This is a genomic window from Streptomyces sp. NPDC050625 (assembly GCF_040654755.1).
In the GTDB taxonomy this organism is placed as follows: domain Bacteria; phylum Actinomycetota; class Actinomycetes; order Streptomycetales; family Streptomycetaceae; genus Streptomyces.
In genome coordinates this window covers 112,927-169,103 of record NZ_JBFAIQ010000006.1, presented here as the reverse complement: position 1 = coordinate 169,103, position 56,177 = coordinate 112,927, and the positions used below count along the sequence as shown (strand labels likewise).

Annotated in this window: 52 protein-coding genes and 1 tRNA gene (1 of these 53 running past the window's edge); 31 read left to right on the top strand and 22 right to left on the bottom strand. The window is 71.4% G+C overall.

Features of this window, described 5'->3' with window-relative positions:
- The first annotated feature begins 161 nt into the window (after positions 1–161).
- From AB0I54_RS16460 to AB0I54_RS16425, 8 genes are all read left to right on the top strand, one after another.
- A complete protein-coding gene (locus tag AB0I54_RS16460) occupies positions 162–926 on the top strand; it encodes an IclR family transcriptional regulator (protein ID WP_363296677.1) in 765 nt (254 codons plus the stop codon).
- 381 nt (positions 927–1,307) lie between these two features.
- Complete coding sequence (locus AB0I54_RS16455; RefSeq protein WP_363296676.1) at positions 1,308–2,102, top strand: MIP/aquaporin family protein; 795 nt, start codon at positions 1,308–1,310, stop codon at positions 2,100–2,102.
- Between the two features lie 90 nt (positions 2,103–2,192).
- A complete protein-coding gene (glpK, locus tag AB0I54_RS16450) occupies positions 2,193–3,731 on the top strand; it encodes a glycerol kinase GlpK (RefSeq protein ID WP_363296675.1) in 1,539 nt (512 codons plus the stop codon).
- 47 nt (positions 3,732–3,778) lie between these two features.
- Positions 3,779–5,395, top strand: coding sequence for a glycerol-3-phosphate dehydrogenase/oxidase (locus tag AB0I54_RS16445; protein ID WP_363296674.1), 1,617 nt, complete (start codon positions 3,779–3,781; stop codon positions 5,393–5,395).
- A 216-nt stretch (positions 5,396–5,611) separates the two neighbouring features.
- Positions 5,612–6,283 (top strand): FadR/GntR family transcriptional regulator, encoded by a 672-nt coding sequence (locus AB0I54_RS16440; protein ID WP_363296673.1) that lies wholly within the window; start codon positions 5,612–5,614, stop codon positions 6,281–6,283.
- Between the two features lie 189 nt (positions 6,284–6,472).
- Entirely contained in the window at positions 6,473–7,456 is a 984-nt protein-coding gene (locus AB0I54_RS16435; RefSeq protein WP_363296672.1) for a PAC2 family protein, read from the top strand.
- Between the two features lie 223 nt (positions 7,457–7,679).
- On the top strand, positions 7,680–9,392 hold the full coding sequence (locus AB0I54_RS16430; RefSeq protein WP_363296671.1) for a S8 family peptidase: 1,713 nt from the start codon (positions 7,680–7,682) through the stop codon (positions 9,390–9,392).
- Between the two features lie 61 nt (positions 9,393–9,453).
- Positions 9,454–9,933: a hypothetical protein gene (locus tag AB0I54_RS16425; protein WP_263206908.1), complete on the top strand. Its 480-nt coding sequence runs from the start codon at positions 9,454–9,456 to the stop codon at positions 9,931–9,933.
- An 89-nt stretch (positions 9,934–10,022) separates the two neighbouring features.
- On the opposite strand, the gene mshC is transcribed toward AB0I54_RS16425, so the two are convergent.
- The 4 genes from mshC to AB0I54_RS16405 all read right to left on the bottom strand — a co-directional run bounded on the left by mshC (position 10,023) and on the right by AB0I54_RS16405 (position 13,575).
- On the bottom strand, positions 10,023–11,252 hold the full coding sequence (mshC, locus tag AB0I54_RS16420) for a cysteine--1-D-myo-inosityl 2-amino-2-deoxy-alpha-D-glucopyranoside ligase (RefSeq protein WP_363296670.1): 1,230 nt from the start codon (positions 11,250–11,252) through the stop codon (positions 10,023–10,025).
- A gap of 146 nt (positions 11,253–11,398) precedes the next feature.
- A complete protein-coding gene (locus tag AB0I54_RS16415) occupies positions 11,399–12,217 on the bottom strand; it encodes an SCO1664 family protein (protein WP_363296669.1) in 819 nt (272 codons plus the stop codon).
- Positions 12,181–12,771 (bottom strand): DUF3090 domain-containing protein, encoded by a 591-nt coding sequence (locus tag AB0I54_RS16410; protein WP_363296668.1) that lies wholly within the window; start codon positions 12,769–12,771, stop codon positions 12,181–12,183. Before AB0I54_RS16410 ends, AB0I54_RS16415 begins: the two co-directional genes overlap by 37 nt.
- Positions 12,772–12,888: 117 nt before the next feature.
- The gene (locus AB0I54_RS16405; RefSeq protein ID WP_363296667.1) at positions 12,889–13,575 is read right to left on the bottom strand and encodes a histidine phosphatase family protein; all 687 of its coding nucleotides are present in this window, start codon (positions 13,573–13,575) and stop codon (positions 12,889–12,891) included.
- 62 nt (positions 13,576–13,637) lie between these two features.
- Here AB0I54_RS16405 and corA point away from each other — a divergent pair, with 62 nt between their 5' ends.
- The gene (gene corA / locus AB0I54_RS16400) at positions 13,638–14,636 is read left to right on the top strand and encodes a magnesium/cobalt transporter CorA (protein ID WP_363296666.1); all 999 of its coding nucleotides are present in this window, start codon (positions 13,638–13,640) and stop codon (positions 14,634–14,636) included.
- Positions 14,637–14,643: 7 nt separating this feature from the next.
- Here corA and AB0I54_RS16395 read toward each other — a convergent pair whose 3' ends face one another.
- Both AB0I54_RS16395 and AB0I54_RS16390 read right to left on the bottom strand, forming a co-directional pair.
- Positions 14,644–15,432, bottom strand: coding sequence for a ferritin-like domain-containing protein (locus AB0I54_RS16395; RefSeq protein ID WP_363296665.1), 789 nt, complete (start codon positions 15,430–15,432; stop codon positions 14,644–14,646).
- A gap of 299 nt (positions 15,433–15,731) precedes the next feature.
- Complete coding sequence (locus AB0I54_RS16390) at positions 15,732–16,787, bottom strand: LLM class F420-dependent oxidoreductase (RefSeq protein WP_363296664.1); 1,056 nt, start codon at positions 16,785–16,787, stop codon at positions 15,732–15,734.
- A 184-nt stretch (positions 16,788–16,971) separates the two neighbouring features.
- On the opposite strand from AB0I54_RS16390, the gene AB0I54_RS16385 reads away from it, so the two are divergent.
- Together AB0I54_RS16385 and AB0I54_RS16380 are read left to right on the top strand one after the other, a co-directional pair.
- Positions 16,972–17,955 (top strand): aldo/keto reductase, encoded by a 984-nt coding sequence (locus tag AB0I54_RS16385; protein ID WP_363296663.1) that lies wholly within the window; start codon positions 16,972–16,974, stop codon positions 17,953–17,955.
- Positions 17,952–20,165, top strand: coding sequence for a helix-hairpin-helix domain-containing protein (locus AB0I54_RS16380; RefSeq protein WP_363296662.1), 2,214 nt, complete (start codon positions 17,952–17,954; stop codon positions 20,163–20,165). The genes AB0I54_RS16385 and AB0I54_RS16380 overlap by 4 nt, the downstream gene beginning before the upstream one ends.
- Positions 20,166–20,263: 98 nt before the next feature.
- Here the strand turns inward: AB0I54_RS16380 and AB0I54_RS16375 are convergent, their stop codons facing one another.
- Positions 20,264–20,971 (bottom strand): hypothetical protein, encoded by a 708-nt coding sequence (locus AB0I54_RS16375; RefSeq protein WP_363296661.1) that lies wholly within the window; start codon positions 20,969–20,971, stop codon positions 20,264–20,266.
- 47 nt (positions 20,972–21,018) lie between these two features.
- Between AB0I54_RS16375 and AB0I54_RS16370 the strand changes: the two genes are divergently transcribed.
- Positions 21,019–21,207: a DUF5703 family protein gene (locus AB0I54_RS16370; RefSeq protein ID WP_046732800.1), complete on the top strand. Its 189-nt coding sequence runs from the start codon at positions 21,019–21,021 to the stop codon at positions 21,205–21,207.
- Positions 21,208–21,292: 85 nt separating this feature from the next.
- Here the strand turns inward: AB0I54_RS16370 and AB0I54_RS16365 are convergent, their stop codons facing one another.
- From AB0I54_RS16365 to AB0I54_RS16355, 3 genes are all read right to left on the bottom strand, one after another.
- A complete protein-coding gene (locus tag AB0I54_RS16365) occupies positions 21,293–22,123 on the bottom strand; it encodes a chaplin (RefSeq protein WP_363296660.1) in 831 nt (276 codons plus the stop codon).
- A gap of 158 nt (positions 22,124–22,281) precedes the next feature.
- A complete protein-coding gene (chpH, locus tag AB0I54_RS16360) occupies positions 22,282–22,515 on the bottom strand; it encodes a chaplin ChpH (protein ID WP_317442434.1) in 234 nt (77 codons plus the stop codon).
- A 166-nt stretch (positions 22,516–22,681) separates the two neighbouring features.
- On the bottom strand, positions 22,682–24,007 hold the full coding sequence (locus tag AB0I54_RS16355) for a M20/M25/M40 family metallo-hydrolase (protein ID WP_363296659.1): 1,326 nt from the start codon (positions 24,005–24,007) through the stop codon (positions 22,682–22,684).
- 199 nt (positions 24,008–24,206) lie between these two features.
- Here AB0I54_RS16355 and AB0I54_RS16350 point away from each other — a divergent pair.
- From AB0I54_RS16350 to AB0I54_RS16335, 4 genes are all read left to right on the top strand, one after another.
- Positions 24,207–24,294, top strand: a tRNA-Leu gene (locus tag AB0I54_RS16350).
- A 361-nt stretch (positions 24,295–24,655) separates the two neighbouring features.
- Positions 24,656–28,522, top strand: coding sequence for a Pls/PosA family non-ribosomal peptide synthetase (locus AB0I54_RS16345; RefSeq protein ID WP_363296658.1), 3,867 nt, complete (start codon positions 24,656–24,658; stop codon positions 28,520–28,522).
- A gap of 80 nt (positions 28,523–28,602) precedes the next feature.
- Complete coding sequence (locus AB0I54_RS16340) at positions 28,603–29,958, top strand: M1 family metallopeptidase (RefSeq protein WP_363296657.1); 1,356 nt, start codon at positions 28,603–28,605, stop codon at positions 29,956–29,958.
- Between the two features lie 37 nt (positions 29,959–29,995).
- Positions 29,996–30,409: a YchJ family metal-binding protein gene (locus AB0I54_RS16335; RefSeq protein WP_363296656.1), complete on the top strand. Its 414-nt coding sequence runs from the start codon at positions 29,996–29,998 to the stop codon at positions 30,407–30,409.
- A gap of 2 nt (positions 30,410–30,411) precedes the next feature.
- Here AB0I54_RS16335 and AB0I54_RS16330 read toward each other — a convergent pair whose 3' ends face one another.
- Positions 30,412–31,113, bottom strand: a complete 702-nt coding sequence (locus AB0I54_RS16330; protein WP_363296655.1) for a FadR/GntR family transcriptional regulator — start codon at positions 31,111–31,113, stop codon at positions 30,412–30,414.
- A gap of 150 nt (positions 31,114–31,263) precedes the next feature.
- Here AB0I54_RS16330 and AB0I54_RS16325 point away from each other — a divergent pair, with 150 nt between their 5' ends.
- Complete coding sequence (locus AB0I54_RS16325) at positions 31,264–31,782, top strand: gluconokinase (RefSeq protein ID WP_363296654.1); 519 nt, start codon at positions 31,264–31,266, stop codon at positions 31,780–31,782.
- Between the two features lie 91 nt (positions 31,783–31,873).
- Positions 31,874–33,271: a gluconate:H+ symporter gene (locus tag AB0I54_RS16320; protein WP_363296653.1), complete on the top strand. Its 1,398-nt coding sequence runs from the start codon at positions 31,874–31,876 to the stop codon at positions 33,269–33,271.
- Between the two features lie 22 nt (positions 33,272–33,293).
- On the opposite strand, the gene AB0I54_RS16315 is transcribed toward AB0I54_RS16320, so the two are convergent.
- Entirely contained in the window at positions 33,294–33,644 is a 351-nt protein-coding gene (locus AB0I54_RS16315) for a MerR family transcriptional regulator (RefSeq protein ID WP_363296652.1), read from the bottom strand.
- Positions 33,645–33,703: 59 nt separating this feature from the next.
- Between AB0I54_RS16315 and AB0I54_RS16310 the strand changes: the two genes are divergently transcribed.
- Positions 33,704–34,594, top strand: coding sequence for an NAD(P)-binding domain-containing protein (locus AB0I54_RS16310; protein ID WP_363296651.1), 891 nt, complete (start codon positions 33,704–33,706; stop codon positions 34,592–34,594).
- A 45-nt stretch (positions 34,595–34,639) separates the two neighbouring features.
- Here the strand turns inward: AB0I54_RS16310 and AB0I54_RS16305 are convergent, their stop codons facing one another.
- From AB0I54_RS16305 to AB0I54_RS16295, 3 genes are all read right to left on the bottom strand, one after another.
- Positions 34,640–35,266: a cytochrome b/b6 domain-containing protein gene (locus AB0I54_RS16305; protein ID WP_363296650.1), complete on the bottom strand. Its 627-nt coding sequence runs from the start codon at positions 35,264–35,266 to the stop codon at positions 34,640–34,642.
- Entirely contained in the window at positions 35,250–35,972 is a 723-nt protein-coding gene (locus AB0I54_RS16300) for a molybdopterin-dependent oxidoreductase (RefSeq protein ID WP_363296649.1), read from the bottom strand. The genes AB0I54_RS16305 and AB0I54_RS16300 overlap by 17 nt, the downstream gene beginning before the upstream one ends.
- 102 nt (positions 35,973–36,074) lie before the next feature.
- Positions 36,075–37,073 carry a hypothetical protein gene (locus AB0I54_RS16295; RefSeq protein ID WP_363296648.1) on the bottom strand — a complete coding sequence of 333 codons (999 nt, stop codon included), beginning with the start codon at positions 37,071–37,073 and terminating at the stop codon, positions 36,075–36,077.
- 380 nt (positions 37,074–37,453) lie between these two features.
- Here AB0I54_RS16295 and AB0I54_RS16290 point away from each other — a divergent pair, with 380 nt between their 5' ends.
- From AB0I54_RS16290 to AB0I54_RS16275, 4 genes are read left to right on the top strand one after another with little or no spacing between them, the layout of a single operon-like run.
- Entirely contained in the window at positions 37,454–38,347 is an 894-nt protein-coding gene (locus AB0I54_RS16290; RefSeq protein ID WP_363296647.1) for a DMT family transporter, read from the top strand.
- Positions 38,348–38,397: 50 nt separating this feature from the next.
- Positions 38,398–38,925: an NUDIX domain-containing protein gene (locus AB0I54_RS16285; protein WP_363296646.1), complete on the top strand. Its 528-nt coding sequence runs from the start codon at positions 38,398–38,400 to the stop codon at positions 38,923–38,925.
- Between the two features lie 10 nt (positions 38,926–38,935).
- The gene (locus tag AB0I54_RS16280; protein ID WP_363296645.1) at positions 38,936–39,328 is read left to right on the top strand and encodes a DUF202 domain-containing protein; all 393 of its coding nucleotides are present in this window, start codon (positions 38,936–38,938) and stop codon (positions 39,326–39,328) included.
- Entirely contained in the window at positions 39,316–39,636 is a 321-nt protein-coding gene (locus tag AB0I54_RS16275) for a DUF202 domain-containing protein (protein ID WP_363296644.1), read from the top strand. The genes AB0I54_RS16280 and AB0I54_RS16275 overlap by 13 nt, the downstream gene beginning before the upstream one ends.
- 30 nt (positions 39,637–39,666) lie before the next feature.
- Here AB0I54_RS16275 and AB0I54_RS16270 read toward each other — a convergent pair whose 3' ends face one another.
- Positions 39,667–40,632 carry an NADP-dependent oxidoreductase gene (locus AB0I54_RS16270; RefSeq protein WP_363296643.1) on the bottom strand — a complete coding sequence of 322 codons (966 nt, stop codon included), beginning with the start codon at positions 40,630–40,632 and terminating at the stop codon, positions 39,667–39,669.
- A gap of 136 nt (positions 40,633–40,768) precedes the next feature.
- Between AB0I54_RS16270 and AB0I54_RS16265 the strand changes: the two genes are divergently transcribed.
- The 3 genes from AB0I54_RS16265 (at position 40,769) to AB0I54_RS16255 (ending at position 43,466) form a co-directional block, all read left to right on the top strand.
- The gene (locus tag AB0I54_RS16265; RefSeq protein ID WP_363296642.1) at positions 40,769–41,068 is read left to right on the top strand and encodes a hypothetical protein; all 300 of its coding nucleotides are present in this window, start codon (positions 40,769–40,771) and stop codon (positions 41,066–41,068) included.
- 158 nt (positions 41,069–41,226) lie between these two features.
- Entirely contained in the window at positions 41,227–42,249 is a 1,023-nt protein-coding gene (locus AB0I54_RS16260; protein WP_363296641.1) for a phosphotransferase family protein, read from the top strand.
- A 5-nt stretch (positions 42,250–42,254) separates the two neighbouring features.
- Positions 42,255–43,466 (top strand): acyl-CoA dehydrogenase family protein, encoded by a 1,212-nt coding sequence (locus AB0I54_RS16255; protein ID WP_363296640.1) that lies wholly within the window; start codon positions 42,255–42,257, stop codon positions 43,464–43,466.
- A gap of 70 nt (positions 43,467–43,536) precedes the next feature.
- Here the strand turns inward: AB0I54_RS16255 and AB0I54_RS16250 are convergent, their stop codons facing one another.
- The 3 genes from AB0I54_RS16250 to AB0I54_RS16240 are packed head-to-tail and all read right to left on the bottom strand — an operon-like array spanning position 43,537 to position 46,586.
- The gene (locus tag AB0I54_RS16250) at positions 43,537–44,130 is read right to left on the bottom strand and encodes a TetR/AcrR family transcriptional regulator (RefSeq protein ID WP_363296639.1); all 594 of its coding nucleotides are present in this window, start codon (positions 44,128–44,130) and stop codon (positions 43,537–43,539) included.
- Positions 44,131–44,157: 27 nt separating this feature from the next.
- Positions 44,158–45,825: an AMP-binding protein gene (locus AB0I54_RS16245; protein WP_363296638.1), complete on the bottom strand. Its 1,668-nt coding sequence runs from the start codon at positions 45,823–45,825 to the stop codon at positions 44,158–44,160.
- Positions 45,822–46,586 carry an SDR family oxidoreductase gene (locus AB0I54_RS16240; protein ID WP_363296637.1) on the bottom strand — a complete coding sequence of 255 codons (765 nt, stop codon included), beginning with the start codon at positions 46,584–46,586 and terminating at the stop codon, positions 45,822–45,824. The genes AB0I54_RS16245 and AB0I54_RS16240 overlap by 4 nt, the downstream gene beginning before the upstream one ends.
- A 135-nt stretch (positions 46,587–46,721) precedes the next feature.
- Here AB0I54_RS16240 and AB0I54_RS16235 point away from each other — a divergent pair, with 135 nt between their 5' ends.
- Together AB0I54_RS16235 and AB0I54_RS16230 are read left to right on the top strand one after the other, a co-directional pair.
- Positions 46,722–47,957 (top strand): DUF1343 domain-containing protein, encoded by a 1,236-nt coding sequence (locus AB0I54_RS16235; protein ID WP_363296636.1) that lies wholly within the window; start codon positions 46,722–46,724, stop codon positions 47,955–47,957.
- A gap of 81 nt (positions 47,958–48,038) precedes the next feature.
- The gene (locus AB0I54_RS16230) at positions 48,039–49,364 is read left to right on the top strand and encodes a serine-threonine protein kinase (RefSeq protein WP_363296635.1); all 1,326 of its coding nucleotides are present in this window, start codon (positions 48,039–48,041) and stop codon (positions 49,362–49,364) included.
- A 368-nt stretch (positions 49,365–49,732) separates the two neighbouring features.
- On the opposite strand, the gene AB0I54_RS16225 is transcribed toward AB0I54_RS16230, so the two are convergent.
- Positions 49,733–52,519 carry a penicillin acylase family protein gene (locus AB0I54_RS16225; protein ID WP_363296634.1) on the bottom strand — a complete coding sequence of 929 codons (2,787 nt, stop codon included), beginning with the start codon at positions 52,517–52,519 and terminating at the stop codon, positions 49,733–49,735.
- 258 nt (positions 52,520–52,777) lie between these two features.
- Between AB0I54_RS16225 and AB0I54_RS16220 the strand changes: the two genes are divergently transcribed.
- A complete protein-coding gene (locus AB0I54_RS16220) occupies positions 52,778–53,380 on the top strand; it encodes a hypothetical protein (RefSeq protein ID WP_363296633.1) in 603 nt (200 codons plus the stop codon).
- A gap of 177 nt (positions 53,381–53,557) precedes the next feature.
- Positions 53,558–54,625 (top strand): RNA ligase (ATP), encoded by a 1,068-nt coding sequence (locus AB0I54_RS16215; RefSeq protein ID WP_363296632.1) that lies wholly within the window; start codon positions 53,558–53,560, stop codon positions 54,623–54,625.
- Between the two features lie 163 nt (positions 54,626–54,788).
- Here the strand turns inward: AB0I54_RS16215 and soxR are convergent, their stop codons facing one another.
- Positions 54,789–55,247 carry a redox-sensitive transcriptional activator SoxR gene (soxR, locus tag AB0I54_RS16210; RefSeq protein ID WP_363296631.1) on the bottom strand — a complete coding sequence of 153 codons (459 nt, stop codon included), beginning with the start codon at positions 55,245–55,247 and terminating at the stop codon, positions 54,789–54,791.
- A 114-nt stretch (positions 55,248–55,361) separates the two neighbouring features.
- Between soxR and AB0I54_RS16205 the strand changes: the two genes are divergently transcribed.
- Positions 55,362–55,823: a MaoC family dehydratase gene (locus AB0I54_RS16205; RefSeq protein WP_363296945.1), complete on the top strand. Its 462-nt coding sequence runs from the start codon at positions 55,362–55,364 to the stop codon at positions 55,821–55,823.
- A 39-nt stretch (positions 55,824–55,862) separates the two neighbouring features.
- Here the strand turns inward: AB0I54_RS16205 and AB0I54_RS16200 are convergent, their stop codons facing one another.
- Positions 55,863–56,177: the 3' portion of a TetR/AcrR family transcriptional regulator gene (locus AB0I54_RS16200; protein WP_363296630.1), read on the bottom strand. It continues 309 nt past the right edge of the window; only the last 315 of its 624 coding nucleotides appear in the window; its start codon lies off the right edge, out of view; it ends in the stop codon at positions 55,863–55,865.

The following is a 56,177-nucleotide window of genomic DNA, read 5'->3' as shown; positions in this document are numbered from 1 at the left end:
CGGGTGTGGCGGCCGAGCCACGCCCAGGCCACATGTGATGTAACAGGTGCCGACCGACCATTAGCGGGAGGTCGGCATGGACCGGTAGTGTTCGGCATTGTCGAACGACGGGAAAACGACACCGCGCGACGGCGGTCGACGGGGACGGAGGCAGTACGGCGATGGCACGGAACATCCAGTCGCTCGAACGGGCGGCCGCGATGCTGCGGCTGCTCGGGGGCGGCGAGCGACGGCTCGGCCTGTCGGACATCGCCTCGTCCCTCGGCCTCGCCAAGGGCACCGCCCATGGCATCCTGCGCACCCTCCAACAGGAGGGTTTCGTCGAACAGGACGACGCCTCCGGGCGGTATCAGCTGGGCGCCGAGCTGCTGCGACTGGGCACGACCTATCTGGACATCCACGAACTGCGGGCGCGCGCCCTGGTGTGGACCGACGACCTGGCCCGCTCCAGCGGGGAGAGCGTCTATCTGGGCGTGCTGCACCAGCAGGGCGTGCTGATCGTCCACCACGTCTTCCGGCCCGACGACAGCAGGCAGGTCCTGGAGATAGGGGCCATGCAACCGCTGCATTCCACGGCCCTGGGCAAGGTGCTGTCGGCGTACGACCCGGTCGCGCACAGCGAGGCACTGGAGGCCGACCGCAAGCCCTTCACCGACCGCACGGTGTGCGAGCTGGAGGACTTCGAGCACATCCTGGACATCACACGCGCGCGTGGCTACGCCGCCGACGTGGAGGAGACCTGGGAGGGCGTGGCCTCGGTGGCCGCGCCCGTGCACGACCGCCGGCGCATGCCCGTGGGCGCGGTCGGCATCGCCGGCGCCGTGGAACGGCTGTGCCGGGACGGGGAGCTGCGCCCCGAACTGATCGCGGCGGTACGGGACTGTGCCCGCGCGGTGTCGCGGGATCTGGGCGCCGGACGGTTCTGAGCGCCGCACAACGTAAGAGCCGGAAGAGCCGGAAGAGCCGAAAAAGGCGAAAAAGGACCAGACCGGAACGCTGAGCGGCGTTCCGGCTGTCGCCATACCCTGAAGTGGACATAACGGACGAACATCATCGTTCGGTGCTCGAAGATCGATAACTCGCCGCGATCAATAACGATCAGGTTTTCGATAACAGAACTCTTGACGCGCCTGTAACGCCGGGGCAAGACTCCCGTCCATCGGTCGGCATTGTCGAACACCTACCGGCAATACGCGCTAGAGTGTGACAACGCCAAGGACCGGTTTCGCTCTCACCCCCGAGGGCGCCAGAACCCCCGGAGGGACCCGGGGTTCGGCTTCCCTGGACGAAGGACAAAGGAGTCGCGGGTGTCCAGCTCCGACATCTTCATCGGCGAGACCATCGGTACCGCCATACTCATCCTGCTCGGCGGTGGCGTGTGCGCCGCCGTGACCCTGAAGGCCTCCAAGGCCCGTAACGCCGGTTGGCTCGCCATCACCTTCGGGTGGGGTTTCGCCGTCCTGACGGCGGTCTACACCTCGGCACCGCTCTCCGGTGCCCACCTCAACCCGGCCGTGACCCTCGCGCTCGCGATCAAGGACCACGACTACAGCAACCTCCCCACCTACTGGGGCGGCCAGCTGCTCGGCGCCATGATCGGCGCGACCCTGGTCTGGGTGGCCTACTACGGTCAGTTCCGCGCGCACCTCACCGACAAGGAGATCGTCGGCGGTCCGGGTGCGCAGGACACGACGGCCAAGGTCGTCGAAGCCCAGGAGACGGGCGCCGGCCCGGTCCTGGGTGTCTTCTCCACCGGTCCGGAGATCCGGCACGCGGTGCAGAACCTCGCCACGGAGATCATCGGAACGATCGTCCTCGTCCTCGCGGTCCTCACCCAGGGCCTCAACGACAAGGGCAACGGCCTGGGCACCCTGGGCGCCCTGATCACCGCCTTCGTGGTCGTCGGCATCGGTCTGTCCCTCGGCGGCCCGACCGGCTACGCGATCAACCCGGCCCGTGACCTCGGTCCGCGTATCGTCCACGCCCTCCTGCCCCTGCCCAACAAGGGCGGCTCCGACTGGAGCTACGCCTGGGTCCCGGTGGTCGGTCCCCTGATCGGCGCCGCGATCGCTGCAGGCATCTACAACGTCGCATTTGCTTAAAGAGCACCGAGCTTCGTCTTCGAGCACCGAGCCTCACAGCACGCGTCGTACGTACAGCCCTCGTAACCACGGAACTCTCAGGAGCACACAGTGACCGACGCCCACACGGCCGGCCCCTTCATCGCGGCCATCGACCAGGGCACGACCTCCAGCCGCTGCATCGTCTTCGACCGGGACGGCCGCATCGTCTCCGTCGACCAGAAGGAGCACGAGCAGATCTTCCCGAAGCCGGGCTGGGTCGAGCACAACGCCAACGAAATCTGGACCAACGTCCAGGAAGTCGTCGCCGGAGCCATCCAGAAGGCCGGCATCACCCGTGACGACATCAAGGCCATCGGCATCACCAACCAGCGCGAGACCACCGTGCTGTGGGACAAGAACACCGGTGAGCCCGTCCACAACGCCCTCGTCTGGCAGGACACCCGCACCGACGGCCTGTGCCGGGAACTCGGGCGCAATGTCGGCCAGGACCGCTTCCGCCGCGAGACCGGCCTCCCGCTGGCCTCGTACTTCTCCGGGCCCAAGGCCCGCTGGCTGCTCGACAACGTCGAGGGCCTGCGGGAGCGCGCCGAGGCGGGGGACATCCTCTTCGGCACCATGGACACCTGGGTCATCTGGAACCTGACCGGCGGTGTCAACGGCGGCCACCACGTCACCGACGTCACCAACGCCTCGCGCACCCTTCTCATGAACCTGCACACCATGCAGTGGGACGAGAAGATCGCCGAGTCGATCGGCGTACCGCTGCAGATCCTGCCCGAGATCCGCTCCTCCGCGGAGGTCTACGGCGAGGTCACCGGCGGCAAGCTGGGCGACCTGCTCGGTGGCATCCCGGTCGCCTCCGCGCTCGGCGACCAGCAGGCGGCCCTGTTCGGCCAGACCTGCTTCTCCGAGGGCGAGACCAAGTCCACCTACGGCACCGGCACCTTCATGGTGATGAACACCGGTGACAAGATCATCAACTCCTACGCGGGCCTGCTGACCACGGTCGGCTACAAGATCGGCGACCAGCCGACGGTCTACGCGCTGGAGGGCTCGATCGCCGTCACCGGCTCCCTGGTGCAGTGGATGCGTGACCAGATGGGCCTGATCTCCACCGCGGCCGAGATCGAGACGCTCGCGCTCTCGGTCGAGGACAACGGCGGCGCCTACTTCGTACCGGCCTTCTCCGGCCTGTTCGCCCCGCACTGGCGCTCCGACGCCCGCGGTGTGATCGCCGGCCTGACCCGGTACGTCACCAAGGCGCACCTCGCCCGCGCGGTCCTGGAGGCCACGGCCTGGCAGACCCGCGAGATCGCCGACGCCATGGTCAAGGACTCCGGCGACGAGCTGGTGGCCCTCAAGGTCGACGGCGGTATGACTTCCAACAACCTGCTGATGCAGACCCTCGCCGACGTCCTGGACGCACCCGTGGTGCGCCCGATGGTCGCCGAGACCACCTGCCTCGGCGCCGCCTACGCCGCCGGCCTCGCCGTCGGCTTCTGGTCCAGCACCGACGAGCTGCGCGCCAACTGGCGCCGGGCCGCCGAATGGACCCCCAACATGGACGCGGAGACCCGCGACCGTGAGTACAAGAACTGGCTCAAGGCCGTCGAGCGGACCATGGGCTGGATCGAGGACGAGGACTGAGCGGCTCGGACCGCCCAGCCAACTCTGACTAGGAGTAAGAACCCGACATGACCAGTCAGTCCACCCTGCAGTCCGTGCCTGCCCTGGGGACGCACCCGGCCTCCGGCTCCCACCCGAGCCGAGCCGAAACCAGGGAGCAGCTCTCCAAGGCGTCGTACGACCTCCTCGTGATCGGCGGCGGCATCCTTGGCATCTCCACCGCCTGGCACGCCGCGCAGTCCGGCCTCAGGGTGGCTCTGGTCGACGCCGGCGACTTCGCCGGCGCCACCTCCTCCGCCTCCTCCAAGCTCCTCCACGGCGGTCTGCGCTACCTGCAGACCGGCGCGGTGAAGCTGGTGGCGGAGAACCACTTCGAGCGCCGTGCGGTCTCCCGCCAGGTGGCCCCCCACCTGGCGAACCCGCTCACCTTCTACCTCCCCGTGTACAAGGGCGGGCCGCACGGCGCCGCGAAGCTCGGAGCGGGCGTCTTCGCCTACTCCGCGCTCTCCGCCTTCGGTGACGGTGTCGGTCACCTGCTCAGCCCCGCGAAGGCCGCGCAGGACGTACCGGAGCTGCGCACCGAGAACCTCAAGGCCGTCGCCGTCTACGGCGACGACCAGATGAACGACTCGCGCATGGCGCTGATGACGGTCCGCGCGGCCGTCGAGGCGGGCGCGGTCGTCCTGAACCACGCCGAGGTCACCGGCCTGCGCTTCACCCAGGGCCGGGTCACCGGCGCCGACCTCAGGGACCGGGTCTCCGGCGAGGAGTTCGGCGTCAACGCCCGCCTGGTGCTGAACGCGACCGGCCCCTGGGTCGACCACCTGCGCCGTATGGAGGACCCGAATGCCGCGCCGTCCATCCGCCTCTCGAAGGGCGCGCATCTGGTCCTGAAGCGGACCTCGCCGTGGAAGGCGGCGCTCGCGACCCCCATCGACAAGTACCGCATCACCTTCGCGCTCCCCTGGGAGGACATGCTCCTGCTGGGTACGACCGACGAGGAGTTCGAGGGCGACCCGGCGGATGTCGCGGTCAACGAGAAGGACATAGCCCAGATACTCGACGAGGCGGCCTTCTCCGTCCGCGACCAGCAGCTCGACCGGTCCCTCATCACCTACGCCTTCGCGGGTCTGCGCGTGCTGCCGGGCGGCCCCGGCGACACCGCCAAGGCCAAGCGCGAGACCGTGGTGACCGAGGGCAAGGGCGGCATGCTGTCCGTGGCGGGCGGCAAGTGGACCACCTTCCGGCACATCGGCCGCACGGTGATGCAGAAGCTCGAAGAGCTGCCGGGTCACCCGCTGGGCGAGGACTTCGAGCCGATCTCCTCGCTGCCGAAGAAGCTGCCGCTGCCCGGTGTCGCCAACCCGCGTGCCGTCGCCCACCGCCTCCTGGTGGACAACCCGGCGCCCGGCCCGCGCATGGCCGCCGACACCGCCAAGCACCTGGCCACGCACTACGGTTCGCTGGCCTTCGACATCGCCCGCATCGCCAACGAGAGCCCTGAGCTGGGCGAGCGCGTCCACCCGGACGCGCCGGAGATCTGGGCGCAGGTCGTCTACGCCCGTGACCACGAGTGGGCCGAGACGCCGGACGACGTGCTGCGCCGCCGTACGACGCTGACGATCCGCGGTCTGGCCACGGACGAGGTCCGCGCCAAGGTCCAGGACCTGCTCGACAAGAAGTAGGTGCTCGGTGCCGGCCGACTCCCCCTGACCGGGTCGGCACCGTCGGACCGGCCCCCTCCGCACCGGGGCCGGGACACGAGAGGGGCGGCTCCACGCCGATGGAGCCGCCCCTCTCTCCTTTCGCGGCGCCGTGCGGCCCCGGGCCGGGCCGGGGGCTGAGCGGTGGCTCCATAATGTGCTGAGACATCGGATGTCTGAGCGACAGGGAGGCCCGCCATGGCAGTCACCGATGAGGCGATCGAGAAGATCAAGGACATGATCGTCTCCGGTGCGCTGCGCCCCGGCGACCGGCTGCCCAAGGAGAGTGAACTCGCCGCCGAGCTCGGGCTGTCGCGCAATTCCCTGCGGGAGGCCGTACGTGCCCTGTCGCTGATCCGGATCCTGGATGTGCGGCAGGGCGACGGGACGTACGTCACCAGCCTGGACCCGCAGTTGCTGCTGGAGGCGATGAGCTTCGTCGTCGACTTCCACCGCGACGACACCGTGCTGGAGTTCCTCGCCGTGCGCCGCATCCTGGAGCCGGCCGCGACCGCGATGGCGGCCTCCCGGATCAGCGAGCAGCAACTGGACGCGCTCTCCTCGCAGTTGGACGCGCTCGGCGCGGCGCCCTCGGTGGAGGAGCTGGTCGCCTGCGACCTGGAGTTCCACCGGGGGATCGTGCACAGCGCCGGCAACTCGGTGCTGTGCTCGTTGCTCGACGGTCTGTCCGGGCCCACCACCCGGGCCCGGATCTGGCGCGGGCTGACCCAGGAGGACGCGGTCGGGCGCACGCTGCGCGAGCACCGGGCGATCCTGGCCGCGCTGCGCGACCGGGACGCGGAGGCGGCGCGCTCTTGGGCGACCGTGCACATCGCGAGCGTGGAGCAGTGGCTGCGCAGCTCGCTGTGAAGCCCCTGTGGGGAACCGGCGAAAAGCCCCTGTGGAAAACCGGTGGGGCTGCCGTTCGCCGCGGGGTGTTCGAGCGTGGCGAACGGGGCAGTGATCCGTTCACTCCCCCGTGCAAGGGGGCTGCGAGCGCCCCCGCCGGACGCCGTAAGGTTGGGACGTACGCGAGGGCACGTCGGAAGGAGGCGCTGGGTGATCGAGCTGGAGGGAGTTCCCGAGCTGATCGACCCAGTCATGGTGGCCGCGTTCGAGGGCTGGAACGATGCCGGCGACGCCGCCTCCACCGCGGTCGCGCATCTGGAGCGCGAGTGGAAGGGCGAGGTGTTCGCGGCGCTGGACGCCGAGGACTACTACGACTTCCAGGTGAACCGCCCCACGGTGTGGATGGACGCGGGCGTCCGCAAGATCACCTGGCCGACGACAAGGTTGTCGGTGGTCCGGGTCGGCGGCGAGAAGCCGCGCGACCTGGTGCTGGTCCGCGGTATCGAGCCGTCCATGCGCTGGCGCTCGTTCTGCAACGAACTGCTCGGTTTCGCGCACGAGCTGGGCGTGGAGCTGGTGGTCGTCCTGGGCGCCCTGCTCGGTGACACCCCGCACACCCGTCCGGTCCCGGTCAGCGGGGTCACGTCCGACCCGGACCTGGCACAGCGCATGGACCTGGAGGAGACCAAGTACGAGGGCCCCACGGGCATCGTCGGCGTCCTCCAGGAGGCGTGCACGCACGCGGGTGTCCCGGCGGTGTCGCTGTGGGCGGCCGTCCCGCACTATGTGTCGCAGCCGCCCAACCCGAAGGCCACGATGGCGCTGCTCAACCGGCTGGAGGACCTGCTCGACCTGCGCATTCCGCTGGGCGAGCTGCCCGAGGACGCGCGGGCCTGGCAGGTGGGCGTGGACCAGCTGGCCGCCGAGGACAGCGAGGTCGCCGAGTACGTCCAGACGCTGGAGGAGGCCCGCGACACCGCCGAGCTGCCGGAGGCGTCGGGCGAGGCGATCGCCCGCGAATTCGAGCGCTATCTGCGGAGACGGGACGTTAGCCCGCCGGGCGGCCACGCCACGGCGGACGGCACCGACAGCACGTCGTACCTGCGGGACAACCCGGGAGGCCGCACCCGGCCCCCGAAGCCACCGAAACCCGACACCTCCGGGACCGACGACGAGGACACCTCGGAGGACTGAACAGGGGCGGTACGCGACACGCGTACCGCCCCTTCGCCGTCCCGGCCCAGCGGCAGTACCCGGTCGGATGGTGGCGTCAAAGCTGTTTCAAGTCGGATTGCACCCGTTACCCAATTCAACTTCTTTCCAAACCGAGTTGCCGAAACCCGTCTGGACGACTCGGCGCGGAAGTGCTTGTTTGTCTCTCCGTGGCGGCTCGCACGGACCGAAGGGAGCGGTACCGATGACCGACCAGACAGTGCCGGCGCAGGGCCCGGGGACGTCCGGGCCGGGGCCCGACGGAGCGGGGTTCACCTATCGGGGAGCCGAGCAGGAACTGATCGTCGTCGCGCGGCCCGAGGCCCGGCTGCGTGCCGGCGCCGACGGGGTCCGCTCGGCGGCGGGTGCCGACCTGTCGGCCCTGGCCATGTTCCTCGGCGACGAACAGCTGGCCCTGGAGCCGCTGTTCGGCAGTGAGGAGCGGGTGCGGCAGTCCGGCGGCGAGGGCGTGCCCGACCTCACGCTGTTCTACCGGGTGCGCGGCGGGGAGAGCCGGGCGCAGGAGCTGCGGGCCCGGATGGCCGCGCTGCCGGGTATCGACACGGCGTACGTCAAGCCGGGCGCCGTACCGGCCACCCTCTCGGACGACGACCGGCGACGGAAGGAAGGCGCCCCGGTCACCCCTGACTTCAGCGGCCGTCAGGGGTATCTGCGGCCGGCGCCGGAGGGGGTCGACGCGCACTGGGCCTGGCAGCGGCCCGGTGGCGCCGGCCAGGGGGTGACGGTGATCGATGTCGAGGGAGCCTGGCAGCTGGGGCACGAGGACCTGGCCGCCAAGCTGGCCGGAGTGGTCGTCGGCACCCCGCTGACCGACCCCGCCTGGCGCAACCACGGCACCGCCGTGCTCGGGGTGCTCGGCGGGGACCGCACCGAATACGGCGTCACCGGGATCGTGCCGGACGCGGTGACCGCGGCCGCGTCGTTCCAGGACGGCGGCACGGCCGCGGCGATCCACGCGGCCGCCGACCGGCTCGGCCCCGGTGACCTCCTGCTGGTCGAACTGCACCGCCCGGGGCCGCGGTTCGAGTACGCGGACCGCGACGACCAGCGTGGTTACATCCCGCTGGAGTGGTGGCCGGACGACTACGCGGCCGTACGGTACGCCGCCTCCCGGGGCGTCGTGGTCGTGGCGGCCGCCGGGAACGGCGGCGAGTCCCTCGACGACGCGGTGTACGAGCGGCGTCCCGACGGCTTCCCGTCCTGGTGGCGCAACCCGTTCAACTCGGCGAACCCGTCCTCCGGCGCCGTCCTGGTCGGCGCGGGTGCCCCGCCTCCCGGCACCCACGGCCGCGACCACGGGCCGGACCGCTCACGGCTGGCGTTCTCCAACTACGGCGCCCGGGTGGACGCCCAGGGCTGGGGGCACGAGGTCACGACCACCGGCGGGTTCTGGGACCGGCCCGGCGACCTCCAGGGCGGGCCCGAGGAGATCGCCTGGTACACGGACACGTTCTCCGGGACCTCTTCGGCCACCCCGGTGGTGGCGGGCGCGCTGGCCTCGCTGCAGGGCATGCTCAAGGCGGCCGCCCAGCCTCCGATGTCCCCGGAGCGGGCCCGCGAGGTGCTGCGGGCCACCGGTTCCCCGCAGCAGGACGCACCGGGCCGGCCCGCCTCCCAGCGGATCGGCGCCCGGCCCGACGTCAGGGCGGCGGTCACGCATCTGCTGCCGCAGGCGGTCGGCTCCGGCCCGGCGGAGCGGTACTGGGACGAGCTGCTGCCGTACCCCCGTGAACTCCCGCCCAGGCTCCGGCTGTTCGTGGCCGGCTCCTGGCGGAACCTGAATCGTCCGTCTCCCGAGATCCGCCAGGCGGTGCACACCGCCTTCGCGGGGGGACGGCCCGATGTCCGCGTGTGGTTCGCGGACGACGAGATCGTCGGCCTGGTCGTGACGGGCTGACGTTCATCACCGAGCAAGAGTCCAGCACGAGCAAGAGTCCATCAAGGGAAGGTGACACCTCATGAGCACCACCCCGCAGATGAGCCCGATGGGACAGCAGTTCCCGACCACCTCGCCCCAGCAGCAGCCGTACGGCATGGGCACGTACGGGCTGGGCAGTTCGCTGGAGCAGCTCCAGCAGCTCGGGCAGCAGCAGCCGTACCAGCAGCTGATGCAGCAGCTCGGGCAGCCGCAGGTGCCCGGCGAGCAGCAGATGCAGCAGCAGCTCCAGCAGGTGACGCAGGCCGCGATCCAGCAGGTCTCGGCGCAGGTGCTGCAGGCCGGCATCGCCAACGGCTTCATCGACATCGTGCAGCCGCTGCCCGGTCAGCCGCAGCAGATCTTCCTGCGCTTCCAGGACGGCTTCCGGGTCCTCAACAACCCGACCCAGCAGGCCCACCGGGAGATCCAGGAGGCGTTCGCCCGCGGCCACCAGGTGATCGGCGTGTGGGACAGCACGTCACCGGCGATCCTGCGCAGTGTGCGGGTGCAGAAGCTCTGACCCACGCACAGCCGCGCGGCCGGCTCTGACCCACGCATAGATGAAGGGGCGCTTCCTCGGCGGAGGAAGCGCCCCTTCCGGCTTGCTTGTCAGAGCGCCACGCCCAGCAGCGCGTCCACGGCACGCGACACGACGCCGGGGGCGCCGTTGTCCGTGCCGCCCCGCTCGTCCTGCAGCGCCACCCACCGGTCCACGGCGGCCAGCGCGGCGGGGGCGTCCAGGTCGTTCGCGAGGGCCTCGCGGATCTCCTCGACGAGGGCCTCGGCGGGCGGGCCGTCGGGCCGGGAGACGGCGGCGCGCCAGCGGCCGAGCCGGGCCACCGCGTCGGCCAGGACCTGGTCGGTCCACTCCCAGTCGGCCCGGTAGTGGTGGGCGAGGAGGGCGAGCCGGATGGCGGCGGGGGCGACGCCGTCGTGGCGCAGCCGCGAGACGAAGACGAGGTTGCCCTTGGACTTGGACATCTTCTCACCGTGCAGCGCGACCATGCCGGCGTGGACGTACGCCTTGGCCATCGGGAACTCGCCGGTCAGCACCTGGGCGTGCGAGGCGCCCATCTCGTGGTGCGGGAAGGCCAGGTCGGAGCCGCCGCCCTGGACGTCGAAGCCCATGCCGAGGTGATCCAGGGCGATGGCGACGCACTCGATGTGCCAGCCGGGGCGGCCCCGGCCGAGCGAGCCGCCGTCCCAGCTGGGCTCGCCCTCGCGGGCGGCCATCCACAGCATCGGGTCGACGGGGTTCTTCTTGCCCGGACGGTCCGGGTCGCCGCCGCGCTCGGCGGACAGCAGCCGCATGGCCGCGGCGTCGAGGTTCGAGACCTCGCCGAAGTGCGGGTCGGACTCGACGGAGAAGTAGATGTCGCCGTCGAGCTCATAGGCGGCGCCGAGGTCGCGCAGCCGCTCCACGAGCGGGACGATGCCGGGTATCGCCTCGACGGCGCCTATGTAGTGCCGCGGCGGGAGCATCCGCAGGGTGGTCATGTCCTCGCGGAACAGGGCCGTCTCCTTCTCGGCGAGGGCGACCCAGTCGAGGCCGTCCCGCTCCGCGCGCTCCAGCAGCGGATCGTCGACGTCCGTCACGTTCTGGACGTAGTGAACCTGCCGCTTGGTGTCGAGCCACACGCGCTGAACCAGGTCGAACGCGTTGTAGGTCGCCGCGTGACCCAGGTGGGTCGCGTCGTACGGGGTGATGCCGCAGACGTAGATACGGGCGACGGGACCGGGGTCGAGGGTGACGAGGCCGCCGGTCGCGGTGTCGTGGATCCTCAGGTCGCGGCCCTGACCAGGCAGGGCGGGGACCTCGGAAGCGGGCCAGGCATGCATGTACATGAGCCTAACCGGCCAGAAGTTCGGTGTACGAACCGGACCGGGCCGGACGGCCGGAAAGGCGATCTTGCGATTCGGCGCCCGGTGTGCCTTCCCGGTGCTGACCTCGTGCCTTCCGGTGCCGACGGTGTGCCTTCCCGGTGCTACACCGGCGGCCAGGGGATCGCCGGCCACTCCCCGCTCGGCTCCGGGTGCTTCCCGGACGTGAGCAGCGCCCCGACACGCGCGCGCGTGGCCGCCAGCTCCGCGCCGGTGATCAGCCCGGCCAGCCGCACACCGAGCGCACCGCCGTCGCCCAGGGCCTCCGCGATGCCCTTCAGGACGCCGACCGCCTCGGGGGTGAGCGGCTCCCCCGCCCAGCCCCACAGCAGGGTGCGCAGCTTGTTCTCGGCGTTGAAGGTGACCCCATGGTCGATGCCGTACAGCTGTCCGTCGGCGGTGGGCAGCAGATGGCCGCCCTTGCGGTCGGCGTTGTTGATCACCGCGTCGAGGACGGCGAGCCGGCGCAGCCGCTCGTCGTCGGCGTGCACCAGCAGCGCGGTGCGGCCCTCACCCACCTCGGCGAAGCCGATCGCCTTCCAGCCCGGTCCCGGCTCCTCGCGGTCCACCAGGGCGAGCAGTTCGGCCTCGGGGGCCGCGTCGATCCACAGCTGGCACATGCCCTCGCCGTACGGCCCGTCGCGCAGCACGGTGGCCGGTACGAGCCCCCAGCCGGTGGCCTCGGAGACCTCGTAGGCGGCCACCTCGCGCTCGGCCAGGGTGCCGTCGGGGAAGTCCCACAGCGGGCGTTCCCCGGCGATCGGCTTGTACACGCAGGAAGCTTCCTGCCCGTCGATCGCGACCGTGCAGAACAGCGCCGCGTTGGACGCCTCGCGGATGCGGCCGCGCACCTTCAGCTCACCGTGGGTGAGCAGTTCGGCGGCGGTCACGCTCCGCGGCGGTATCCGTTCTGGCGCGGACATACGTGTCCTTCCGGATCGAGCGGGAGGCTGCACAGCGGGCACGGCGGCCGCCCGGCGTTGACGACGTCGAGGGCGCGCTTGGCGAAGGCCCTGGCCTGCGCGCCGGTGAGCCGGACCCGCAGCATCGGGGGCCCGTTCTCCTCGTCCTGGAGCAGCCGTTCCTCGGCCTCCGCGAGGTCCTCGTCGGTGTCGGCGTCCAGCTCGACGAGCGCCTGGGCCTCGACGATCATGCGCTGTTCCTCGCCGTCCCAGGCCAGGGCCATGGTGCCGACGCGGAACTCCTCATCGATGGGGGCGTCCAGCGGAGCCGAGTCGGCGATCTCCGTGGGCGCCACGGCAGGGACGGCGGCGTTGCCGCCACTACGGCGTACGACCTCGTCGAGGAGCTCGTCCATGCGCTCGGCGAGCGCGGCGACCTGGGTCTTCTCCAGGACCACGCTGGTCACCCGGGGGCCGGCGGTGGCCTGGAGGAAGAACGTACGGCGCCCGGGCAGTCCGACGGTGCCGGCCACGAAGCGGTCCGGCGGGTCGTAGAGGAATACCTGACGGGACACGTCCTGTCTCCATTGGAATCGAGAGTGCGTGAATCGAGAGTGCGGCGATCGGGGTTGCGTGGAGGTTCGTGCGTGCACGCGGATGGGTGGATCGCTTCACCCTACTGCGGCCGACGATCACGGTGCGCCCGCACCACCCCCGACCGGTGCGTCTTCTCCCGGGGGTTCCTCGCGCGGGGCAAGGGAGGCGAAATCCCCGGTGTCGCCGAGACGGACGAGAAAGGGCCTGAGGCGGGTGTAGCGGATCGCGGTGATGGAACACGGTTCGACGGAGATCCGCTGGAAGAGGTCGAGATGAAGGCCGAGGGCGTCCGCGACGAGGGACTTGATGATGTCGCCGTGCGAGCACATGAGGTACACGGCGTCGGCGCCGTGCTCGTGCTCCACGCGCGCGTTCCACTCGCGTACGGCCTCGGCGGCGCGGGTCTGCATCGCCCGCATGGACTCCCCGCCGGGGAACGCGGCCGCCGACGGGTGGGCCTGGACCACCTGCATCAGCGGCTCGTCCTTGAGTTCGGCGAGCTTGCGGCCGGACCAGTCGCCGTAGTGGCACTCCCCGATCCGCTCGTCGGTGTGCGCGCGCAGTCCCGGCCGGGCGTCGAGGAGGGGCTGGATCGTCTCCTGGCAGCGTTGCAGCGGGCTGGTGACGACCTCGGCGACCGGCAGTTCGGCCAGTCGCCCGGGCAGTGCCTCGGCCTGGGCGGCCCCGCGCTCGTCGAGGGCGACGCCTGGCGTCCAGCCGGCGAGCACGCCCGCGGTGTTGGCGGTGGACCGTCCGTGCCTTACGAGGATCAGGGTGGGCATGCGGCCCAGGGTAGGCGCACACCGGAGTGCGCAGACGGGTGGACGAAGGGAGAATACGCTCCGTGATCGTCGACTGCGCCATCTACCGCGACGGGCACCGGATGGAGGGGCCCGACGATTTCTCCGACGCCCTCGCCGAGGCGCGCGCCCGGGGTGACAGTTTCCTCTGGATCGGTCTGTACGAGCCGACGGAGAACGAGTTCAACCTGGTCACCGAGGAATTCGGGCTCCATCCGCTGGCCGTGGAGGACGCCCTGAAGGCGCACCAGCGGCCCAAGCTGGAGGTGTACGACGACTCGCTGTTCGTGGTGCTGAAGCCGGTGACGTACGAGCCGAAGAGCGACCGGGTGACCTCCGGCGAGCTGATGCTCTTCCTCGGCGACTCGTTCGTGGTGACCGTGCGCCACGGCGAGGGCTCGCCCCTCGGGACGATCCGGCGCCATCTGGAGGAGCAGCACGAGATGCTGCGGCACGGTACGACCGGGGTGCTGTACTCGATCGCCGACGCGATCGTGGACCACTATCTGGAGGTGGCCACCGAACTGGGCACCGATCTGGAGGAGTTGGAGGCGGAGGTGTTCTCGCCGTCGTTCGGCGGCTCGCGGCACACGGCGTCGCGGATCTACGCCTTCAAGCGGCAGGTCCTGGAGTTCCGCCGGGCGACGGTGCCGCTCGGGGTGGTCATGGGCAGGCTCGCGGGGGTGGGCACCTCCGGCACGGCGGTGCCGTTCGTGCACGAGAAGGCGCGCCCGTTCTTCCGGGACGTCAACGACCACCTCACCCGGGTGAACGAGTCGGTGGAGGGTCTGGACCGGCTGGTGTCGGACATCTTGTCGGCGCACCTGGCGCAGATGAGCGTCCGGCAGAACGACGACATGCGGAAGATCTCGGCGTGGGCGGCGATGGCCGCGGTCCCCACGATGATCGCGGGGATCTACGGCATGAACTTCGACCACATGCCCGAGCTGCACTGGCTGTGGTCGTATCCGGCGGTGATCGTGGCGGTGATCGCGCTGGAGGTCGTGCTGTACCGCCTGTTCAAGCAGCGCGGCTGGCTGTGACGCGGTCTCAGGCGAACTCGGCGGCGGTGGTCGCGGGCCCGCCGAGGGCGTTGCGCCGCTCGGGCATCCGCAGGGACACCATGCGCCGCCAGCCCGCGAGCCGCTCCCACGCGTAGACGGCGTGGATGCCGGCCGCGAGCATCAGGGACCTGGGCCTCGACCAGCGCAGGATGCGCCCCATGTGGGCCATGACCGCGAGGCTGACGTCCCGGTAGATCCGGATCTCGGCGAGGGCGCACTCGCGCAGGGTGCGCTGGATGGCGCGGCCGTGGCCGGCGCGGGCGAAGCGGAGCAGTTCCTCGTGGCAGTAGGCGAGGTGGTTGTCCTCGTCCTGGGAGATCATCCGCACCGCGCGGCCGATGTCCGGGTGGTCGGCGAAGTGCTTGCGCAGCAGTTCCATCTGCTCGGAGGCCCGCTGCTCGGTGACCCGGCTGTGGGCGAGGTAGGTGACGATGTCCCGCACGGTCAGCGGCCTGTCGGCGGTGAGCTTCTCGTGGGCGAGGCCGATGCCGTGCCGTTCGAGGAGCATCGTGTAGTCGGTGTCGGGCGGGACGGGGACGGGTCGCAGTCCGCGCTTCTTCATCAGGGCGTTGAAGATCCGCCCGTGCTTGTCCTCGTCCGCGCCGTGGCGGGCGATCTTGGGGGCGAGTTCGCGTTCGGTCTGCGGCACCAAGGCGGCGATCCGCGCGTTCTCCCAGCCGCCCTGGGACTCCCCGCCGGCCGCGATGGAGCAGAAGAGCCGGAAGGACTCGTCGTTGTCGATGATCTCCTGGAACAGACTCTTGGCCGAAAGCATGGTGGACACCTCTCCGCAGGACGCACGGATTCCGCATATTTCCGCAGGTTCCGCAAAGAACGAGTCAATTGCGGCACCGGAGGCGTTGCAACAGCTGCGTCGGACAAGTGCGCCGAAAGAAGGAGCACCGGTGTCGTACCGGGGGCGTAACCGCCGAAGCCCGGGCGCGTTGTTCCCCGTGACGGCCGTGGCGGGGAAGACCCCCGAGCCCCCACCACGGCCGCTGAAAATCCCCTTCGGGCGTTACGCTCCCTTTGCGTTCACTTTACCCCCGCATGGCATTTCCTCACCGGTCGGCCTCACACCAGTCCGGCGCGCTCGGCGGCCTCGCTGCCGGCGCGGAGGGAGGCGATCCGCTCGTCGAGCGTGAAGCCCGCGGGAGCGAGGGTGAGGGTGGTGACCCCGGCCTCGGCGTAGGCCTTCATGCGGTCGGCGATGCGGTCCACGGAGCCGAGCAGCGTGGTCTGGTCGATCAGCTCGTGCGGTACGGCGGCCGCGGCGCCCTGCTTGTCGCCGGACAGGTACTTGTCCTGGACCTCGGCGGCTTCCTTCTCGTAGCCCATGCGCTGGGCGAGCTGGTTGTAGAAGTTCTGCTTGCGGCTGCCCATGCCGCCCACGTACAGCGCGGTGTAGGGGCGGAAGGTGTCGGCGAGCCGGGTCACGTCCTTGTCCTCGCCGACGGCCAGCGGGAGGGTGGGACAGACGTCGAACCCGTCGAGGGTCAGGCCCGCCTTCTCCCGGCCCGCACGCAGGTACTTCATGGCGGTGTCCTCGAGGTGCTCGGCCGAGGGGAAGATCAGCAGCGCGCCGTCGGCGATCTCACCGGTCTGCTCCAGGTTCTTGGGGCCGATGGCGGCGATGTAGAGCGGGATGTGCTCGCGCTGCGGATGGACGGTCAGCTTGATCGGCTTGCCGGGGCCGCCGGGCAGCGGCAGCGTCCAGTGCTCGCCCTCGTACGACAGCCGCTCGCGCGTCATGGCCTTGCGCACGATCTCGACGTACTCCCGCGTCCGCGCCAGCGGCTTGTCGAACTTGACGCCGTACCAGCCCTCGGAGACCTGCGGCCCGGAGACACCGAGGCCGAGCCGGAAGCGTCCCCCGGAGAGCGAGTCGAGCGTCGCGGCGGTCATCGCGGTCATCGCGGGCTGGCGGGCGGGGATCTGCATGATGGCGGAGCCCACGTCGATGCGCTCGGTGCGCGCGGCGACGAAGGAGAGCACCGTGGGCGCGTCGGATCCATAGGCCTCCGCGGCCCAGCACACGGCATACCCGAGCCGGTCCGCCTCCTGGGCCACGGCGAGGTTGTCCGCGTCCATTCCGGCACCCCAGTAGCCGAGGTTGATCCCGAGCTGCATGAGCGCATCCCCTTACTGATCAGTAATGTCCCTGTGCCGGAGACACTAGCGCGGCGGGCCTTCCGTCGGCAGAGGGTGCCGCCTCCGGTGGGCGCGGCGGCCGGCCCGGCCCCGGTAAGCGTGCGGAAATCGGTTGTCCACAGGCAACCCAATCCATCACCTCTGGCCAGTAATCTCGGCGTTCATGGAGCAGAGGCATCTCGGCCGGACCGGCCTGCGCGTGTCCCGGATCGGGCTCGGCACCCTCACCTGGGGCCGGGACACCGACGAGCACGACGCCGCGGACATGCTGAAGGCGTTCTGGGAGGCGGGCGGGACCCTCGTCGACACCGCGGACGTGTACGGCGGCGGAGAGGCCGAGTATCTGCTCGGGCGGCTCATGGAAGGGCTCGTGCCACGCCGGGACCTGGTCATCTCGACGAAGGCGGGGAGCATTCCGGACCCGGACCGACGCTTCGACGGCTCGCGCGGTCATCTGCTCGCCGCGCTGGACGCCTCCCTCGCCCGCCTCGGCACGGACCACGTCGACATCTGGCACGTGCACGCCTTCGACCCGGACACCCCGATGGAGGAGACCCTCCAGGCCCTCGACCTCGCGGTCAGCAGCGGCCGGGCCCGCTATGCCGGAGTCTCCAACTTCTGCGGCTGGCAGCTCGCCAAGGCGGCGACCTGGCAGCTCGCGGCCCCGGGCACCCGCACCCGGCTGGCCAGCACGCAGATGGAGTACTCGCTGCTCCAGCGTGGCGTGGAACGCGAGGTGCTGCCCGCCGCCCTCGACCTGGGGGTCGGTCTGCTGCCCTCCTCGCCGCTCGGGCGCGGTGTGCTGACCGGCAAGTACCGCCACGCCACTCCCGCGGACTCGCGCGGTGCCTCGGAGCATCTGGCGCCCTTCGTGGCGCCGTATCTCGACGACACGGCGACCCGCATCGTGGACGCGGTGACGACGGCGGCGGACGGGCTGGCGGTGACCCCGCTCCAGGTGGCCCTCGCGTGGGTGCGCGACCGGCCCGGCGTGGCCGCCCCGATCATCGGCGTGCGCAACGCACAGCAGCTCACGGCGGCATTGTCAGTGGAGGCCCTTAGTCTTCCTGACGAGATCTGCCGGGCGCTGGACGATGTGTCGGCGCCCCTGCACCGCTATCCCGATCACGACTGGAGCACGCTGTGAGCACGGAGCCGGAGACCCCGGACGAAGCCGAGCCGGGGCCGCCGGAGGTCCCGGACGGAGCGGAGAGCGGCACCGCCGCCGGCCCGTCGGCCTCGGATGCCGGGGCGGAGACCCGGCCCGATCGGGCGGAGACCGCCGCCGCGCCCGAACGGTCCGAGGCGGAAGCCGAGTTGGCGGCCCAACAGGTCGAACGGGAGCGGATCGAGCGCCGCAAGGCCGAGAAGAAGGGGCCGGTCGCCGCGGGCGCCAAGCTCAGCGGCAAGGCGGCCGATCTGCTCGCGGCCGTACGGGCGGTGGAGAGCGGCGAGAAGCCGGCGTCCACGGTCTTCGCCGAACCGGCCCCCGCCCCGCGCAGACCGGCGTCGCCGGAGCCCGCGCGCCGACCCGAGCCCACGGCACCGGCAGCCGGTCAGGCTCCCGCACTCACCGCGCCCGCCCCTGCCCCGGAAGCCGTCGACGCCGTACGCCGTGTCCTGACCGAGGGCGGCGCGCCCGACACCCTCGCGCCTCAGGTCGCGGCGGCCCTCGGCGAGGGTGCGGACACTCAGCTGCGGGACGACCCGTGGCAGCTCCTGAAGGTCACCGGGGTGCGGCCCGAGCAGGCCGACGGGTTCGCGCGGGCGCTGCTCGGCGCGGAGTGCGGCCCGGACGACGAGCGGCGCGCCCGTGCGGTGACCGGCTGGCTCCTTGAGCAGGCGGCCCTGGCCGGGCACACCGCCCTGGAGCTGCCCGTGCTCACCGCGGCGCTGGCCCAGCGGGGCGTGCCGGATCCGGACGCCGCCGTGCAGAGCGCCCTCGCGGAGGGTGAGGCCCTGGTCTTCCAGGACGCCCTCGACGAGCCGGGAGCCCCGGCCCGGCCGGAACCCCGGGAAGGCGACGAGGAGGAGGACGGCGAGGAGCGGCCCGTCCGTGTCCTGGTCGGCCTGGAGCGGTACGCGCTCGCCGAGGAGAGCCTCGCCGACGGCCTGGCCCGCCTGCTCAACTCCGTGCCCAAGGAGGACGGTCCGGGCGAGGCCCGGGAGCGGGCCGCCGCCGCTGCCGGGGGCTCCGCGGGCGAGCTGATCCGGGCGGTCGCGGCACACGGGCTGGTGCTGCACACCGGCGGACACGCGTCCCTCGCCGACCCGGCGCGCCTGCTGCACGAGGCGCCCGGTATCGGGCTGCGCGCCTGGGCGGTGACGCACACCGACGGCGGCCGGGACGACTTCACGGCCCTGGCGGCCGGGTTCGGCGAGCAGGCCGGACCGTCCGGCGGCGGGACGGCCACCGTGGCGGGGCTGCTGTCCGGCGCCGAGGGCCCCGGGCGGGACGCCGACGGTGCCCTCGACCTCGACCTGCTGATCGTGCTGGACGCGCCCCAGTTGGACGTGGAGACGGCGGCCCTGCTCGTCGAGTCGCTGCCGGACGGCGCCCGGCTGGTGCTGGCCGGGGATCCCGCCGTGCTCTGGTCGGCCGGGCCCGGGCGGGTGTTCGCGGACCTGCTGGCGGCGCGGGTGTGCCCGCAGGTCGCCTCGCGCGTGCCCGATCCCGGCCCCCTCGGCGAGCTGGTCTCCGGCATCGGCATCGGCGAGCTCCACCGGGTCGAGGCGCCCGGCAAGGAGATCGTCATCGTGCCGGTGCGGGACGCGGGCGAGGCGGTGCACCGGACCGTGCAGCTGGTCGCGGACTCCGTGCCGCGGGCCATCGGCGTACCGGCCGAGCACACCGTGGTGATCACCCCGGGACACGGCGGAGCCGCGGGCACCCGTGCACTCAACACGGCGCTCAAGGAACGGCTCAACCCGGGCCCGGGCCGCTTCGGCGGCTTCGACCCGGGTGACCGGATCGCCTACTCCCCCGCGCCGGGGCGCACCTTGCCGGGCCTGGTGCTGAAGGCCGACGCCGACGGGCTGCACCTGTCGTGCTCGGGCGCCCCCGTGGTCGTACCGAGGGAGCGCGTGGAGCAGTCCGTGCGCCACGGGTGGGCGCTGACCGCGCACCAGGCCGTGGGCGGCCGCTGGCCCGCGGTGGTCGTGGTGCTGCCCGGTGACGCCGCACCGGCTCTGAGCCGGCCCTGGGTGTACACGGCGTTCAGCCGGGCGGCCCGCCATCTGTCCGTGGTCCACGGTGTGGAGCAGGCACTGCCGAGGGCGGTCGCCGAGACCCCGGCCAAGCCGCGCACGACGCGGCTGCCGGCCCTGCTGAAGGCCCAGGTCCCGGCGTCCGGCTGAGCGCTGCGGCGGTGCCGGACCGGCCTCGGCGTCGGTCCGGCACCGCTCCGTGCGTCAGCGATCCACGATCGGTGACGCACGGGGCGGTGACCGACGGATCAGCGATCCGCGTCCAACGGCTCCAAGTCCTCGTCGCCGTCCAGGTCGAGCTCGTCCTCCAGATCGTCGTCCCCGGTCATGTCGTCGATCTCGTCGTCGATCTCGTCGTCGAAGACCGCGCTGACGTCGAAGCGGCAGACCACCCGCTGCGGGTCGACCTGCTCGAAGGGCGCCTCCAGCCACTCGCCGGGGTCGGTGGGGTCGTCCGCGGCGGTCACCCACAGCGTGGCGTCGCCCTCCTCCAGCCCGAACTCCTTGTGCCGGGAGGCGATCTCGTCCGGTTCGAACTCCCCGAACAGGACCCCGAGCGCCCCGTGCACCGTGCCGGAGGTCTCCGTGTCCGCGCCGTCCCCGTACTCCACCGCCTCGACCCGCTCGGCCTGCGCGAGCAGTCGCTGCGGTTCCGCGACGGAGTAGTCGCGGCGGATCAGCACACTGATCGCGCTCGGTTCCTCGGGGCCCGCGTACGGCGGCAGCGTGTCTTCCGTACCGGGGATCTCGAAGGGCGTGACCTCGTCATAGCGGTCGTAGAGCAGCTCGTCGTACGCCTCGGCGGCCGCGGCCAGCTCGTTGAACGCATCGTAGACAGCGGGGTCGTCCTCCCCCGACCTGCGTTCGACCGCAGCCAGGTGACGGTCGAGCGCGGTCTTGACCGCCTCGGCGGCGGCGCGTACCTCGGCAGCGGTGGGCTGCGCAGCATCAGACATAGTGCAGACGCTATCCGTACCGGGCCCCAGCCCGCACAATAGATGCGATGCCGGAATACGAATTTGTCGACGTGTACGTACCGCGCGGGGTCTCCCGCAAGGAGGCGACGCGTCTGCTGACGGACCATGCCGAGTACGGACACTGGGAGTTGGACCGACTGAGCCTGATGCGCGACGGCAGCCGCAGGGTGCGGTTGCGCCGGCGGATCATCCGCCAGGTGCGCGCCACGTGGTGATCCGGGGGACCTGAACGGAGCGGGCCCCGCTTCGGCGGGGCCCGCTCCGTTTTCCCGGGTTCCGGTCCTGTCCCGTGCTCGTGCGCTATGCCGAGGCGCGGGCCTTGCGGTACATCACGGCCCCGGCGAGCAGGGCCCCCGCGCCCACCGGCAGCACGATGCCGATCGGCAGGTCACTGCCGGTGTGGGCGAGCTGCGCGGCGCCGGAAGGCAGCCGGGCGACGACGGAACTCGCCCCCTGCGGGCCGCGGTGCGAGGAGCCGCCAGGATTGCCGTGGCCCTTGGTGGGCGGTGTGCCCGGGTGACCGGGCGTTCCGGGGTGGCCAGGCGTTCCGGGGTGGCCCGGGTGACCGGGCGTACCCGGCTGACCGGGGTGCCCGGGGTTGCCGGGTTGGCCGGGGTTGCCGGGCTGACCGGGCGGCGGCGTACCGTTGCCGCCCCCCGGAGGCGTTCCATGGCCCCCGCCGGGCGGCTGGCTGGGGTGTCCTCCGCCGGAGCCGCCATTGGCGCAGTCGTTGCCGATGGCGGCGTTGCCGGCCCCCACGACATTGACGCTGTTGCCGCACACATTGACCGGCACGTCGATCGGCGCCTGCACGGTGTTGCCCGAGCCGACGCCGGGCGAGCCCGAGGTGTGTCCGCCCGCGTGCGAGCCGCCGTGATCACCGGAGCCGCCCTGGTCTGCACACTTGTTGCCCACGGACGGGTTGAGGAGCCCGACGACGTTCACGGTGTTGCCGCAGACGTTCACCGGCACGTGCACCGGTGCCTGCACGGTGTTGCCGGACAGCACGCCCGGCGAGTTCGAAGCGGTGCCGCTCGCGCCCGAGTCGGCGTGGGCGTAGCCGCCCGCCGCGGCGAGAACTCCGGTGGCCGCAGCCACGGTCATCAGTCCCTTGCGGGTACCCAGTCGCATTGGTGATTCCCCCCTGCCTTCGTTCCTGCTACGAATTTCCTGCACTGAATTCGTACGGCGAATCCGCTGGTGAATTCGGCGTGAAAAGACCGTTCGGCCCCGGAGCGCATGGCGCGCGCTCCGGGGCCGACGGAAGGACGCCCCTCGGGGAGTCGTCGTCAGTGGTTGACGCAGGTGTTGCCGAAGGCGGGGTTCAGCAGCCCGATCACCGAGATCGTGTTGCCGCAGACGTTCACCGGGACGTGCACCGGCACCTGGACGACGTTGCCGGAAACGACACCCGGGGAGTGCACGGCGGCACCCTGGGCACCGGAGTCGGCGACGGCGAGGCCCGCGCCAGCGAGCACCAGACCACCAGTGGCAGCCGCAGCAGCGACGACCTTCTTGAGCATTGTTCCTCCTTGTTGGCAAAGCGATCCCAAGTAGCTGATCGCATCACCAGTAACGAGGAGGGAGTAATGGAGCTACGAGCCTATGGTCACATTCACTCTTCTCAGTCACCTCCGCACAGGTGGCCGATTATCGGGGTGCCGGTAGTTTCGATTCGGCTGGGATTTTTCAGGACGCGTCGATGAACCGGTCGAGCACCCGCACACCGAACTGCAGCCCGTCCACCGGCACCCGCTCGTCGACCCCGTGGAACATGCCCGCGAAGTCCAGCTCCGGCGGCAGCTTCAGCGGCGCGAAGCCGAAGCCGCGGATGCCGAGGTCGTCGAAGGACTTGGCGTCCGTACCGCCCGAGAGCATGTACGGGACGGCCTTGGCGGCCGGGTCCTCGGCGAGCAGCGCGGACTGCATGGCCTCGACGAGCGCCCCGTCGAAGGTGGTCTCCAGGGCCTTGTCGGAGTGCACGTCCTCGCGCCTGACCTTCGGGCCGAGGATCCGGTCGAGGTCGGCCAGGAACTCCTCCTCGAACCCGGGCAGGAACCGGCCGTCGATGTTGGCGGTGGCCTCGCCCGGGATGACGTTGACCTTGTAGCCGGCGTTCAGCTGCGTGGGGTTGGCCGTGTTGCTCAGGGTCGCGCCGATGAGCTTGGCGATGCCGCCCAGCTTGGCCAGGGTGGACTCCATGTCCTCCGGGTCGAGCTCGGTGCCGAGCGCGTCGCCGAGCTCGTCGAGGAAGGCACGGGTGGTCTTGGTGACCCGCACCGGGAACTTGTGCCGCCCCACGCGCGCGACCGCCTCGGACAGCTCGGTGATCGCGTTGTCCCGGTGGATCATCGACCCGTGCCCGGCCGTGCCGGCCACGGTCAGCTTCATCCAGTGCATGCCCTTCTCGGCCGTCTGGATCAGATAGAGGCGCCGCTGCTCGTTCACGGTGAACGAGAACCCGCCGACCTCACTGATGGCCTCGGTGACGCCGTCGAAGAGGTCGGGGTGGTTGTCGACCAGCCACCGGGCGCCGAACGTGCCGCCCGCCTCCTCGTCCGCCAGGAAGGCGAGCACGATGTCCCGGGGAGGCCGGCGCCCGCTGCGCAGCCGGTCGCGCACCACCGCGAGCGTCATGGCGTCCATGTCCTTCATGTCGACGGCACCGCGCCCCCACACGCATCCGTCCGTGACCTCGCCGGAGAACGGGTGGTGGGTCCAGTCGTCGGCATTGGCCGGTACGACGTCGAGGTGGCCGTGGATCAGCAGCGCGGGCCGCGACGGGTCCTCGCCCTCGATACGGGCCACGGTCGAGGCACGCCCCGGGTGCGACTCGAAGATCCTCGGTTCGAGACCCACCTCGGCGAGCTTCTCGGCCACGTACTCGGCGGCCTTGCGCTCGCCGGGGCCGGAGTGGTCTCCGTAGTTGCTGGTGTCGATCTGGATCAGCTCGCGGCAGAGGTCCACGACCTCGTCCTCGCCGGTGACGCCTCTGGCCGTGTCCGTCTCGCTCACGCCGATTCCTCCCACTGTCACTGCTGGTCGGTCCCTCTCATCCTCCCTCCCCTCCCGCGTCCGCCCCAAGACCGGACCCGGTCCGTCACAGGCCGTTCACGCCGGCGCCGGCCCGGGGACGGGGCGTGATCGGCCGCCCCGAAAGCCTGGTAATGTTTCCTTCGTCGCCGCGAGGGAAACCGCGCACGACAGACACCTTGTCCGGGTGGCGGAATGGCAGACGCGCTAGCTTGAGGTGCTAGTGCCCTTTATCGGGCGTGGGGGTTCAAGTCCCCCCTCGGACACCAGTGAGGGCCCCTGCCGAGCAGGGGCCCTCGGGTTTTCCCTCCGACGGTTCCTGACGGTCCGTCATCCGCGTGGGCGCACCGCGCGGTCGGTCAACTGGTCGGTGCGCGGCGCCAGTTCTGCATGCCGTCTGCACGGATGTGGGCCATCTCTCGTCTCCCCCACGGATCTCCAGGTCACAGGCGTGCGCCCGCGCCCACGGCGTCCCCCGGACGGCTGCCCCAAGTGGCCGGACGAAGGGGTGGAGCATAGCGTCGTACTAATATTTCCGGCTTGTTACCGAGCTGGAGCCGGACAACCCCAGGCAGACCTGCGGGCCCGCCAGCGCCCCGGAGGCTTCCGGGAACTAGACGCGAGGACCGGATGGCAGCCATACAGGAGGGCAGCGCCCTCGGCCTGCTCGACGAGGAAATCCGCGAGCAGTTCGGCGACACGGCACGCTTCTCCGCGGGAGCGGCCGCCTCACCGCGCACGCTCGTCGACGTGTTCGACGCATCCGTACGGTCGTACCCGGACGAGCTCGCCCTGGACGACGGGACGACGCGGCTCACCTACCGGGCCCTGGCCGTCGAGGTGGAGCGACTGCGGATGCGGCTCGCGGACGCGGGCGTCGGGCTCGGGGACCGGGTGGGCGTGCGGGTGCCGTCCGGGACCAATGAGCTGTACATCGCCGTCCTGGCCGTGCTCGCGGCCGGTGCCGCCTACGTTCCCGTCGACGCCGAGGACCCCGACGAGCGGGCCGAACTGGTGTTCGGGGAGGCGCAGGTGCGGGCCGTGATCGGGGCCGGGCACCGGATCACCGTCAACGGCACGGCCGACGTCCCGGCCGCCCGCCCCGGCATCGAGCACGACGCCTGGATCATCTTCACCTCCGGGTCCACCGGCAAGCCCAAGGGCGTCGCCGTCACGCACCGCAGCGCCGCCGCGTTCGTGGACGCCGAGGCGGCCCTGTTCCTCGTCGAGGAGCCCATCGGGCCCGGGGACCGGGTCATGGCGGGGCTGTCGGTCGCCTTCGACGCGTCCTGCGAGGAGATGTGGCTGGCCTGGCGGTACGGCGCCTGTCTGGTGCCCGTGCCCCGCTCGCAGGTCAGGAGCGGTGCCGACCTCGGTCCCTGGCTGGTCGAGCAGGAGATCACCGTCGTGTCCACGGTGCCGACGCTGGCCGCGCTGTGGGAGCCGGAGACCCTCAACGACGTACGTCTGCTGATCTTCGGCGGTGAGGCCTGCCCGCCCGAGCTGGCGCAGCGGCTGGTCACGGAGGGGCGCGAGGTGTGGAACACCTACGGGCCCACCGAGGCGACCGTCGTGGCGTGCGCGGCGCTGATGACCGGTGAGGAGCCGGTACGGATCGGGCTGCCGCTGGGCGGCTGGGAGCTGGCGGTCGTCGACGAGGCCGGGGAGCCCGTGCCCATGGGCGGCAGCGGGCAGCTGGTCATCGGCGGGGTCGGGCTCGCGCGGTATCTCGACGCCGAGAAGGACGCGGAGAAGTACGCGCCGCTCCGGTCGCTGGGCTGGGAGCGCGCGTACCGCAGCGGTGACCTGGTCAGGGCCGATCCCGAAGGGCTGATCTTCCTGGGGCGGGCCGACGAGCAGATCAAGCTCGGCGGGCGCCGGATCGAGCTCGGTGAGGTGGACGCCGCTCTCCAGGCGCTCCCGGGCGTCGCGGGGGCCGCGGCCGCGGTGCGCACCGCCCGCGGCGGCAACCAGCTCCTCGTCGGCTATGTCGTCACCCAGGACGGCTGGGACCACGCGGCCGCCGTCGAGAAGCTCCGGGCCGAGCTGCCCGCCGCCCTGGTGCCGCTGCTCGCGCCGGTCGGCGAACTGCCGACCCGGACGTCCGGGAAGGTCGACCGCGACGCCCTGCCGTGGCCCCTGGAGGGCCTGGAGACCGGCGGGAAGGCCGAGCAGCTCTACGGCACCGAGGCCTGGCTCGCCGAGCAGTGGACGGAAGTCCTCGGCATCCCGGTGAGCGGCGCCGGTGATGACTTCTTCGCGATCGGCGGCGGCAGCCTGGCCGCCGCCCAGCTCACCACCCGGCTGCGCACCCGTTACCCGAGCGCCGCCGTCCTCGACATCTACCAGCAGCCCACCCTGCGCAAGCTGGCCCGGCGCCTGGAGGCGTCCGCGCACGACGACGGCGCGCGGCGGACGGTCGCGCCGGTCCCGGTGCGCGCCCAGATCATCCAGATTCTCCTGCTCGTCCCCCTGTACACCCTGCTCGGGCTGCGCTGGGCGGTGGCCCTGGCCGCGCTCGGGAACCTGCTGCCCGGCTACTCCTGGCTGCCGACCGCACCCTGGTGGCTGATCGCGGCGGGCGCCGTGCTGCTCTTCAGCCCGCCCGGACGGATCGCGCTCGCCGCGGGCGGAGCGAGGCTGCTGCTGCGGGGCGTGCGGCCCGGCCGCCATCCGCGCGGCGGGAGCGTGCATGTGCGGCTGTGGGCCGCCGAGCGGCTGGCCGACTTCACCGGGGCGACCACGCTGACCGGGTCGTGGCTGGAGCGGTACGCGCGGGCGCTGGGCGCCAAGGTCGGCCAGGACGTGGATCTGCACTCGCTGCCCCCGATCACCGGCATGCTCAAGCTGGGGCGGGGTGCCGCCGTGGAGTCCGAGGTGGACCTGTCCGGGTACTGGCTGGACGGTGACCGGCTGGAGATCGGGCCGGTGAAGGTGGGGGCGCACGCCGTCGTCGGGACGCGCAGCATGCTCTTCCCGGGCGCGCGGGTCGGCAAGCGTGCCGAGGTGGCGCCCGGCTCGGCCGTCACCGGGCAGATTCCCACCGGTCAGCGGTGGGCCGGCGCGCCCGCGGTCAAGCTCGGCAAGGCCAAGCGCAACTGGCCCAAGGAGCGGCCGCAGCGGGGCACGTACTGGCGGGTGATGTACGGCGTGACGGGCGTCGCGCTGAGCGCCCTGCCGGTGTCGGCGGCGGTGGCGGCGCTGCTGGTCGCCGGTGTGTTCGTGACGCCCGGCGCGGGACTCGGCGAGGCCCCGCGGGGAGCCGCGCTCGCGCTCGTCCCGGCCACGCTGGCCTACGGGCTGGTGTACGCGCTGAAGATCCTGATCGCCGTACGACTGCTCAGTGTGGGTCTGCGCGAGGGCACGCATCCGACGCACAGCCGGATCGGCTGGCAGGCGTGGACGGTCACCCAGCTGATGGACCGGTCCCGGGAGACGCTGTTCCCGCTGTACGCGGGTCTGGTGACGCCGGTGTGGCTGCGGCTGCTCGGGATGCGGATCGGCCGGGGCGCCGAGGTGTCCACCGTGCTCGCGCTGCCGAGCCTGACCACCGTCGGCGACGGGGCCTTCCTGGCGGACGACACGCTGACGGCGCCGTACGAGCTCGGCGGTGGCTGGGTGCGGATCGGGCGCGCGGAGATCGGGCGGCGGGCGTTCCTCGGGAACTCCGGGATGACCGCGCCGGGGCGGAGCGTGCCGGACGGCGGTCTGGTCGGCGTGCTGTCGGCGACGCCGAAGAAGGCCAAGAAGGGCACCTCGTACCTCGGGCTGCCGCCGGTGAAGCTGCCGCGCAGCGCGAACGACGGCGACCAGAGCCGTACGTACGACCCGCCGGCCCGGCTGCTGTGGGCGCGCGGGCTGGTGGAGCTGTGCCGGATCGTGCCGGTGTTCTGCTCGGCGGCGCTGGCCGTGCTGACGGTGGCGGCGCTGTGCGCGCTGGGGGCGTGGGCCCCGCCGCTGTCGGGTCTCGTGCTGCTCGCGGCCGGGGCGACGGCGGCGCTTGTGTCGATCGTGGCGAAGTGGCTGCTGGTGGGGCGGCACCGCGGCGGGGAGCATCCGCTGTGGAGTTCCTTCGTGTGGCGCAACGAGCTGGCGGACACGTTCGTCGAGGTCGTGGCCGTGCCGTGGCTGGCCGGGTCGGTGCCGGGCACACCGCTGTTGACGGCATGGCTGCGGGGGCTCGGCGCCCGGGTCGGCAGGGGCGTGTGGGTGGAGAGCTACTGGCTGCCGGAGACGGACCTGGTGACCCTGGAGGACGCCGCCACCGTGAACCGTGGGTGTGTCCTCCAGACGCACCTCTTCCACGACCGGATCTTGCGGACGGATACTGTTGTTCTCCGTGAGGGCGCCACGCTGGGCCCTGGCGGGATCGTGCTGCCCGGCAGCACGATCGGGGCCCGTACGACGCTGGGTCCCGCGTCGCTCGTCATGGCCGCGGAGTCCGTCCCGGACGACACCCGCTGGCTCGGCAACCCGATCGAGGCATGGCGGCCCTGAACGCGGGCCACTCGGCGCCGGTGGGCGGTGCACCGGCTTTGAAGCGGAGTGGCGGCACAGTGCAGGGAGCGAACGCGGCAGTGGCAGTTCAGCAGTCAGTGGGCCGGGACCCGTACTTCCCGGACAACGGTGATCCCCGCTACCGGGTGCACCGCTACGAACTCACGCTGGACTACCGTCCCGGCCCCAACCGGCTGGCGGGGACGGCCCGGATCAACGCCATCGCGGGGCGCTCGACGCTCACCGAATTCCAGTTGAACCTGGCCGACTTCAAGATCGGCCGGGTGCGGGTGGACGGCCGGCAGCCGCACTACACGCACCGCGGGGGCCGGCTGCGGATCCGTCCGGCGAAGCCGTTGCGGGCCGGGGCCGCCTTCACCGTCGAGGTGCACTGGTCGGGCAACCCCAGGCCGGTGCCGAGCCCCTGGGGCGGGATCGGCTGGGAGGAGCTGGACGACGGGGCGCTGGTGGCGAGCCAGCCGATCGGAGCGCCGTCCTGGTACCCGTGCAACGACCGGCCCGCCGACAAGGCGTCGTATCTCATCTCGGTGACCACGCCGTCGGCGTACTCGGTGGTCGCGGGCGGGCGTCTGCTGACCCGTACGACGAAGGCCTCGACGACCACCTGGGTGTACGAGCAGTCCGCGCCCACGTCGAGCTATCTGGTCGGGCTGGCGATCGGCAAGTACGAGACGGTGCTGCTGGGCGACCCGGGTCCGGGCGGGGTTCCGCAGCACGGGCACATCCCGGCGCAGCTGCTCCCGGAGTTCTCGCGGGACTTCGCGCGGCAGCCCGCGATGATGGAGCTGTTCCAGGAGCTGTTCGGGCCGTACCCGTTCGACGAGTACGCGGTCGCGGTGACCGAGGAGGAGCTCGATGTGCCCGTCGAGGCACAGGGGTTGTCGTTGTTCGGCGCCAACCACGTGGACGGGGCGCGGGGTTCGGAGCGGCTGGTCGCGCACGAGCTGGCGCACCAGTGGTTCGGCAACTGTCTGTCCATCGCGGACTGGCGGCACATCTGGCTGAACGAGGGCTTCGCCAAGTACGCGGAATGGCTGTGGTCGGAGCGCTCGGGCGGCCGCAGCACGCAGCAACTCGCGGCGACGGCACACCGGTTGCTGTCCACGCTGCCGCAGGACCTCCGGCTGGCCGACCCGGGCCGCAAGTCGATGTTCGACGACCGGCTCTACGAGCGCGGCGGCCTGGCGATCCACGCGGTGCGCTGCGCGCTCGGCGACGACGCGTTCTTCCTGATGCTGCGCAGCTGGGTACGGCTGCACCGCAACGGGGTGGTGTCCACCCCGATGTTCACCACACACGTGGCCCGCTTCGCGGACGAACCACTGGACGGCCTGTTCGAGGCCTGGCTGCACCGGGGGACGCTACCCCCACTGCCGACGCCGGCCGCACCACGGGGGACGGCGGACTCGGCCTGAGCACCGCTGCCGTGCCGGTGGTCCCCGACACGGCACAATGGGGGCCGTGTCCCGACGTGCCGCTAGTCCCGTGAAGTCCGTGTCCGTCTGCCCCTGTGGGCTGTCCGAGCCGTACGAGACGTGCTGCGGGCGGTATCACCGCGGTGGGGTGGCCGCGCCTACCGCCGAGGCGCTGATGCGGTCGCGGTACAGCGCCTTTGTGAAGGGGGACCGTGGGTATCTGCTGCGGACGTGGCATCCGCGTACGCGGCCGGCGCGGTTGGATCTCGATCCGGGGATGACGTGGACCGGGCTCGAGCTGCTGGGTGCGACGGAGGGGTCGGCCTTCCACAGCACCGGGACCGTGACCTTCCGGGCGTCCTACCGGGGCGGCTCGCTGCACGAGCGGAGCCGGTTCGAGCGGGTCGACGGGGCGTGGGTGTATGTCGACGGGGAGTTCCTCGACGAGTAGGCCTACGGCGCGAGGATGTCCAGTTCCTGGAGGGCGCCCGTGGTGATCTCCCGGGTCAGTTGTTCGGCGCGGGCCGCGTCGCCCGCGCGCACCGCCTCCGCGACCTGGACGTGCAGGGTGACGGCGGCCGGGTCGGGGTCCTCGAACATGATCTCGTGGTGGGTACGGCCCGTGAGGACCTCGGCGACGACGTCCCCGAGGCGGGCGAACATCTCGTTGCCGGAGGCGGCGAGGATGACCCGGTGGAAGGCGATGTCGTGGACGAGGTAGCCCTCCAGCCTGTGGCCGCGTGAGTTGGCCACCATGCCGAGCGCGCACTCGGTGAGCTCGGCGCACTGCTCCGCCGTCGCGTTCTTCGCCGCGAGGCCCGCCGCGACCGGTTCCACCGCCGAGCGCAGCACCGTCAGCGAACGCAGCTGGTGCGGGCGGTCGGCGCCCGCCAGACGCCAGCGGATGACCTGCGGGTCGTAGACGTTCCACTCGGCCTTGGGGCGGACCGTCACGCCCACCCGGCGGCGGGACTCGACCAGGTGCATGGACTCCAGGACCCGCACCGCCTCGCGCATCACCGACCGTGACACCTCGAAGTGCTGCGCCATCTCGTCCGTACGCAGAACGCTGCCCGGCGGGTACTCGCCGGCAGTGATGGCGGGGCCGAGGGAGTCCAGTACATGGCCGTGCAGACCCCGGCCCGGTGTGCTCATGCACTCAGCGTACAGAGTGGATCACTGAGATAAAAAGTCAGACTTATACATCACACACTCTTGAATTCGTCGTACCTAATGCGTTTCAGTGAGGCCGACGCCGGATGTCGTACGCCGGCGTCGCTTGTCGAGGAAGACAGCGAGGCAGTGATGCGTACCCCGCACGTCGTCGTGGTGATGGGCGTCGCCGGCACGGGCAAGACCACGATCGGTCCCCTGCTGGCCGCCCGGCTCGGCGTCCCGTACGCCGAGGGCGACGACTTCCACCCGCAGGCCAACATCGACAAGATGTCGGCCGGGATCCCGCTCGGCGACGAGGACAGGTGGCCTTGGCTGGACGCCATCGGCGCCTGGGCGGACGGGCGGCGCGGGCTCGGCGGGGTGGTCAGCAGCTCGGCGCTGAAGCGGTCGTACCGCGACCGGCTCAGGGCGACGGCACCCGGCATCGTGTTCGTGCATCTCACGGGCGACCGGAAGCTCATCGAGGACCGGATGTCCCACCGGCAGGGGCACTTCATGCCGGCCGCGCTGCTGGACTCCCAGTTCGCCACGCTCCAGCCGCTCCAGCCGGACGAGGCGGGCGTCGCCGTGGATGTCTCCGGGTCCCCGGAGGAGATCACCGAGCGGGCCGCCGAGGCGCTGGACGCACTTCCCGACGCACCGCGGTAACACCCCCGCGGCAGCACCTCCGCCGCATCGCGGCAGCACCCCCACCGCAGCAACACCCCTCCCCCGTCCCCCGTATCTGCAAGGGAACCCCGTGACCAGACTCAGCGTCGAGATGCTGGCAGCGGACACCGTCGAGCCGATCACCTCGGCCGGCCACGCCCAGCTGGGCATCGCCGTGCTGGCCGGTATCGCCGTCATCGTCCTGCTCATCACCAAGTTCAAACTCCATGCCTTCCTGGCGCTGACCATCGGGTCGCTGGCGCTGGGCGCGTTCGCCGGGGCGCCGCTCGACAAGGCGATCGTCAGTTTCACCACCGGGCTCGGCACCACGGTCGCCGGTGTCGGTGTGCTCATCGCGCTGGGCGCGATCCTCGGCAAGCTGCTCGCCGACTCGGGCGGCGCGGACCAGATCGTCGACACGATCCTCGCCAGGGCGGGTGGCCGGGCGATGCCGTGGGCGATGGTGCTGATCGCCTCCGTGATCGGTCTGCCGCTGTTCTTCGAGGTCGGCATCGTGCTGCTGATCCCGGTGGTCCTGATGGTCGCCAAGCGCGGCAACTACTCCCTGATGCGCATCGGCATCCCGGCGCTCGCGGGCCTGTCCGTGATGCACGGCCTGGTGCCGCCGCACCCCGGGCCGCTGGTCGCGATCGACGCGGTCAAGGCCAACCTGGGCGTCACGCTCGCGCTCGGCGTCCTGGTCGCGATACCCACGGTGATCATCGCCGGTCCGCTGTTCTCCAAGGTCGCTGCCCGGTGGGTGGACGTGCCCGCTCCGGAGCGCATGATCCCGCAGCGCCCCTCCGAGGAGCTGGAGAAGCGCCCCGGCTTCGGCGTCACGCTCGCCACGATCCTGTTGCCGGTCGTCCTGATGCTGGCCAAGGCGCTCGTGGACATCGTGGTCGACGATCCGACGCACCTGGTGCAGCGCGTCTTCGACGTCATCGGCTCGCCGCTGATCGCCCTGCTCACGGCCGTGATCGTCGGCATGTTCACCCTGGGCCGGCCGGCCGGGTTCAGCAAGGAGCGGATCTCACGGACGGTCGAGAAGGGCCTCGCTCCCATCGCGGGCATCCTGCTCATCGTCGGCGCGGGCGGCGGCTTCAAGCAGACGCTGATCGACAGCGGTGTCGGTCAGATGATCCTGGACATCTCCAAGGACTGGTCGATACCGGCCCTGCTGCTGGCCTGGCTGATCGCGGTGGCGATCCGGCTGGCGACGGGTTCGGCCACGGTGGCGACCGTCTCGGCGGCGGGGCTCGTGGCCCCGCTGGCCGCCGACATGTCGACGACCCACGCGGCCCTGATGGTCCTGGCCATCGGCGCCGGATCGCTCTTCCTCAGCCATGTCAACGACGCCGGTTTCTGGCTGGTGAAGGAGTACTTCGGCCTCAGCGTCGGCCAGAACCTGAAGACCTGGTCGGTCATGGAGTGCATCATCTCGGTGGTCGCGGGCGGTCTGGTCCTGCTCCTGTCACTCGTGATCTAGGAGCGGCACCCGATCCGCCGGCCTACAGGCGGCGGCCCACCAGGGAGTCCAGGATGTCGCGGGCGGCGGTCAGGTCGTCGATCGCCGCCGTGATCCTGGCCCGCTCCCTGGCGATGCCGTCCACGATCTCGGGGCATCTGCCGACCAGGACGACATCGGGGTCCTCGACGCAGGGCACGATCTCCGCGATGGCGGCGGTGCCGAGGCCCGCGGAGAGCAGGACCTGGACCCGCCGTACCGTCGTGACGTCCCGCTCCTCGTACTCGCGGTATCCGCTGGGCCGCCGCTGCGGTGCCAGCAGACCCTGCTCCTCGTAGTAGCGCAGGGCACGCGGGCTCACGCCGGTGCGCCGGGAGAGCTCACCGATTCTCATGGGGCCGAGTCCAGCAGGGACTTGACTCTCACGTCAACGTGAATGTCTAGCGTCGCGGCATGACCAACACGACCGACTCGACGCCTGTCTCCGTCCTCGGCCTCGGCCCCATGGGCCGGGCTCTCGCCTCCGCCTTCCTGACGACCGGTCACCCGCTGACCGTGTGGAACCGCACGCCCGGCCGGACCGGCGACCTCCCCGAACGGGGAGCCGTCGTCGCCGGCGGGGTCGCGGAGGCCGTGCGGGGCGGGCGGGTGATCGTCGTCTGTCTCCTGGACTACGCCGCCGTACAGGCCGTCCTCGACCCGCCGCCGGCCGACTGGACCGGACGCGTCCTGGTCAACCTCTCCAGCGGGCGGCCCGCCCAGGCGCGCGCCCTGGCGCGGTGGGCCGCCGGGCACGGCATCCGCTACCTGGACGGCGCGATCCTCACCCCGACCCCGGCCATGGGCACCCCGTCGGCCGCGGTGCTGTACAGCGGGGCGCCCGACGTGCACGAGGCGGTGCGGGACACCATGGCCGCGCTCGGGGGCACTCAGGTCCACGTCGGCGAGGATCCCGGGCGGGCGGCGGCCCACGAGGTCGCGCTGCTCGACCTGTTCGCCACCGCGGTGCACGGTGTCGCGCACGCCTTCGCCCTCGGCTCGGCGGAGGGGGTCGCGCCGCGGGATCTGGCCCCCTTCGCGGCGGGCATCGGCGGGCTGCTGCCCGAGCTGGTCACCCGGTTCGCCGGGCAGCTGGAGGCGGGCGACTTCCCCGGGGAGCGTTCCACGATCGGGGCGGCCGCGACGACGCTCGGACATCTCGTCGAAGCTGCCGCCGACCGCGGCCTCGACACCGGCGCGCTGAGCGCAGCCAAGCGCGCCGCCGACCGGGCCGTCGCCGCCGGTCACGAGGCAGAAGGGCTGGCGCGCCTGGCCACATTCCTGAAGAGCGACGAACCGGTCTGACGGTGGCCGGTCACCGCGTCCGGAGCCGCCGCTCGGCGACCGTGTTCAGGGCCGCCACAGCGGATGCTCCCGCTTCGCCCACTCCCGGCTCACCCTGCCGGTGCGCAGGCCTCGGCGGGCCTCCGGGTCGGCCAGGGCCATGCCGATGTGGCCCGCGAGGACGACGCCGATGGTGAGGGCCAGCCAGTCGTGGACGAAGGTCGCCGAGGTGCGCCACATCAGCGGGGTGAGATGGGTGAACCACATCATCAGGCCCGTGGCGAGCATCACCACCGTGGCGCCGGCGATCCACGCGGCGTACACCTTCTGCCCGGCGTTGAACTTGCCGGCCGGGCGGGAGGAGCGCCGCTTGTCGCGGACCAGGGCCGCCCGCAGCCAGAGCCGGTCGTGCGGGCCGAACCGGTTGAGGAAGCCCAGGTCGCAGCGGAAGGCACGGGAGGCGAGGCCGAGCAGGACCGGCACGGGCAGGGCCAGGCCCGCGCACTCGTGGACGCGGACGACCAGTTCACGGCGGCCGACCAGGACGGCGAGCTGCGGAATGTAGAGGAAGGCCGCGGTCAGCACGACGATGCCCATCAGGGCCGCCGTGGTGCGGTGGATCCAGCGCTCTGCCGGAGTGAAGCGGCGGACGCGGGAGTCCGGCGGGGCCGGCGTCTCAGCTCGTAGGCTCATCGGTCCGTCCGTTCGAGCGGCCCACCCAGGCGTCGACGTCGTAGCCGAGCTTCTCCCAGTAGCCCGGCTGGACGTGGTCCGTCACGGTGATGCCGGAGAGCCATTTGGCGGACTTGTAGAAGTACATGGGGGCGACGTAGAGGCGGACGGGTCCGCCGTGGTCGTGGCCGATGTCCTTGTCCTGCATGCGCAGGGCGACCAGCACATCGGCGCGGCGGGCCTGTTCGAGGGTGAGGCTCTCGCTGTAGACGCCGTCGAAGCAGGTGAAGCGGATCGCCTTGCCGCTGCCGCGCACGCCCGCCGCGTCCAGCAGGTCCGAGAGCCGTACACCCTCGAAGGGGGTGCCCGGGACCCGCCAGCCGGTGACGCACTGGACGTCCTTGACCATCCGGGTCTGGGGCAGGGCGCGCAGGTCGGCCAGGGTGTAGCTGCGCGGGTGGTCCACGAGTCCGTCGATCGTGAGGCGGTAGTTCACGGGGCCCTTGTGCGGCACGGACGCGGCAACCGAGTAGTAGCGGAACCCGCCGCCGTTCGGCAGCAGGCCCGTCAGGCCCGTGGGGTCCTTGCCGGACACGGTGCCGAGGAAGGCCTCCATGCCGCGCTGCAGGGTGGGGGCGGTGACCACGCCGAGGGCGCCCAGACCGATGGTGCCGAGCAGCACGCGGCGGCCTATCGGCCGGCCCTCCTCAGGTTGTTCGGAGTTCACGTATTCATTCGAGCACTCCGGACCCCGACGGGACCAGGGAACGCGGGCACAGGTCAGACTTCCGTAATCACTTCTTGCACGCGTCTCGTACGCACACACGTCTCAGAAATGCAGGAACACGTCCCGGAAGCCGCCCTGCCGCAAGACGGTGTCCTGGGCCGTGCCGAGCGCGCGGGCCCTCGCCGCGCGGAAGGCGGCGCACGGGTCCCGGTCCGGATACGACCAGGGCGCGGGAGTGACGTGCCGGCCGATGCCCCGGAACAGCGCGGCGGCCTCGGCGCCCCGGCCCGCGCAGGTCATGGCGTGGGCGAGGAAGTTCAGGTCGACATGGCGGCGCGGGTGGTCGTCGTGCTCCCACTCCAGCCACCACTGGAAGGCGGCCCGCAGCACACGCCGGGCCCGTCGCCCCGTCCAGTGCGCGGAGGCGGCCGGGTCGGCGGGCGCGCGTCCGGTCGCGGCCAGCGCCCGGTAGCGCTCGGTGTGCGCGACGACCGGCAGGACGGCGAGCGGGGAGTCGGCGGGTGCCCGCTCGGCCGCGCGGTCGGCGAAGTCGTACACCTCGTGCCGTGCGTCCGGGCCGTCCTCGGTCTGCCGCTCGGCGAGGCGGGCGGCCATCAGATGATGGGCGTGGTGGTGGTCGGGGTGGCGCCGGCACACCTCGGCGAAGATCCGGTCCGCCTCCTTCCCGGCGCGCTCCAGCCGCAGGAGGCCGAGCCAGGGGGTCGGGTCGGCGGGCGCGAGCGCGGCCGCGGCACGGCAGGCCTCGCGGGCCGCGGCGGGGTCCTCCTTGCGGCACCGGGCGCGCCGCACGAGGCTCAGGGCGAGCAGTGCGGAGGCGTCGGCGGAGCCGGGCTCGGCGAGCAGCCAGTCGCGGGCCCAGGCGGCGGCGTAGGGCTCCCGGGCGAGGACGGTGATCCGGTGTCCGCGGCGGTCCCAGTCGTCGCCGGTGTGCAGCAGCAACGAGCGGACCGCCTGCCGACGGCCCTGGACCAGAGCGGTGCGCGCGACGACCAGTTCGGAGTCGCCGAGGGCGCCGTCGAACGCCTGGGCCGTGCGTTCACGGCCCAGGCCGAGCAGAGGCGGGTGTGGGGGTGGGGGCAACGCTGGACTTCCTGGTTCTCGGACTGCCATCGACCGATCACGCACAGCAAACCCTCAGCCAACACTTTGCGTCAAGCCGAACCTGGCAATTACTGCCTTCAACTACCTTTGCGGAAGCGGAACTTGAGGCGGTCGCGTGCGCCCGTGAGCGCTGCGCGTCGGCTCACCCGTGTGGCGTACGCCATGGCGTCGCCCCTCCGGGCGTCGGAGCATGGCCGTACGGTCCCGCCGTCGCCCGCGATCCCGCCTTGATCGACTGGGCATCGTGACCGATTCAACCGCCCGGTTCCGGGCACTCCCACGGGCAACGGCGCCCCGGGAGCGCTACAGTCGGCCACTGACGCACACCGTGGCCCGGCCGGATGATCGAGGTACGCAGCGTGTCGGTTCTGGTTCTGATTCTCGCCGTGAGCGCGGCCTGTTGCCTGGGCTTCGGGTTCGTGCTCCAGCAGAACGCCGCCCAGCAGGCACCGCTCAGCGACTTCCTCTCGCCCCGTCTGCTGCTCGACCTGATGAAGGTGCCGCGCTGGCTGGGCGGCATCGGGCTGATGGTGGCCGGCATGATCCTGGGCGCGATCGCACTCGGCAAGGGTGAGATCTCCCTGGTGGAGCCGTTGCTGGCGACCAACCTCCTGTTCGCCTTCGCCCTCTCCCGGCACCAGACCAAGCACAAGCTGAGCCACCAGGGCGCGACGGGCCTCGCACTGCTCGCGGGCGGCGTGACGATGTTCATCGTCGCGGGGCAGCCGCGCAGCGGCACCGCCGTCGACAGCCCGCTGCGCCACTGGCTGATCATCGGCGTCATGCTGGGCTCGGCACTGATCCTGACCACCTACGCCAAGCGCTCCCGGCTGACCTGGGCTCCGGTGCTGCTGGCCCTCGCGGCCGGCCTGCTGTACGGCGTGCAGGACGCGCTGACCCGGGTGAGCGGGCAGCGCTTCGGCGCGGGCGGCCTCACCGACGTACTCACCGGCTGGCAGCCGTACGGCGTGCTCGTGCTCGGTGTCACCGGGCTGATCCTGGTGCAGAGCGCGTTCGAGACCGCGCCGCTGCGCATGTCGCTGCCCGCCCTGACCGCCGCCCAGCCGCTCGCCGGGATCCTGTGCGGAGTGGGCTTCCTCGGCGACCAGCTGCGCACCGACACCGGGGCGCTGGCCTGGGAGGCGGCGGGCCTCGCGGCCGTGGTCGTGGGCATCGTCCTGCTCGGCCTGCACCCGGCGATGCCGCGCGGCATGTCGAAGGAGAGCACGGCCCGGGACCTGCAGCCGCACTGACCCCCCACCGCCCGGCCCGGCCGGGTCGCGGCCCCTGATTGGATGGGCCCATGAGCGCTGCTGACGAGATCCTCGACATCGTCGACGAGAACGACCAGGTCATCGGGCAGTACCCGCGCGGCGAGGCGTACGCCCGCAAGTTGCGCCACCGCTGCGCCTTCATCCAGGTCCGCGACCGTGAGGGCCGGATCTTCGTGCACCGCCGCACACCGACCAAGCTGGTCTTCCCCTCCCTGTACGACATGTTCGTCGGCGGAGTCGTCGGCGCGGGCGAGTCCTACGACGACGCGGCCCTGCGCGAGGCCGAGGAGGAACTGGGGGTGTCCGGCCTCCCGCGCCCGACGTTCCTCTTCAAGTTCCTGTACGCCGACGAGGCGGGCCGGACCTGGTGGTCCGCGGTGTACGAGGTGCGCTGCGACCTTCCGGTACGACCGCAGGTGGAGGAGGTCGCCTGGCACGACTTCCTCACCGAGGAAGAGGTGGAACGGCGCCTCGGGGAGTGGGAGTGGGTGCCGGACGGGGTGTCGGCCCATGAGCGGCTCAAGGCCTACCGGACGGCCGGGGACACGGCTCGATAGGGTCCTGGCCGTGATCGAATTCGTGCAGAACGTCCGCCTGTGGTTCGCGCCGGACCTGGTTCGGGAAGAGGGCAGCACCCCGGACTACCGGTTCTCCCTGGCCAACGAGCGGACCTTCCTGGCCTGGCTGCGGACCGCGCTCGCACTGATCGGCGGCGGGTTCGCCGTGGACCAGTTCCTGCCGGACCTGCGCTGGGGCTGGCGCGTCGGGCTGGCGCTCGCGCTGCTGGCGGCCGGGGTGCTGTGCTCGCTGCGCGCGGTCAACCACTGGGTGCGCTGCGAGCGGGCCATGCGCAGGGGCGAGGACCTGCCGGTGTCACGCTTCCCGGCGCTGCTGAGCCTGGTCATCGCGGTGGTGGCGGTGGCGATGGTCGTCGTCGTACTCGTCGGGTGGGAGGGGTGAGTGCCGAGCGGGACCCGGGGCTGCAGCCGGAGCGGACGAGGCTCGCCTGGCGCCGTACGACGCTGTCGTACGCCGTCGCCGCCGTGCTCGCGCTGAGGAACGCCCTGCACGGCGGGGTGACGGCCACCGCCCTCGTCGTGAGCGCCCTGTGCGGCGCCCTCTGGCTGGGCTTCGTAGGGGCCGCCCATCGCCGTATCCGCGCCCTCGCGGCCTCCGGCCGCCCCGCGGCCCTGACGCCTCGGGAGGCCACGGTGGCGGTGCTGTGCATCGTGGCGACGGCGGTGTGCGCGGCGGTGCTCGTCTTCTAGGCGGCTCCCCTTACGCCTCCGTCCCCGCCTCTACGCCTCCGTCCCCGTCTCCGTCTCCGTCTCCGTCTCCCAGTCCACCGTCACCACGATCTTGCCGCGGGTCCGGCCCTCCTGGTTCATGCGGTGGGCGTCCGCCGCCCGCTCCAACGGCAGGGTCTCGGACACATGCACGCTCACCGCCCCCTGTTCGACCAGCTCGGACAGCTTGCGCAGGTCCGCCGCGTCGGGGCGCACGAAGTGGTAGCGGCCGCCGTAGCTCAGCACCTCGGGGTCGGCGATCGACACCAGGCGGCCCTCGGGCGCGAGCAGGTTGGCCGAGATGCGCAGCGTGTCGCCGCCGATGGTGTCGAGCGCCGCGTCCACCCCCTCGGGCGCCAGCCCGCGCACCCGCTCGGCCAGGCCACCGCCGTGGGCGACCGGTTCGCCGCCCAGGCCCCGCACGAAGTCGTGGTTGTGCTCGCTCGCCGTACCGATGACCCGGGCGCCGAGGCGGGCCGCGATCTGGACGGCGATCGAGCCGACCCCGCCCGCGGCCGCGTGCACCAGGACGGTCTCGCCCCGCTTGACCTCCAGGACCTTGATGAGCGACTGGTAGGCGGTGAGCCCGGCCAGCGGCAGTCCGGCCGCCTCCTCGAAGGAGACGTTGCGCGGCTTGCGGGCGAGGGTGCGCACCGGCGCGGCGACGTACTCGGCGAAGGTCCCGCGGGAGAGGAAGTCCTCCCGGACGTAGCCGACGACCTCGTCGCCGACGGCGAACTCCGTGACGGCGACGCCCGGCTGCACGACGACCCCGGAGACGTCCCAGCCGGGGATCACCGGGAAGACGGTGTCCAGGACGCCGTCCAGGTGGCCCTCGCGGCACTTCCAGTCGACGGGGTTGACGGCCGCCGCGCGCACCTTCACCAGCACCGAGTCGGGACCGACCTTCGGGTCGCGCACGTCGCCGTACTCCAGTACCTCGGGTCCGCCGTACCGGCTGTAACTGATGCCCTTCATGGCACCGACCCTCCGGGGTAGTCGGACGCCACGCAACCGGGATGCCCCGATATGTGCCGTTCGCGTGGCAGCCTGTCCGACGTCATCACCTCATACCACCGACGTCATCACCCCGTACCACCGAAGGTGAGCACCCATGACCACCCTCCACCAGGAACACACCGCCCACGGCACCCACGTCCACGGCCCGGGCTGCGGGCACACCGCAGTTCCGCACGGCGACCACCTCGACTACGCGCACGACGGGCATCTGCACCGCGAGCACGACGAGCACTGGGACGAGTGCGAGCCCACCGGGCACGTCACGCACGAGGACCACGACCACCAGCACGGCGCGGGCTGCGGACACGGGCGCGTGCGCCACGGCGACCATGTCGACTATCTGCACGACGGCCACCGGCACGCCGAGCACGAGGGCCACTGGGACGACCACTGACAGGCCGGAACCCGACGGTCGAACGGCTCCCACGCGTCCTGCGCCGGGAGCCGTCCGCCTATCGTGGCACCGATCACTTTTGGCTCCCCCACTGGACGGCATACCGACCGGTCGGCATCATGAGTCGGGTCCTGTAAATCCGTTCGTAGGAGCGATGTATGAGCCCCGACCACCCGCCCGGACTCGACCTGGACCGGCTGCGCGGCCTGCTCGACCGTGAACGGCCCGGTCTGGTGGACGGCCCCCTGACAGGCCGGCTGATCGAGGGCGGACGGTCGAACCTCACCTACGCGCTCTCCGACGGCACGTCGAAGTGGGTCGTACGGCGTCCCCCGCTCGGCCACGTCCTGGCCACCGCGCACGACATGAAGCGCGAGCACCGGGTGATCAGCGCGCTGCACCCGACGAACGTGCCGGTGCCTCGTCCGGTGCTGCTGTGCGAGGACGACGAGGTGCTCGGGGCGCCCTTCTACGTCATGGAGTTCGTCGAGGGCACGCCGTACCGCACCGCCGACCAGCTCGCGCCACTGGGTCCCGAGCGCACCCGCAACGCGGTGCTCTCCCTGGTCGACACCCTGGTCGAGCTGCACGCGGTGGACCCCGCCGAGGTGGGCCTGGCGGACTTCGGCCGACCCGAGGGCTTCCTGGACCGCCAGTTGCGCCGCTGGGGCAAGCAGCTGGACGCCTCCCGCAACCGCGAGCTGGCCGGCATCGACGAGCTGCACGCGGCGCTCGGGCGGCAGCTGCCGCACTCCCCCGCGCCCGCCGTGGTGCACGGCGACTACCGGCTCGACAACGTCCTGATCGGGTCCGACGACAGGATCAAGGCGATCCTCGACTGGGAGATGTCGACCCTCGGCGACCCGCTCACCGACCTGGGCCTGCTGGTGATGTACAGCATGCCGCTGAGCATGCCCGAATCGCCCGTCTCCACCACTGCCGAGGCCGCCGGGCACCCCGCTCCGGCCGAGCTGATCGAGCGCTACGCCACGCGCTCCGGGCGGGACGTCTCCGCCGTCTCCTGGTACACGGCCTTCGCCTGGTTCAAACTCGCCGTGATCCTGGAGGGCATCCACTACCGCTACACGCTGGGCCAGACGGTCGGGCGCGGCTTCGACCGCATCGGCGGCCTCGTGCCCGTCTTCATCGACCACGGACTGACCACTCTTCAGGAAGGCTGACCGCCATGGACTTCGCGTTCGACGCGCGCACCGAGGAGCTGCGCGGCAAGCTGCTCGCTTTCATGGACGAGTACGTCTACCCGGCTGAGGCGGTGGCGGAGGAGCAGCGCGCGCGGCTGGCGTCGCCCTGGGACACGCCCGCCGTGGTGGAGGAGCTGAAGGCGGAGGCGCGCAGGCAGGGCCTGTGGAACCTCTTCCTCCCGGACGAGCACGGCGCGGGACTCACCAACCTCCAGTACGCCCCGCTGGCCGAGATCACCGGCCGCTCGCCGCACCTGGCGCCCACCGCCACCAACTGCGCCGCGCCCGACACCGGCAACATGGAGGTGCTCGCGCAGTTCGGTGACGAGCGGCAGAAGAAGCAGTGGCTGGAACCGCTGCTGGCGGGTGAGATCCGCTCGGCGTTCGCGATGACCGAGCCGGAGGTGGCCTCCTCGGACGCCACCAACATCACCACGCTCATGGAGCGGGACGGCGACGAGTACGTCATCACCGGGCGCAAGTGGTACATCTCCGGGGCGATGAACCCGGACTGCAAGATCTTCATCGTGATGGGCAAGACCGACCCCGACGGGCCGGACATCCGCCGTCAGCAGTCCATGGTCCTGGTCCCGCGCGACACCCCGGGTGTCACCGTCGAGCGGGCCATGCGGGTCTTCGGCTACGAGGACCACTCGCACGGCGGCCACGCCGAGGTCGTCTTCGATCACGCGCGCGTGCCGGTGTCCAGCCTGATCGGCGAGGAGGGCGGCGGCTTCGCGATCGCCCAGGCGCGCCTCGGTCCGGGCCGTATCCACCACTGCATGCGGCTGATCGGCATGGCCGAGCGGGCGATCGAGCTGATGTGCCGCCGGGCCGTGTCCCGCACCGCCTTCGGCAAGGCGCTGGCCCAGCAGGGCGTGGTCCACAACTGGATCGCGGACGCCCGGGTCGCGGTCGAACAGCTGCGGCTGCTGGTCCTGAAGACGGCCTGGCTGATGGACACGGTCGGCAACAGGGGCGCCCACACGGAGATCCAGGCCATCAAGATCGCCACGCCGCGCACGGTCGTCGACATCATCGACCGCGCGATCCAGCTGCACGGCGCGGGCGGCGTCAGCCAGGACTTCCCACTGGCCGAGCTGTACGCGGCGGCCCGCACCCTGATGATCGCCGACGGCCCGGACGAGGTCCACCAGCGCTCGCTGGCACGCCGCGAGCTGAAGAAGTACCTCTGACGAACAGGTGAGGGGTGGCCGCCCGTGGCGGCCACCCCTCATGTGTGCTCGCTGCTGTGCTCGTCGGCCGCTACGGCCGCAGCGCGCGCAGCAGGAGGTCCGCCAGGTGGTCGGCGACCTCCTGGGGGCTCAGGGGGCCGCCCGGGCGGTACCAGGTCGACAGGTGGTGGACCGAGCCGAAGTGGTAGTCGACGACGAGGTCGGCCGGCGTCGCCTTGGAGAAGACGCCCTCCTCCTGACCCTCCTCGATGAGCGCACGGAAGCGTTCGTGGTAGCGCCGGCGCTCGGCGCGCACCTGCTTGTTCTTCTCGGGGCTCAGATGGTGCATCGAGCGGAAGAAGATCATCGCGTCGTCGAGGTTCTCGATCGTCGTGACGACCACGTCCGCCGCGGCGGCGCGCAGCCGCTTCTCCACGGGTTCGTCCGCGCCCGCGAGGGCGTCGAGCCGCTCCTGCTGGACGCGCAGCACGCGCGCGTACACCTCGTGCAGCAGGTCGTCCTTGGACCCGAAGTAGTGGTACAGCGCCCCCTTGGTGACGCCCGCCGCCTCGACGATCTCCTGCACCGAGGTGCGGTCGTAGCCCTGCTCGGCGAAGAGCCGGGTGGCGGCGGCAAGGAGCCGCTGCGGAACAGGAGCCCCGTCCCCGTCCGTCGTCCTGGCCACTGCCGCCACCTGCCTTTCCGTCATGCCTCACCGGCTTTCGTGCGCTCGGGAACGAAGTTCCCGACGGAGGATCTTCCCACTTGCGGTCTTGGGCAAGTCGGGCAGGATCTCCACCTGACGCGGGTATTTGTAGGCCGCCAGTGTCTCCTTGCAGTAGACGGCGAGTGCGTCGGGGTCGGTTTCGGCACCCGGACGGAGGCTGATGTAGGCCTTGACGGTCTCCCCGCGGTACCCGTCCGGCACCCCGACGACGGCCGCCTCGCGCACCGCCGGGTGCGTGTACAGCACGTCCTCGACCTCGCGCGGCCACACCTTGAAGCCGGACGCGTTGATCATGTCCTTCTTGCGGTCGACGACGTACACCCAGCCCTGTTCGTCCATGAACCCGATGTCGCCGGTGCGCAGCTCGCCGTCCGGGAAGGTCTCGGCGGACGCCTCGGGCCGCCGCCAGTAGCCGGGCACGACCTGCGGGCCGCGGACGAGGATCTCGCCCTGTTCGCCGAAGGGAACCTCTGCGCCCTGGTCGTCGACGATGCGGACGACCGAGTCCGGGCCGGGCACGCCCACGGCCAGGGTCCCGGAGACCGGGTCCACGGGCGCCTCCAGGCCCGGCGGCACGGAGGCGCAGGGCCCGCTGCACTCGGTGAGCCCGTAGCCGGTGCGGATGTACGGGCCGAAGCCGGCGCGGAACTTCTCGACCAGGGCGGGCGGCACCGGAGCACCGCCCGAGGAGAGGTTCACGAAGGAGGCGAAGTGCTCCGGGGTGCTGTCCGGGTGGGCGGCGAGCGCCATGTAGGCGGTGGACGGTCCGACCGTGTAGTGCGGGCGGTGCTCGGCGAACATCTCCAGGACCAGGCCGGGCTCGAAGCGGTAGGCGAGCACCAGCGTGCCCGCGCTGTTGAGGCAGGCGCCGAACTGGCAGACCATCCCGGTGATGTGGAACAGGGGCGCGAGGGCGTAGTAGACCGGCCCCTCGGGCAGGGCCAGGCCGGTGCGCTGCCGCTCGGCGTTGAACATGATGTTGCCGTGCGTGTTGGTGGCGCCCTTGGGGGTGCCGCTGGTGCCCGAGGTGTAGCTGATCAGGGCGATGTCGGCGGGGGCGGGGTCGCGTCCCTCGGGTGCCGTGCCGCCCTGCCGGGCGACGGTGACGAGGTCGTCGGCGTCGGCGGCCGGGGGCAGCCGCTCGAAGGTCAGCACGCGCGCGTCGTCACGGGTCTGGAAGTCCAGCTCGCAGCCGGTGAGCACGATCCGCACCGGCGAGGCGGCGGCCGTCTCGCGCAGATACGACTCCCAGGCCCGGTCGGAGCAGATCAGCGCGGCCACCTCACCGTCCCGCAGGACGTGGGCGACCTCCGCCGACTTGTACATCGGGTTGACCGGGACGACGGTGGCTCCCGCCTTCCAGGCGCCCAGGACGGCGAGCACGAAGTGCGGGGAGTTCTGCAGCAGGACGGCGACCCGGTCGCCGCGCTCCAGGCCGCGGGCGGCGAGATGACCGGCGACCGCGTCGCTCAGCTCGTCGACCTCGCGGTAGCTGAGACGGCCGTCGAAGTAGGCCAGGAAGGTGCGGTCCGGGGCCTCGGCGACCGCGCGTCGCAGCGCGTGCACCAGCGAGTCGGCCGGGGCGACGGGGGCGCGCTGGACGTCGCTCAGGAGGCTCAGCCAGGGCTTGGCCGCGTAACGCGATTCGGTCACCGGGTCGCCTCCCACTTCTGCTGGATGTGGTTCATGTTCGTCAGCCAGTGGTCGGGGTCGGTGGCCCGCGCCTGGTAGTAACCGGCGACCTCGGGGTGCGGCAGGATCAGGAAGCGGTCGTCCTCGATGCCCTTGAAGAGGGCGTCCGCGACGTCCTCCGGCTCGATCGCGGTGGGCTGGAGGACCAGGTCGCCCGCGCTGCCGGTGGCGGCGAGCATATCGGTGCGCACGCCCTGCGGGCAGATCGCGTGGACCTTCAGGCCGCGGTGGCGGTACGTCAGCGACAGCCACTCGGCGAAGGAGTAGGCGCCGTGCTTGGTGACGCTGTAGGGGGCGGCGCCGATCATGGTGAGCAGGCCGGCGGCGGAGACGGTGGAGACGAAGCGGCCGCTGCCGCGCTCCAGCCAGGCCGGGAGCAGTTCGTGGGCGGCGCGTACATGGGCCATGACGTTGACGTCCCAGGCCCGTGCCCAGACCGACTCCTCGGCCGCCTCGGAGCCACCGGAGGCGAGGCCCGCGTTGGCGCAGTAGATGTCGACCGTGCCGCCGAGTGCCTCGCGGGCCGCGCCGATGATCGCGGAGGCGTCGCCGGGGACCGCGATCTGGCCGATCTCGTCGGCGACGGCCTCGGCCTTGGCCGCGTCCAGGTCGTTGACGACGACCCGGGCGCCCTCGGCGGCGAACCGGCGGGCCAGCGCGGCCCCGATGCCCCCGCCCGCTCCGGTGACGACCACTCCCGCGTCCTGCACGGCTTCCACCATCGGTCTCCTTCGAAGCGACGCGACTCGGCTCTGCCGAGCCAGACTAACCAGTCGGTATGTGTAAGCGGAAGGGTGACTGGAAGACCTTCAGGGACCGCTGACGGCCCGCACCCGCCCCACTTACGGAGGTCAACCATGCGCCTGTCAAGACGAGGTCTCCTGGCATCGGCCACGGTGGTGGCCGTGCCGCCCGCGCCGGCGCCGGCCGGAGCCGAGCGCCACGGGCGGCTGCGCACCGGGTTCGAACGCCTCGCCGCCGACGGGTACGCCCTGCTGGAAGGACAGCGCGTCGGCGTCGTCACCAACCCGACCGGCATCACCAAGGACGTACGCCACATCGTGGATGTGATGCATGCCGACCCGCGCGTGCGGCTGACCGCCGTCTTCGGCCCCGAGCACGGCTTTCGCGGCACCGCGCAGGCGGGCGGTTCGGAGGGGCGCTACGACGACCCGGCGACCGGGCTGCCGGTCTACGACACCTACCTCAAGAGCGGCCGGCCGCTGGCGGACGTCTTCACCGCCTCCGGCGTCGACACGGTCGTCTTCGACATCCAGGACGCGGGTGCGCGCTTCTACACCTACATCTGGACCCTGTACGACTGCATGGAGGCGGCGCAGCTCGCGGGCAAGCGGTTCGTGGTGCTCGACCGGCCGAACCCGGTGACCGGGCGGTCCGCCCAAGGGCCGGTGATGCACAAGGAGTTCGCGAGCTTCGTCGGGCGTGAGCCGATCGCGCAGGCGCACGGGATGACGGTGGCGGAGCTGGCGCGGCTGTTCAACGGGGAGTTCCTGAGCGCGCCGGTCGCGCTGGAGACCGTACTGATGACGGGCTGGAAGCGGTCCGACTTCTACGACGCCGCCGGGCTGCCCTGGGTGCCGCCGAGCCCGAACATGCCGACGCCCGACACCGCCCTCGTCTACTCGGGGACGTGCCTGTTCGAGGGGACCAACCTCTCCGAGGGGCGGGGCACGACGCGGCCCTTCGAACTGCTGGGCGCGGAGGGCGTCGACGGGCGCTGGGCGGCCGCGGCGAACGAACTCGGGCTGCCGGGCGTGCGGTTCAGGGAGGCGTACTTCGCGCCCACCTTCTCCAAATTCCAGGGCAAGACGATCGGGGGTGTGCAGATCCATGTGCACGACCGGGACGCGTACGACCCGGTGCGTACCGGGATCGCGCTCCTGGTGACCGCCAAGAAGGTCTGGAGCGGCTTCGGTTGGCGGTCCGACAACTGGATCGACAAGCTCACCGGGTCCACCCGGGTGCGCACGACGATCGACGCGGGCGCGGGTGCGGACGAGGTGGTCGCCGGCTGGCAGGAAGAGCTGGCGGCGTTCCGGCGGATTCGAAAGGAATATCTGCTCTACAGGTGAGCCGCGACGTATGGCCATTCTTGCCCCCCGGCGGGACGATGCGCGCACATCGCACCACTTCGGGGGACGAGGGAGCCTGTCATGGCGGATCCTGGGATGAGCGTGACTCCCTACTGGGAGCTGACCTTCGACGCGGACGGAGACGTGGACGGCCGGGAGCGGGACCGGCTGCTGGCCGAGGTCCCGGCCCGTGCCGTCCGTGATCTGATCGTCTTCGCGCACGGCTGGAACAACGACCGGTCGGGCGCGACGGCTCTGTACCGCCAGTTCTTCGCGCCCGTCCCGAACCTGGCCGCCAAGGCGAAACTCGGCTACGTGGGTGTGATCTGGCCGTCGATGCGGTTCTGCGACGAGCCGATCCCCAACTTCCCCAAGTCCGTGGTGGCCACGGAGGCCGAGGCGGCGCCGCACCCTGCGCTGGACAGGGACACCCGGCACGCTCTCCTGGAGACCTTTCCGGGCCGGGCGACGGTCGTCGACCAGATCGCCCGGATGCTGGACCAGCAGCCCGGCGACCAGTCCGAACTGGAGGAGTTCGGACGGCTGGTGCGGCTGCTCGTCGAGGTGGTGCCGGGCGGGCCGCAGCCGCTGTTCGCGGCGGACACCCTCGCGGAGGGGGTGCCGCAGAGCGAGCCCATCCTGTTCACCGGGGACACGGCGACGGTCTGCGACGACTTCGCCGAGGCGCTGGCACACCTCCGCTCCGGCGGCGCCACGGCGGAGTTCTCGCTGCCCAACCCCTGGAACGGGGCGCGCGAGCTGCTGCGGCAGGCGACGTACTACGCGATGAAGCGGCGGGCCGGCACCGTCGGGGAACGTGGACTCGGGCGGGTGATCGGGCAGTTGGCCGGCACATCACCGGACGTACGGGTACATATGGTGGGGCACAGCTTCGGCGGGCGGCTGGTGTCGTTCGCACTGCGCGGGCTGCCCGAGGGCGTGCGCACGGTGAAGTCCGTGACACTGCTCCAAGGGGCCTTCTCGCACTACGCGTTCGCGGCGCGGCTGCCGCACGACCCGCGCGCGGGCGGGGTGCTGCAGGGCCAGCAGAACCGGATCGACGGCCCCCTGGTGTGCTGCTACTCCCACTTCGACTCGGCGCTGGGCACCCTCTACCCACTCGCGTCCCGGATGGCGGACGACGACGAATCCTTCGCGGGCTTCGACCTCGGCCGGTCCCTCGGCCCCAAGTGGGGCGCGATGGGCCACGACGGGGTGCAGGCGGTACCGGGCACCCACGCCCTGGACCTCGCCACGGCCCTGCACGGACCGCTGCCCTCATCGGGCTGCGTGAACATCGACGCGGCAGCGGTCGTCAGACACGGAGGCCCACCGGCCGGCGCACACAGCGACATCACACACCCCGAACTGACGAGGGTGGTACTGGCGGCGGGCCGCATCACATGACCCGCCGCCGGACGGCATCACCGACCGCTCCAGGCCACACCCGCCCCGCCCCGGGCAACCACCGCCCGGCGCCGCGAGACGGAGCAGGCACCGCTCGGCCTCGCAACTGAAACGGCCGACCACAGCGACCAAGGCCCCGGTCGAGGACCGGTACGCGGCGGGCCGCATCACATGACCCGCCGCCGGCCGGCATCACCGACCGCTCCAGGCCACACCCGCCCCGCCCCATGCAACCACCGCCCGGCGCCGCGAGACGGAGCAGGCACCGCTCGGCCTCGCAACTGAAACGGCCGACCACAGCGACCAAGGCCCCGGTCGAGGACCGGTACGCGGCGGGCCGCATCACATGACCCGCCGCCGTGCGGGTGTCACCGGTGTGAGGTGTACTCCACCACCTGCTGGAAGGTCGGGCGGTTCTGCCAGCTGATCTTGCCGTGCTTGATGCCGCCCAGGGTGCGCTGGACGATCGAGTCGGCGCACCACTGGTCGCCCGCCGAGCACTGGTCGTCGCCGGGGTAGACCTGGGCCGCGGTCAGGCCGGCCGCCGTCTTGAGCGTGCTGATCAGGATGTCCCGGCAGGAGCTCAGGTTCCCCGCGCCGCAGTACTTCTGCGCGAGCCCGCCCTGCACGGACTCACCTAGCACCGCCCGGATGTCCTTGTCGACATAGCTCCACCAGCCGTACTGGAAGGAGCTGCCGGCGTGCGAGCCGGTCGGGCCGTGTCCGGCCGACGGGGCCTCGTCGATCGGCAGGTTGTCGGAGAGGGCGGTGTACAGGTCGCTGCCCAGGCCGGGTTCGAACTCGGCCTTCACCAGCAGCGGCCACCACGCGTCCAGGATCCGGATGGCGTCCGCGTTGGCGTAGGTCTTCGAACCCGCCGACGTCTCCGTGCGCTTGGCGCCCGCTGTCACCCACGCCTGCAGCTTGCTCACCGCAGCCGCAGCCGTGGAGTCGGTCACCGGCGAGCTGTTGACGACCTTCAGCAGCTTCGGCAGCACGTCCTCGGCCCGCAGGTCGGCAAGGGCCGCGTCCGCCATCGCCTTCACCAGGGACGTCCGCGTCACCCCGCCGGCCGCGACCAGCTTCTTCACCCGGTCCTCCAGCAGGTTGCCGCGGTGCACCGACCCGTCGCCCCAGGACGCGGTCGTGTAGTCCTTGGCCTGCTTGTTGTTCCAGGAGACGTAGTAGTCCTGGTCGACGGAGTTGGGGTGCGCGGAGGCCGGGGTGTACTCGGCCGTGTTGGTGACCGGGTTCCAGTTCTTCCACTCGTAGGCCGCCTGCCCCCACACCGGGAACTCGGCGTCCACACCGCTCGCCCGCACCGGGTTGTCACCGCTGTTGTAGTACGCGGTGTGCTGGGAGTCGGCGTAGAACCAGTTGAAGGTGTAGTTGATGTGCTGCGCCGCGCTCTGGAAGTCCTTGGGGCCCTTGACGTAGTCGGGGTCGTTCAGCATCTGGAAGCCGATGATCGAGTCGGCCTCGTGCATGTAGGAGGAGCGCAGGGTGGTGTAGGCGACCTTCTTGCCACCGACAGTCGCCCGGTACTCCACCGGCCCGTATTTCGTCCGCCACACCCGCATCGTGTACGACCCCGCCGCGGTCCCGTCGGCGGTCGTCGGCTTCCACGCGTTCTTCTGCTCGACCTTGTCCATGGCCGTGCAGGTGCCGTGGTACAGGTAGTGGTAGTCGTCCTGGCACAGCTCGACGGCGTAGCTGTCGATGATGTCCTGACCGGAGGTCGTCGCGCTCCAGGAGTAGTCCTGGCCCCGGCCGAGTTCGACATACATGCTCAGCCCCGCGAAGGAGGCGCCGCGGGCGCTGATGCCCGGACCCTGGATCTCCTGGAGCATGAGCAGCTGCGGCGCGAAGTAGCCGGTCTGCGGTCCGAAGACGGCGACCGGGTGGCCGCTCGCGGTGTACTTGCCGCTCACCACGAGGGCGTTGGACATACCGCGCTTGGCGGAGCTGAGGGTCGTGGCCGCCGCCGTCGCCGAGGCGCTGGTGGCGCTCGTCGTGCCCGCGCTGCCCGTACGGTCGTACACCAGCGGCTCCTGGTTCACCGAACCGGCGTCGGGCAGCGCCTCGCCCTGGGGGCTGTCCGGCTTGGTCGCGTACGGGAAGCTCTCGCCGTTGTGGACGGTCAGAACGGCCTCGGGGTCGTTGCGCTCGCGGAAGGACTCCCAGACCTTGGTGCCCTCCTCCACGCCGTACTTGGACTGCGCGGCGATCAGGGAGATCGCGTTGTTGACCTCACCGCCTCCGCCCGAGCCGAAGAGCGAGCCGATGACCGAGCCGAGCGCCACCAGGTCGGTGATCTTGAAGTGGTCGATGGTGCCGGCGTTGGTGATCGAGTCCTTGTGTCCGGTCAGTACGTATTCGCCCGGAAAGTAACGCCCGCTGTCCGAGGCGTCGATATAGGCGTTGATGCCGTCCAGGTAGGCGTTGGCGTCGGAGAGGGCCTGCTGGCCGCGTGCGCCGTTGCTCGCGACGGCGTTGTCGATCTGGGCCTGCAGGTCGGCCTCGGTGTAGGGGGCGTTGCGGTAGAACTCCTGCTCAAGGCCCTGGTTGGCGGGCGCGCCGCCGGCGAACGTGGTCAGCTGGCCGCGCCCGACGTGCCGGAAGACGTCCATCAGCCACAGCCGGTCCTCAGCGGCGGCATACCCGGCGCCGAACTCCGTGCCGTATCTGGTGGTACCGGTGATGTGCGGCACACCGGTCTTCTTGTCGCGGACGATCGTCACGTCGCCGCGGTTGGCCGGCTTCTCGGTGGAGGCGACTTGGTCGGAAGCGACCCCGAACGACGCGTCGTTGAAGAACGTGTTGATCTTCGCGTCGGTGAGCCCGGAGTAGCCCGTGGCCAGGTTGGCGTAGGGGCCGAGCTGGTCCTCGGCGTGGTCGGGCTGGGTACCGAAGATCTGGTTGAGGAGGATCTGGGCGAGGGTCGCGTTGCCGTTCTCGCCGGGCGGCAGGATGTCCGAGCACTGGCCGCCGCAGTAGTCGTTGGAGGCCGTGGCCGCGGTGGCGGTCGCCTGGGTGAGCGGGGAGAGCAGACCCGCGATCAGCGCGCATACGGATGCCGTTTTCAGGAACCCGGTGAGCCTGCGGGGAGTTCTCAGTCTGGTGAACAACGCGGTGCGTGGGGTGCGCCGTGCCATGGCAGCTCCTGGGGAACGGGTGTTGGCGGGACGTTACCGCCGGTATCCCCGAGATTGAAGATGAACATGCGTCACTTTTTGAAGTAGCCCGAGGCGTTGCCCCGGCGGGTCAACCCGGGCCGTCTTATGGACGGCATCGGAAATCGAATGGAGCCGAATCGTGTGTCGATACGTCTATTCGGCGACGTCGAGTGAAGTCCCTACGGCGACGCCGAAGTGACCGAAGAACAGGTGCAGGTGTGACGGAGGTGCAGGGCGATGGCCGGTTTCCGGAGTCTGGCGAGACAGGTGCGAGATCCGCGGTGCGACCTGGCGCTACGGCGCTACTCACTGCGCAAGTGCCTGGAGAGGTTCGCTCCTTACGGACACAGGGCGACCTGGGACCATCTGTGCTCGCGGGCCGGGTTCGGCCCCGAGGACCGGTCCCCCGATCCGGCGCGTCTCGTGGCCGCGTTGGATGAACTGGAGGAGGCGCGGGCGGTCTGGCTCGCCTATGAGGTGGAGTTCGCCGAGCGCCGCAAGAAGGAGAAGCACGGCGGGCTGCGCCGGCCGGGCAGCGTGGACGACTGGCACCGGCTGACCTGGGGCGGCTTCGGTGTCGCCTGGTGCGACGACCCGCGTGTCCACCCCCATGAACCACTGGCCGAGGTGCTGCGACGGCTGATCGCCGCCCTGGAACGCGAACCGGGCTCGTCCTGCCCGGTGTGCGACGGGGAGCGCCTCATCTGGAAGTACGACCTGGACCACGAACCCTCTGCGGGTCCGGTCTGCGCGGACTGCGGGATTCTGGTACCCCGGCCCGTACTCACCCCCGAGGCGCTGGCCTACGCCAGGCGCGGCAGGCTGCTCGTGTCGGCCTGAGGCATGCCGGGGGTGCGCCGGGGATGCCGCACCCCCTACCGAAGGGGACAGTACCGGTCGTCGGCCGAAGGGCGGCGCGACTCTAGCAGCGGATAATCCGGTCGCTCCATCCGTTTCCCGTCCGGACAGTGGGAGGCGATGAAACACGCCTGAGCAACCACGTCCGAGGAGTCCGACATGTCGACGCTGCGCGTCACCGCCGAAGTGCTGACCGTCCATGAGCATCCCAACGCCGATGCGCTCGAACTGGCCCAGGTGGGCCTGTACCGGGCGGTCGTCGCCAAGGGCGCGTATCGCACCGGTGAGGCCGCCGTCTACATCCCCGAGCAGTCCGTGCTCCCGGCCGGGCTGATCGAGGAGTTGGGGCTGACCGGACGGCTGGCGGGCGGCAACGCGGACCGGGTCAAGGCGGTGCGGCTGCGCGGGGAGCTGTCGCAGGGCATCGTGTGCCGGCCGAAGGCGCTCGCGGACGTCGACCTGGCGCGGGCCGCGGCGGACGGCACCGACTTCGCGGAAGCGCTCGGCATCACCAAGTGGGTGCCGCCGATCCCGCCGACCATGAACGGCGACGTCGAGTCCGCGCCGGATCTGCTGCCCTGGGTCGACATCGAGAACATCCAGCGCTACCCCGGGATATTCACCGCGGGCGAGGATGTGGTCCTGACCGAGAAGGTGCACGGTTCGGCGTGTCTGCTGACGTATGTCGCCGACGAGGGCCGGGTGTTCGTGTCCTCCAAGGGCTTCGGCGCCAAGTCCCTCGCGCTGAAAGAGGATCCGCGGAACCTGTACTGGCGGGCGGTCCGGGGTCATGGGGTCGCCGAGGCGGCCGCACGACTCGCGGAGCGGCTCGGGGCGCGGCGCGTCGGGATCTTCGGGGAGGTGTACGGAGCGGGGGTGCAGGACCTGACGTACGGGGCCGACGGGCGCCGGGAGACGCTCGGGTACGCGGTGTTCGACGTGTCCGCGGAGATCGACGGTGCCGTGCGCTGGCTGGACGCGGTGGAGTCGCTGGAGGGGGAACTGCCGCTGGTGCCACGGCTGTACGAGGGGCCGTACGACATCGACCGGGTGCTGGAGTTCGCCAGTGGGCGGGAGACCGTCTCCGGGCGTGGGCTCCACCTCCGGGAGGGTGTGGTCGTACGGAGCGCTGTCGAGCGGTACAGCCCCGTGACCGGGGGCCGGGCGATCGCGAAGGCGGTCAGTCCGGCCTATCTGACCCGGAAGGGCGGGACCGAGTACGAGTAGCTGCGCTGGGCGGGTTGCACAGTTGCGCTGTGCTGGGGCCGGGCGGGGGTGGGTGCGCTCGCCCGCGCTTGCGGGGTGCCGCTGCGCCCACCCGTGCCGCCTGGGGGTCCCCCCTGCTCGAAGAGCTTGGGGGAGGCACGACTGCCCGCAGCTACGGTGCGAGTCAGCGGCGTTCCAGCAGCAGGCGTGAGCCCGGTCCTCGTTCGCCGAACGCGTCGTCGGGGTTGGACAGGACGCAGGTGTCGAGGGACAGGCAGCCGCAGCCGATGCAGTCGGTGAGGTGGTCGCGGAGACGGTTCAGCTGCTTGATGCGCTCGTCGAGCTCGGAGCGCCAGGCCTCCGAGAGGCGCGCCCAGTCCTCACGGGTGGGGGTGCGTTCCTCGGGGAGCTCGGCGAGGGCCTCGCGGATCGTGGCGAGGGGGATGCCGACCCGCTGCGCGGCCCGCACGAAGGCGACGCGGCGCAGGGTGTCACGGGTGTAGCGGCGTTGGTTGCCGGTGGTGCGCCGGCTGCTGATCAGGCCCTTGGACTCGTAGAAGTGCAGGGCGGAGACGGCGGCGCCGCTGCGCGCGGACAACTGGCCGACGGTCAGCTCGTGGATCTTCTCGGGGATCTGGGGCACCTCTCAGAGCCTACCCACCGATCATCCGCGCCGTCCGTTGACATCGGTCCCGCCGCCGACCATGCTAAGCAGTTGCTTAGGTATGGTGATTCCGTGACGCGAGAGGCCGGGAACATGGCAGAACCGAGGATCTTCACCTCCCCCGACGAGCTGAAGGCGGCCGTGGGCGAGCAGCTGGGGTACACCGACTGGCTGGAGGTCGACCAGAAGCGGATCGACCTCTTCGCGGAGGCCACCGGCGACCACCAGTGGATCCACGTCGACCCGGAGAAGGCGGCCGCGGGACCGTTCGGGACGACCATCGCGCACGGCTATCTGACCCTGTCGCTGCTGCCGCTGTTCGGACCGCAGCTGATCTCGGTCGAGGGCGTGAAGATGGGCGTCAACTACGGGACGAACAAGGTCCGCTTCCCCTCGCCCGTCCCGGTCGGCTCCCGGCTGCGCGCCACCGCGAAGATCACCGGCGTCGAGGACGTCACCGGCGGCGTGCAGGTGACGGTGGCCTTCAGCGTGGAACGCGAGGGCGGGGACAAGCCGGTCTGCGTCGCGGAGTCCGTCTCCCGCTACTACATCTGACGCTCGGCATCCGGCCCTCGGCGCCCGGCGGGCCGGGGCCTACTTCGCCCCGACCATCCGCAGGACGAGGTCGGCGTAGAGCGCGCCGACCTCCTCGGGCGTCCGGGAGCCCTCCACGTTGAACCAGCGGGCCACGTCGATGCACAGCGACAGCACCGCGAGGGTGGTGCCTTGGAGGTCCAGTACGTCGAACTCGCCGGCCGCGACGCCCTCCTCGATGATGCCGCGCACCTCGGCGTCGACCTGGCGGCGCAGCGCGAGGATCTCGGCGCGGGCGTCCGGCCCGAGCGCCTCCAGCTCGTACTGCACCACACGGGCGGTGGTGCGCCGCCCGGCGTGCCAGCGGACGAAGGA

Coding starts and splice junctions, on each gene's coding strand:
- AB0I54_RS16460 (WP_363296677.1), top strand. CDS start 162: ATGGCACGGAACATCCAGTCGCTCGAACGGGCGGCCGCGATGCTGCGG.
- AB0I54_RS16445 (WP_363296674.1), top strand. CDS start 3,779: ATGACCAGTCAGTCCACCCTGCAGTCCGTGCCTGCCCTGGGGACGCAC.
- AB0I54_RS16440 (WP_363296673.1), top strand. CDS start 5,612: ATGGCAGTCACCGATGAGGCGATCGAGAAGATCAAGGACATGATCGTC.
- AB0I54_RS16430 (WP_363296671.1), top strand. CDS start 7,680: ATGACCGACCAGACAGTGCCGGCGCAGGGCCCGGGGACGTCCGGGCCG.
- AB0I54_RS16425 (WP_263206908.1), top strand. CDS start 9,454: ATGAGCACCACCCCGCAGATGAGCCCGATGGGACAGCAGTTCCCGACC.
- mshC (WP_363296670.1), bottom strand. CDS start 11,252: ATGCATGCCTGGCCCGCTTCCGAGGTCCCCGCCCTGCCTGGTCAGGGC.
- AB0I54_RS16415 (WP_363296669.1), bottom strand. CDS start 12,217: ATGTCCGCGCCAGAACGGATACCGCCGCGGAGCGTGACCGCCGCCGAA.
- AB0I54_RS16405 (WP_363296667.1), bottom strand. CDS start 13,575: ATGCCCACCCTGATCCTCGTAAGGCACGGACGGTCCACCGCCAACACC.
- AB0I54_RS16395 (WP_363296665.1), bottom strand. CDS start 15,432: ATGCTTTCGGCCAAGAGTCTGTTCCAGGAGATCATCGACAACGACGAG.
- AB0I54_RS16390 (WP_363296664.1), bottom strand. CDS start 16,787: ATGCAGCTCGGGATCAACCTCGGCTACTGGGGTGCCGGAATGGACGCG.
- AB0I54_RS16385 (WP_363296663.1), top strand. CDS start 16,972: ATGGAGCAGAGGCATCTCGGCCGGACCGGCCTGCGCGTGTCCCGGATC.
- AB0I54_RS16375 (WP_363296661.1), bottom strand. CDS start 20,971: ATGTCTGATGCTGCGCAGCCCACCGCTGCCGAGGTACGCGCCGCCGCC.
- AB0I54_RS16370 (WP_046732800.1), top strand. CDS start 21,019: ATGCCGGAATACGAATTTGTCGACGTGTACGTACCGCGCGGGGTCTCC.
- AB0I54_RS16365 (WP_363296660.1), bottom strand. CDS start 22,123: ATGCGACTGGGTACCCGCAAGGGACTGATGACCGTGGCTGCGGCCACC.
- chpH (WP_317442434.1), bottom strand. CDS start 22,515: ATGCTCAAGAAGGTCGTCGCTGCTGCGGCTGCCACTGGTGGTCTGGTG.
- AB0I54_RS16345 (WP_363296658.1), top strand. CDS start 24,656: ATGGCAGCCATACAGGAGGGCAGCGCCCTCGGCCTGCTCGACGAGGAA.
- AB0I54_RS16335 (WP_363296656.1), top strand. CDS start 29,996: ATGGGGGCCGTGTCCCGACGTGCCGCTAGTCCCGTGAAGTCCGTGTCC.
- AB0I54_RS16330 (WP_363296655.1), bottom strand. CDS start 31,113: ATGAGCACACCGGGCCGGGGTCTGCACGGCCATGTACTGGACTCCCTC.
- AB0I54_RS16325 (WP_363296654.1), top strand. CDS start 31,264: ATGCGTACCCCGCACGTCGTCGTGGTGATGGGCGTCGCCGGCACGGGC.
- AB0I54_RS16315 (WP_363296652.1), bottom strand. CDS start 33,644: ATGAGAATCGGTGAGCTCTCCCGGCGCACCGGCGTGAGCCCGCGTGCC.
- AB0I54_RS16310 (WP_363296651.1), top strand. CDS start 33,704: ATGACCAACACGACCGACTCGACGCCTGTCTCCGTCCTCGGCCTCGGC.
- AB0I54_RS16305 (WP_363296650.1), bottom strand. CDS start 35,266: ATGAGCCTACGAGCTGAGACGCCGGCCCCGCCGGACTCCCGCGTCCGC.
- AB0I54_RS16285 (WP_363296646.1), top strand. CDS start 38,398: ATGAGCGCTGCTGACGAGATCCTCGACATCGTCGACGAGAACGACCAG.
- AB0I54_RS16270 (WP_363296643.1), bottom strand. CDS start 40,632: ATGAAGGGCATCAGTTACAGCCGGTACGGCGGACCCGAGGTACTGGAG.
- AB0I54_RS16265 (WP_363296642.1), top strand. CDS start 40,769: ATGACCACCCTCCACCAGGAACACACCGCCCACGGCACCCACGTCCAC.
- AB0I54_RS16260 (WP_363296641.1), top strand. CDS start 41,227: ATGAGCCCCGACCACCCGCCCGGACTCGACCTGGACCGGCTGCGCGGC.
- AB0I54_RS16255 (WP_363296640.1), top strand. CDS start 42,255: ATGGACTTCGCGTTCGACGCGCGCACCGAGGAGCTGCGCGGCAAGCTG.
- AB0I54_RS16240 (WP_363296637.1), bottom strand. CDS start 46,586: ATGGTGGAAGCCGTGCAGGACGCGGGAGTGGTCGTCACCGGAGCGGGC.
- AB0I54_RS16235 (WP_363296636.1), top strand. CDS start 46,722: ATGCGCCTGTCAAGACGAGGTCTCCTGGCATCGGCCACGGTGGTGGCC.
- AB0I54_RS16230 (WP_363296635.1), top strand. CDS start 48,039: ATGGCGGATCCTGGGATGAGCGTGACTCCCTACTGGGAGCTGACCTTC.
- AB0I54_RS16225 (WP_363296634.1), bottom strand. CDS start 52,519: ATGGCACGGCGCACCCCACGCACCGCGTTGTTCACCAGACTGAGAACT.
- AB0I54_RS16220 (WP_363296633.1), top strand. CDS start 52,778: ATGGCCGGTTTCCGGAGTCTGGCGAGACAGGTGCGAGATCCGCGGTGC.
- AB0I54_RS16215 (WP_363296632.1), top strand. CDS start 53,558: ATGTCGACGCTGCGCGTCACCGCCGAAGTGCTGACCGTCCATGAGCAT.
- AB0I54_RS16205 (WP_363296945.1), top strand. CDS start 55,362: ATGGCAGAACCGAGGATCTTCACCTCCCCCGACGAGCTGAAGGCGGCC.